This window comes from Methylophaga sp. UBA3603 (assembly GCF_002375335.1).
Classification (GTDB): Bacteria; Pseudomonadota; Gammaproteobacteria; order Nitrosococcales; family Methylophagaceae; genus Methylophaga.
Map to the genome: position 1 here is coordinate 1 of NZ_DFMC01000006.1, position 57201 is coordinate 57201.

General features: G+C 44.6%; 61 protein-coding genes and 2 tRNA genes (1 of these 63 only partly in view). 32 read left to right on the plus strand and 31 right to left on the minus strand.

Going from position 1 to position 57201, the window contains the following annotated elements; all coding sequences use genetic code 11:
* Positions 1-87: 87 nt before the first annotated feature.
* Positions 88-1734, plus strand: a complete 1647-nt coding sequence (locus B4F66_RS02475; RefSeq protein ID WP_292356755.1) for a P-loop ATPase, Sll1717 family — start codon at positions 88-90, stop codon at positions 1732-1734.
* A gap of 593 nt (positions 1735-2327) precedes the next feature.
* Here B4F66_RS02475 and B4F66_RS02480 read toward each other — a convergent pair.
* The 8 genes from B4F66_RS02480 to B4F66_RS02515 all read right to left on the minus strand — a co-directional run bounded on the left by B4F66_RS02480 (position 2328) and on the right by B4F66_RS02515 (position 8958).
* Positions 2328-2404 (minus strand) — tRNA-Arg (locus B4F66_RS02480).
* Between the two features lie 61 nt (positions 2405-2465).
* Positions 2466-2555, minus strand: a tRNA-Ser gene (locus B4F66_RS02485).
* Positions 2556-2609: 54 nt separating this feature from the next.
* The gene (gene csrA / locus B4F66_RS02490) at positions 2610-2795 is read right to left on the minus strand and encodes a carbon storage regulator CsrA (protein WP_014706856.1); all 186 of its coding nucleotides are present in this window, start codon (positions 2793-2795) and stop codon (positions 2610-2612) included.
* 226 nt (positions 2796-3021) lie between these two features.
* Positions 3022-4242, minus strand: coding sequence for an aspartate kinase (locus B4F66_RS02495; RefSeq protein WP_292356753.1), 1221 nt, complete (start codon positions 4240-4242; stop codon positions 3022-3024).
* A gap of 3 nt (positions 4243-4245) precedes the next feature.
* Positions 4246-6849, minus strand: a complete 2604-nt coding sequence (gene alaS, locus B4F66_RS02500) for an alanine--tRNA ligase (RefSeq protein WP_292356751.1) — start codon at positions 6847-6849, stop codon at positions 4246-4248.
* Positions 6833-7288, minus strand: a complete 456-nt coding sequence (recX, locus tag B4F66_RS02505; RefSeq protein WP_292356748.1) for a recombination regulator RecX — start codon at positions 7286-7288, stop codon at positions 6833-6835. Before recX ends, alaS begins: the two co-directional genes overlap by 17 nt.
* Positions 7285-8325 carry a recombinase RecA gene (gene recA, locus B4F66_RS02510; RefSeq protein ID WP_104934686.1) on the minus strand — a complete coding sequence of 347 codons (1041 nt, stop codon included), beginning with the start codon at positions 8323-8325 and terminating at the stop codon, positions 7285-7287. The genes recX and recA overlap by 4 nt, the downstream gene beginning before the upstream one ends.
* Positions 8326-8445: 120 nt before the next feature.
* Positions 8446-8958, minus strand: a complete 513-nt coding sequence (locus B4F66_RS02515; protein WP_292356744.1) for a CinA family protein — start codon at positions 8956-8958, stop codon at positions 8446-8448.
* A 16-nt stretch (positions 8959-8974) separates the two neighbouring features.
* On the opposite strand from B4F66_RS02515, the gene mutS reads away from it, so the two are divergent.
* Entirely contained in the window at positions 8975-11524 is a 2550-nt protein-coding gene (gene mutS / locus B4F66_RS02520; protein WP_292356742.1) for a DNA mismatch repair protein MutS, read from the plus strand.
* Between the two features lie 14 nt (positions 11525-11538).
* Here mutS and B4F66_RS02525 read toward each other — a convergent pair whose 3' ends face one another.
* The 3 genes from B4F66_RS02525 to B4F66_RS02535 are packed head-to-tail and all read right to left on the minus strand — an operon-like array spanning position 11539 to position 12666.
* Positions 11539-11814, minus strand: coding sequence for a YcgL domain-containing protein (locus tag B4F66_RS02525; protein WP_292356740.1), 276 nt, complete (start codon positions 11812-11814; stop codon positions 11539-11541).
* A 14-nt stretch (positions 11815-11828) separates the two neighbouring features.
* Complete coding sequence (locus B4F66_RS02530) at positions 11829-12218, minus strand: VOC family protein (protein ID WP_292356738.1); 390 nt, start codon at positions 12216-12218, stop codon at positions 11829-11831.
* Between the two features lie 28 nt (positions 12219-12246).
* Entirely contained in the window at positions 12247-12666 is a 420-nt protein-coding gene (locus B4F66_RS02535; RefSeq protein ID WP_292356736.1) for an OsmC family protein, read from the minus strand.
* Between the two features lie 104 nt (positions 12667-12770).
* On the opposite strand from B4F66_RS02535, the gene crp reads away from it, so the two are divergent.
* Positions 12771-13460 carry a cAMP-activated global transcriptional regulator CRP gene (crp, locus tag B4F66_RS02540; protein WP_292356734.1) on the plus strand — a complete coding sequence of 230 codons (690 nt, stop codon included), beginning with the start codon at positions 12771-12773 and terminating at the stop codon, positions 13458-13460.
* On the opposite strand, the gene trpC is transcribed toward crp, so the two are convergent.
* From trpC to rpe, 6 genes are read right to left on the minus strand one after another with little or no spacing between them, the layout of a single operon-like run.
* Positions 13440-14237, minus strand: a complete 798-nt coding sequence (gene trpC, locus B4F66_RS02545) for an indole-3-glycerol phosphate synthase TrpC (protein ID WP_292356732.1) — start codon at positions 14235-14237, stop codon at positions 13440-13442. The two genes, crp and trpC, sit on opposite strands and share 21 nt — an antisense overlap.
* 9 nt (positions 14238-14246) lie before the next feature.
* Positions 14247-15275, minus strand: a complete 1029-nt coding sequence (trpD, locus tag B4F66_RS02550) for an anthranilate phosphoribosyltransferase (protein ID WP_292356730.1) — start codon at positions 15273-15275, stop codon at positions 14247-14249.
* Positions 15262-15855, minus strand: coding sequence for an aminodeoxychorismate/anthranilate synthase component II (locus B4F66_RS02555; RefSeq protein ID WP_292356728.1), 594 nt, complete (start codon positions 15853-15855; stop codon positions 15262-15264). The genes trpD and B4F66_RS02555 overlap by 14 nt, the downstream gene beginning before the upstream one ends.
* A 15-nt stretch (positions 15856-15870) precedes the next feature.
* The gene (trpE, locus tag B4F66_RS02560) at positions 15871-17364 is read right to left on the minus strand and encodes an anthranilate synthase component I (RefSeq protein WP_292356726.1); all 1494 of its coding nucleotides are present in this window, start codon (positions 17362-17364) and stop codon (positions 15871-15873) included.
* A 9-nt stretch (positions 17365-17373) separates the two neighbouring features.
* On the minus strand, positions 17374-18042 hold the full coding sequence (locus B4F66_RS02565) for a phosphoglycolate phosphatase (protein ID WP_292356724.1): 669 nt from the start codon (positions 18040-18042) through the stop codon (positions 17374-17376).
* A gap of 3 nt (positions 18043-18045) precedes the next feature.
* The gene (rpe, locus tag B4F66_RS02570) at positions 18046-18738 is read right to left on the minus strand and encodes a ribulose-phosphate 3-epimerase (RefSeq protein WP_292356723.1); all 693 of its coding nucleotides are present in this window, start codon (positions 18736-18738) and stop codon (positions 18046-18048) included.
* Between the two features lie 143 nt (positions 18739-18881).
* Between rpe and B4F66_RS02575 the strand changes: the two genes are divergently transcribed.
* The 6 genes from B4F66_RS02575 to B4F66_RS02600 all read left to right on the plus strand — a co-directional run bounded on the left by B4F66_RS02575 (position 18882) and on the right by B4F66_RS02600 (position 25099).
* The gene (locus B4F66_RS02575) at positions 18882-19817 is read left to right on the plus strand and encodes a DUF3530 family protein (protein ID WP_292356721.1); all 936 of its coding nucleotides are present in this window, start codon (positions 18882-18884) and stop codon (positions 19815-19817) included.
* Positions 19817-20623: a spermine/spermidine synthase domain-containing protein gene (locus B4F66_RS02580; protein WP_292356719.1), complete on the plus strand. Its 807-nt coding sequence runs from the start codon at positions 19817-19819 to the stop codon at positions 20621-20623. Before B4F66_RS02575 ends, B4F66_RS02580 begins: the two co-directional genes overlap by 1 nt.
* A 78-nt stretch (positions 20624-20701) precedes the next feature.
* Positions 20702-21292, plus strand: a complete 591-nt coding sequence (locus B4F66_RS02585; RefSeq protein ID WP_292411165.1) for a L,D-transpeptidase family protein — start codon at positions 20702-20704, stop codon at positions 21290-21292.
* Between the two features lie 412 nt (positions 21293-21704).
* Positions 21705-23894: a YgiQ family radical SAM protein gene (locus B4F66_RS02590; protein WP_292353417.1), complete on the plus strand. Its 2190-nt coding sequence runs from the start codon at positions 21705-21707 to the stop codon at positions 23892-23894.
* Positions 23895-23967: 73 nt separating this feature from the next.
* Positions 23968-24513: a cytochrome b gene (locus B4F66_RS02595; protein WP_292353416.1), complete on the plus strand. Its 546-nt coding sequence runs from the start codon at positions 23968-23970 to the stop codon at positions 24511-24513.
* 16 nt (positions 24514-24529) lie between these two features.
* Positions 24530-25099, plus strand: coding sequence for a YceI family protein (locus B4F66_RS02600; protein ID WP_292353415.1), 570 nt, complete (start codon positions 24530-24532; stop codon positions 25097-25099).
* A 9-nt stretch (positions 25100-25108) separates the two neighbouring features.
* On the opposite strand, the gene B4F66_RS02605 is transcribed toward B4F66_RS02600, so the two are convergent.
* Both B4F66_RS02605 and B4F66_RS02610 read right to left on the minus strand, forming a co-directional pair.
* Positions 25109-25348, minus strand: a complete 240-nt coding sequence (locus B4F66_RS02605; RefSeq protein ID WP_014706879.1) for a hypothetical protein — start codon at positions 25346-25348, stop codon at positions 25109-25111.
* 15 nt (positions 25349-25363) lie between these two features.
* Entirely contained in the window at positions 25364-25492 is a 129-nt protein-coding gene (locus tag B4F66_RS02610) for a hypothetical protein (protein ID WP_292353414.1), read from the minus strand.
* 78 nt (positions 25493-25570) lie between these two features.
* Here B4F66_RS02610 and tsaB point away from each other — a divergent pair, with 78 nt between their 5' ends.
* From tsaB to cmoB, 3 genes are read left to right on the plus strand one after another with little or no spacing between them, the layout of a single operon-like run.
* Positions 25571-26257 carry a tRNA (adenosine(37)-N6)-threonylcarbamoyltransferase complex dimerization subunit type 1 TsaB gene (gene tsaB / locus B4F66_RS02615; RefSeq protein ID WP_292353413.1) on the plus strand — a complete coding sequence of 229 codons (687 nt, stop codon included), beginning with the start codon at positions 25571-25573 and terminating at the stop codon, positions 26255-26257.
* Complete coding sequence (gene cmoA, locus B4F66_RS02620) at positions 26254-26985, plus strand: carboxy-S-adenosyl-L-methionine synthase CmoA (protein ID WP_292353412.1); 732 nt, start codon at positions 26254-26256, stop codon at positions 26983-26985. The genes tsaB and cmoA overlap by 4 nt, the downstream gene beginning before the upstream one ends.
* Positions 26982-27953 (plus strand): tRNA 5-methoxyuridine(34)/uridine 5-oxyacetic acid(34) synthase CmoB, encoded by a 972-nt coding sequence (cmoB, locus tag B4F66_RS02625; RefSeq protein ID WP_292353411.1) that lies wholly within the window; start codon positions 26982-26984, stop codon positions 27951-27953. The genes cmoA and cmoB overlap by 4 nt, the downstream gene beginning before the upstream one ends.
* A 20-nt stretch (positions 27954-27973) precedes the next feature.
* Here cmoB and B4F66_RS02630 read toward each other — a convergent pair whose 3' ends face one another.
* Positions 27974-28357, minus strand: a complete 384-nt coding sequence (locus tag B4F66_RS02630; protein ID WP_292400635.1) for a hypothetical protein — start codon at positions 28355-28357, stop codon at positions 27974-27976.
* A 226-nt stretch (positions 28358-28583) separates the two neighbouring features.
* Positions 28584-28775, minus strand: a complete 192-nt coding sequence (locus B4F66_RS02635) for a CPXCG motif-containing cysteine-rich protein (protein WP_292353409.1) — start codon at positions 28773-28775, stop codon at positions 28584-28586.
* A gap of 179 nt (positions 28776-28954) precedes the next feature.
* Here B4F66_RS02635 and B4F66_RS02640 point away from each other — a divergent pair, with 179 nt between their 5' ends.
* Positions 28955-29887 carry a ZIP family metal transporter gene (locus B4F66_RS02640; RefSeq protein WP_292353408.1) on the plus strand — a complete coding sequence of 311 codons (933 nt, stop codon included), beginning with the start codon at positions 28955-28957 and terminating at the stop codon, positions 29885-29887.
* On the opposite strand, the gene B4F66_RS02645 is transcribed toward B4F66_RS02640, so the two are convergent.
* The 5 genes from B4F66_RS02645 to B4F66_RS02665 all read right to left on the minus strand — a co-directional run bounded on the left by B4F66_RS02645 (position 29879) and on the right by B4F66_RS02665 (position 34266).
* A complete protein-coding gene (locus B4F66_RS02645) occupies positions 29879-30379 on the minus strand; it encodes a GNAT family N-acetyltransferase (protein ID WP_292353407.1) in 501 nt (166 codons plus the stop codon). The genes B4F66_RS02640 and B4F66_RS02645 overlap by 9 nt on opposite strands.
* Positions 30380-32152, minus strand: coding sequence for an SLC13 family permease (locus tag B4F66_RS02650; RefSeq protein WP_292353406.1), 1773 nt, complete (start codon positions 32150-32152; stop codon positions 30380-30382).
* Positions 32153-32249: 97 nt separating this feature from the next.
* On the minus strand, positions 32250-32780 hold the full coding sequence (locus B4F66_RS02655) for a lipocalin family protein (protein WP_292353405.1): 531 nt from the start codon (positions 32778-32780) through the stop codon (positions 32250-32252).
* 93 nt (positions 32781-32873) lie between these two features.
* Positions 32874-33683 carry an ion transporter gene (locus tag B4F66_RS02660; RefSeq protein WP_292353404.1) on the minus strand — a complete coding sequence of 270 codons (810 nt, stop codon included), beginning with the start codon at positions 33681-33683 and terminating at the stop codon, positions 32874-32876.
* 91 nt (positions 33684-33774) lie between these two features.
* Positions 33775-34266, minus strand: a complete 492-nt coding sequence (locus B4F66_RS02665) for an Arc family DNA-binding protein (RefSeq protein WP_292353403.1) — start codon at positions 34264-34266, stop codon at positions 33775-33777.
* A gap of 192 nt (positions 34267-34458) precedes the next feature.
* On the opposite strand from B4F66_RS02665, the gene B4F66_RS02670 reads away from it, so the two are divergent.
* The 12 genes from B4F66_RS02670 (at position 34459) to B4F66_RS02725 (ending at position 48163) form a co-directional block, all read left to right on the plus strand.
* The gene (locus B4F66_RS02670) at positions 34459-36519 is read left to right on the plus strand and encodes a sensor domain-containing protein (RefSeq protein ID WP_292353402.1); all 2061 of its coding nucleotides are present in this window, start codon (positions 34459-34461) and stop codon (positions 36517-36519) included.
* 79 nt (positions 36520-36598) lie between these two features.
* The gene (locus B4F66_RS02675) at positions 36599-36970 is read left to right on the plus strand and encodes a MerC domain-containing protein (RefSeq protein ID WP_292353401.1); all 372 of its coding nucleotides are present in this window, start codon (positions 36599-36601) and stop codon (positions 36968-36970) included.
* A gap of 43 nt (positions 36971-37013) precedes the next feature.
* A complete protein-coding gene (gene zigA / locus B4F66_RS02680) occupies positions 37014-38225 on the plus strand; it encodes a zinc metallochaperone GTPase ZigA (protein WP_292353400.1) in 1212 nt (403 codons plus the stop codon).
* Between the two features lies 1 nt (position 38226).
* Entirely contained in the window at positions 38227-38889 is a 663-nt protein-coding gene (locus tag B4F66_RS02685; RefSeq protein ID WP_292353399.1) for a DUF1826 domain-containing protein, read from the plus strand.
* 17 nt (positions 38890-38906) lie between these two features.
* Positions 38907-39452, plus strand: a complete 546-nt coding sequence (locus B4F66_RS02690) for a ZrgA family zinc uptake protein (RefSeq protein ID WP_292353398.1) — start codon at positions 38907-38909, stop codon at positions 39450-39452.
* Positions 39452-39916 carry a Fur family transcriptional regulator gene (locus tag B4F66_RS02695; protein ID WP_292353397.1) on the plus strand — a complete coding sequence of 155 codons (465 nt, stop codon included), beginning with the start codon at positions 39452-39454 and terminating at the stop codon, positions 39914-39916. The genes B4F66_RS02690 and B4F66_RS02695 overlap by 1 nt, the downstream gene beginning before the upstream one ends.
* Before the next feature lie 86 nt (positions 39917-40002).
* Complete coding sequence (locus tag B4F66_RS02700) at positions 40003-40704, plus strand: ABC transporter ATP-binding protein (RefSeq protein WP_292353396.1); 702 nt, start codon at positions 40003-40005, stop codon at positions 40702-40704.
* Between the two features lie 20 nt (positions 40705-40724).
* Positions 40725-42725, plus strand: a complete 2001-nt coding sequence (locus tag B4F66_RS02705) for a TonB-dependent receptor (RefSeq protein ID WP_292353395.1) — start codon at positions 40725-40727, stop codon at positions 42723-42725.
* 2 nt (positions 42726-42727) lie between these two features.
* Positions 42728-44143 (plus strand): ABC transporter permease, encoded by a 1416-nt coding sequence (locus tag B4F66_RS02710; protein ID WP_292411291.1) that lies wholly within the window; start codon positions 42728-42730, stop codon positions 44141-44143.
* Between the two features lie 4 nt (positions 44144-44147).
* Positions 44148-45512: a DUF3526 domain-containing protein gene (locus B4F66_RS02715; RefSeq protein WP_292353392.1), complete on the plus strand. Its 1365-nt coding sequence runs from the start codon at positions 44148-44150 to the stop codon at positions 45510-45512.
* Entirely contained in the window at positions 45505-46536 is a 1032-nt protein-coding gene (locus B4F66_RS02720) for a CobW family GTP-binding protein (protein ID WP_292353391.1), read from the plus strand. Before B4F66_RS02715 ends, B4F66_RS02720 begins: the two co-directional genes overlap by 8 nt.
* Positions 46520-48163, plus strand: coding sequence for a formylmethanofuran dehydrogenase subunit A (locus B4F66_RS02725; RefSeq protein WP_292353390.1), 1644 nt, complete (start codon positions 46520-46522; stop codon positions 48161-48163). Before B4F66_RS02720 ends, B4F66_RS02725 begins: the two co-directional genes overlap by 17 nt.
* A 4-nt stretch (positions 48164-48167) precedes the next feature.
* On the opposite strand, the gene B4F66_RS02730 is transcribed toward B4F66_RS02725, so the two are convergent.
* Positions 48168-48743, minus strand: coding sequence for a DUF3299 domain-containing protein (locus tag B4F66_RS02730; RefSeq protein ID WP_292353389.1), 576 nt, complete (start codon positions 48741-48743; stop codon positions 48168-48170).
* A gap of 94 nt (positions 48744-48837) precedes the next feature.
* On the opposite strand from B4F66_RS02730, the gene B4F66_RS02735 reads away from it, so the two are divergent.
* Both B4F66_RS02735 and B4F66_RS02740 read left to right on the plus strand, forming a co-directional pair.
* Entirely contained in the window at positions 48838-49533 is a 696-nt protein-coding gene (locus B4F66_RS02735) for an ABC transporter ATP-binding protein (protein ID WP_292411437.1), read from the plus strand.
* Positions 49523-50761 carry an ABC transporter permease gene (locus tag B4F66_RS02740; RefSeq protein ID WP_292353387.1) on the plus strand — a complete coding sequence of 413 codons (1239 nt, stop codon included), beginning with the start codon at positions 49523-49525 and terminating at the stop codon, positions 50759-50761. The genes B4F66_RS02735 and B4F66_RS02740 overlap by 11 nt, the downstream gene beginning before the upstream one ends.
* Position 50762: 1 nt before the next feature.
* Here the strand turns inward: B4F66_RS02740 and B4F66_RS02745 are convergent, their stop codons facing one another.
* The gene (locus B4F66_RS02745; RefSeq protein WP_292353386.1) at positions 50763-51128 is read right to left on the minus strand and encodes a hypothetical protein; all 366 of its coding nucleotides are present in this window, start codon (positions 51126-51128) and stop codon (positions 50763-50765) included.
* Between the two features lie 183 nt (positions 51129-51311).
* Here B4F66_RS02745 and B4F66_RS02750 point away from each other — a divergent pair, with 183 nt between their 5' ends.
* From B4F66_RS02750 to B4F66_RS02765, 4 genes are all read left to right on the plus strand, one after another.
* Positions 51312-51527 (plus strand): hypothetical protein, encoded by a 216-nt coding sequence (locus B4F66_RS02750; protein ID WP_292411420.1) that lies wholly within the window; start codon positions 51312-51314, stop codon positions 51525-51527.
* Between the two features lie 185 nt (positions 51528-51712).
* A complete protein-coding gene (locus B4F66_RS02755; RefSeq protein WP_292357103.1) occupies positions 51713-52024 on the plus strand; it encodes a hypothetical protein in 312 nt (103 codons plus the stop codon).
* Between the two features lie 120 nt (positions 52025-52144).
* Entirely contained in the window at positions 52145-53548 is a 1404-nt protein-coding gene (locus tag B4F66_RS02760) for a sensor domain-containing diguanylate cyclase (protein WP_292357102.1), read from the plus strand.
* A 30-nt stretch (positions 53549-53578) separates the two neighbouring features.
* Complete coding sequence (locus B4F66_RS02765) at positions 53579-54373, plus strand: hypothetical protein (protein WP_292357100.1); 795 nt, start codon at positions 53579-53581, stop codon at positions 54371-54373.
* Positions 54374-54385: 12 nt separating this feature from the next.
* On the opposite strand, the gene B4F66_RS02770 is transcribed toward B4F66_RS02765, so the two are convergent.
* From B4F66_RS02770 to B4F66_RS02780, 3 genes are all read right to left on the minus strand, one after another.
* Positions 54386-54964, minus strand: a complete 579-nt coding sequence (locus B4F66_RS02770; RefSeq protein WP_292411422.1) for a TetR/AcrR family transcriptional regulator — start codon at positions 54962-54964, stop codon at positions 54386-54388.
* Between the two features lie 115 nt (positions 54965-55079).
* On the minus strand, positions 55080-55151 hold the full coding sequence (pqqA, locus tag B4F66_RS02775) for a pyrroloquinoline quinone precursor peptide PqqA (protein WP_081443609.1): 72 nt from the start codon (positions 55149-55151) through the stop codon (positions 55080-55082).
* Between the two features lie 110 nt (positions 55152-55261).
* A complete protein-coding gene (locus tag B4F66_RS02780) occupies positions 55262-56578 on the minus strand; it encodes a mechanosensitive ion channel family protein (RefSeq protein ID WP_292357096.1) in 1317 nt (438 codons plus the stop codon).
* Positions 56579-56701: 123 nt separating this feature from the next.
* Here B4F66_RS02780 and B4F66_RS02785 point away from each other — a divergent pair, with 123 nt between their 5' ends.
* Positions 56702-57201, plus strand: the 5' portion of a protein-coding gene (locus B4F66_RS02785; RefSeq protein ID WP_292357094.1) for an SDR family oxidoreductase. It continues 244 nt past the right edge of the window; only the first 500 of its 744 coding nucleotides appear in the window; it begins with the start codon at positions 56702-56704; its stop codon lies beyond the right edge, outside the window.

Genomic DNA, 57201 nt, shown 5'->3' on the forward strand with positions numbered 1-57201 from the left:
CCGTTTTAGTGGGGGCAACTACAATAACTAACTAAGTTGAACAATCATTTAATAGCTGGATAAGTAGATATCCTTACAGGAATATAGATGGTCTTGAAAATAAAACGAAATACGGTTTTAGGTGCCCTTGATGCTGAAACAGATACAAAACTATTAGAAAGCTGCTTTGTTGATAAAGGCGATTTATCTAGATTGATGGATGTAAATGACCCTTCGGCTATTATCCTAGGTAGAACCGGTTCAGGCAAAAGTGCATTAATGTATAAAATACACTCCGTTTCTGAAAACTCCATTCGCCTTGACCCGAACGACATATCTGTAAGCTTTCTTGAGTATTCAAATATTATTCAATTTTTTGAGGCTTTGAATATCAACTTGGATTTATTCTATAGGCTGCTATGGCGCCACATACTTACTGTTGAATTATTGCGCCTTCGATATAATATAAAAAGTGCAGGAGATGCAAAAAGTCTACATACAAGAATTTCTACTTTTTTTAAGAAAGACAGGGTTAAGACTAAAGCCTTGGAATACTTTGAAGAATGGGGTGATAGATTCTGGTTGGATACAGACGAGCAACTTCGTGAGATAACCAGTAGATTAGAATCACAAACTAAAGCTGGTATCACGGGTAAATTTCCGAATGTTAATCTTTCTGTTGAAGGGGTAGAAAAACTATCCGAGAATGAACGCACGGAGATTAAACAGAGAGCAACTCAAGTTGTTAATTCCCTTCAAGTTAAAAAGCTAAATGAAATTATAAATTTGCTTGCTGAATTTGCTTTCGATGATATGCAGCGTAAATATTATATTCTAATCGATCAGCTGGATGAAGACTGGGCAAATACTAATACTAGATGCAGGTTTATACGAGCTTTAATTGAAGAGATTAAAAACTTTAGAAAGCTTCCTCCGGTTAAAATAATAATTGCGCTCAGAAAAGACCTTTTAGAATTAGTTTTTGATAAAACTAGAGACTCAGGTTTCCAACAGGAAAAATATGAGTCCTATATTTTACCTTTGATATGGTCAGCGGAAGATCTAAAATCGTTAGTTGAGCTGAGAATAAATGAAGTATTTAAAAGTCAATATACGAGACAGGATGTGGGGTTTGACGATATATTTCCTGCTGCAAAAAAGGGTGGAGGGCAGACATCCTTTGATTATATGCTCGAAAGAACGCTCTGGAGACCAAGAGATATTTTACAATTTTCTAATGAATGTTTTAACGTTGCTTTTGATAGAGAAAGAATTTCATGGCGCTCAATAGTTGCAGCTGAGAATTCTTATTCTAAAAAAAGGTTGAGATCGCTTTCAGAAGAATGGAGTGAATTTTATCCAAACCTATCAATCGTGATGGAGTTGTTACGGGGCAGGGTTGCAGAATTTTCAAGAGGCAAGATTACTACTTCACAGTTAGAAGAAATCATGACGCAATATGCTGACGTCACAACTCCTGATGACTGTTTTGAGATTATTGATGCTTATTTAAATTCAAAAGTTAGAGAATTCGATGTTCAAGCCACTCTACTGATGTGTTTGTATAGAGTAGGTGCAATTGGTGTAAAAATAAGCACATTAGAAACTTTTATATGGTCTTTTATAGATCAACCAACTATTTCAAAGGGCGAAATAAAAAGAACCGATAAAATTAAAATTCACAAAATGCTCTTCAGAGCTTTAGATATATCTGCCGAGTTCCATCAAGAGTATGGTCAGATGAGTGCCGATTAAGTCTAGAATTAAACTATAACTTGGAATTTAAAACATCAACCTCTTCTGCTTGAGTTCTTTATTTGCGTTTCCATCAACTGGATATTATTAAGGATAGAGAACTGCCTAAAATTGCTCGTGAGAAAAAAAGTCGAATAATTTCTTCGTTACTGTTTTCCTTAACGAGCTTGGTATCAAAAATACCTTGGGAACATTCTCTAGGTATTTTTTAGTATTGGCTGGTCTTGGTTAGCTCATAATTGAAGCTGTAAAGTCTGATAAATTCAAATAAAACGATTTTCGATTATTTCCATACAGATCCTCTCCATGAAGAGAAATTAATATTTATCTCTCAATAAATGAGTGTTCTGAATCATCAAATACGCTCTAATCTCCATTTTCAGCGATTTAGTCAGGGTGGTGGAAAAGCGATGACAAGGCTCTATCTATTGTTTATGTAGATTACTCATCAATAGCCGAGCCGAGCGAATTCAGTTTGCTCTTTATACACAGGTTATGACAGATAAACTTAGTTAGATTTTCGAACAGCAAACGCCAGAAACAAAAAAGCAGCTATCAAATTAATGATAACTGCTTCGATGTACTTCAATTTTTGGTGCGCCTGGCACGATTCGAACGTGCGACCGCCTGGTTCGTAGCCAGGTACTCTATCCAGCTGAGCTACAGGCGCTTTAAAGCGTGAAATTGTACTGTTTTTTACTGATTATCACAAGGATAATTTCAGAAAAAAATGGCGGAGAGCGAGGGATTCGAACCCTCGATAGGGATTAACCTATACACCCTTAGCAGGGGCGCGCCTTCAGCCACTCGGCCAGCTCTCCATCAAGCCGGCCATTATACCAGCTGTGATTCTTTTGGCTAGTCGATTTGCCTAATTAACCTGCGTTTGATTGATCTTTTTCAGCTTGAATACGATCATAGATTTCTTCACGGTGAACTGTGACATCTTTTGGTGCATCTACACCGATTCTTACTTGATTACCTTTGACACCCAGTACATTTACAACAACATCATCACCGATGATGAGAGATTCTCCAACGCGACGTGTAAGTATTAACATGTTATTCCCCTTTCAGTATAAAATCTGGCACCGAGGGGGAGGAGAGTGATGACTCCTTTCGTTGAGCTAGGCCTCGTGCCAGTTCCGTTTATTTCCTTTTGGAAGATCTTCTGTCTTCCTTCCTCTATGACAGCGTTGGACAATAAATTATCCGCTTATCTTTGGTGGAAAGTATATCAGGATAGTTGCACCTTATCGATAGGAAAAACTTCCTGATATCAATGGTTTACTTAGCTTGTTCTAGCTGGAATGCCTTATGTAACGCTCTTACGCCCAGTTCCAGATATTTTTCATCCACCACAACTGAGATTTTAATCTCGGAGGTGGAGATCATGCTGATGTTAATATTTTCCTGTGCCAGGGTTTCAAACATCGTACTGGCAATACCTGCATGTGAACGCATACCCACACCAACCAGTGAAATTTTTGCGATATGCTCATCGCCTGTAACTTCACGGGCACCCATGGATTCTGAGGTTTCTTTCAGTAATTTCAACGCTGTTTGATAATCATTGCGGTGAACGGTAAAGGTGAAGTCGGTAGTGGAATCATGACCAGTGTTTTGGATAATCATATCCACTTCGATATTTTTCTTGGCAATTGGCCCCAGAATTTTATAGGCGACACCTGGTTGATCAGGGACGCCTAAAATAGTTAGTTTTGCCTCATCGCGATTAAAGGCAATACCTGAAATAAGCGCTTGTTCCATTGAGGGTTCCTCAGAGGTAATTAATGTGCCGCCACCGTCAGTAAATGATGAAAGTACGCGTAATGGCACGTTGTATTTTCCAGCAAATTCGACCGAGCGAATCTGCAAAACTTTTGCTCCCAGGCTGGCCATCTCGAGCATTTCTTCAAAGGTAATGTGATCCAGCCGACGTGCTTCCGGGACAACGCGTGGATCAGTGGTATATACACCATCCACATCAGTATAAATCTGACATTCATCGGCTTTTAACGCCGCAGCCAACGCCACCGCAGTAGTATCGGAACCACCACGACCCAGCGTAGTAATATTGCCTTGCTCGTCACACCCCTGGAATCCTGCAACGACGACAACTTTGCCATCGCTAAGATCCTGACGCATTTTTTCATCATCGATCTGCATGATGCGGGCTTTGTTATGTGCATCGTCAGTGAGGATTTTTACTTGGGATCCGGTATAGGATTGTGCTGGCATACCCATTTGCTCAAGTGTCATGCTGAGCAGGGCAATCGTGACCTGTTCACCCGTTGACAATAGAACATCCAGTTCACGGCCACGTGGGTCTGGATTAATTTCTTTCGCCAAAGCCAGTAAACGATTGGTTTCGCCGCTCATCGCGGAGACGACCACCACGATATCGTGACCATCTTTACGATATTGAATAACTTTTTTAGCGACTTCCTGGATACGTTCTACAGAACCGACTGAAGTACCGCCGTATTTTTGTACGATAAGTGCCATGACTTAATTTTCCAGCTTAGATGCCACCCATTCGGTGACGGAGTCGAGTGCAGCAGTTAATTTTTGTGGTTCGCTACCACCGCCTTGTGCCATATCTGGTCGGCCGCCACCTTTACCACCTACTTGTGCGGCGACATGCGATACCAGGTCACCGGCCCGAATTTTATCGGTCACATCTTTAGTGACACCGGCGATTAAGGTGATTTTTTCACCTTCTACAGTTGCCAGAATAATGGCGGCACTGCCCAGTTTGTTTTTAAGTTGATCAACCGTATCACGCAGGCTTTTTACATCAGCCCCTTCAAGATTGGCGGCCAGAACTTTTATCGATCCAATTTCGGTAGCAGATGCTGCCAGATCGGATCCGGCACTGCTGGCGAGTTTGGATTTAAGGGATTCCAATTCTTTTTCAAGCTGACGGGTGCGTTGCACCAGTTGCTGGGTTTTTTCTTCAATATTTTCTGGTTTGGCTTTGACCAGTTCGGAAATGCTATTGAGGCGGTTTTCTGATTGTTCAATATAGTTCAGCGCTGCTTCACCGGTGACCGCTTCAATACGGCGAACACCTGAAGCAATGCCGGTTTCATTGGTGATCTTCAATAAACCGATATCACCTGTGCGGCCAACGTGTGTACCACCGCAGAGTTCAATCGAAAAGTCACCCATGCTCAGCACGCGAACTTCGTCATCATATTTCTCACCAAACAGTGCCATGGCACCGCTTTGACGCGCTTTTTCAATTGGCATCAGGCGGGTTTCAACAGCATGGTTCACACGGATGTGCTGATTAACCATTCGTTCAATTTCACGAAGTTGTTCAGCGGTCACCGGTTCAAAATGCGAAAAGTCGAACCGCAAACGTTGTGAATCAACTAATGAGCCTTTTTGTGTCACATGTTCACCAAGCACATTTCGCAATGCAGCATGTAACAGATGTGTCGCAGAGTGATTCAGTGCCGTTGCCTGCCGATTATATTCATCGACATGTGCAATGACCTGTTGGCCTACTTCAAAGGTACCGTCTTTACATTCGCCAATATGGGTAAAGGCTTTACCCTGTTTGCGAGTGTCTTTGACAATAAAGTGTGCACCCGCCGTATTAATTTCACCCTGATCACCGACCTGACCACCGGATTCAGCATAAAACGGAGTGTGATCCAGAACGATAATGCCTTGCTGACCGGCATGCAGTTTGTCGACATTTTCGCCATCAACCAGCAGGGCAGTGATCACGCCTTCATTACGCATATGATCGTAACCACAGAAAACAGTTTCACCATCAATAATCAGCGTTTCGGACAAACCACCACCAAACTGACTGGCGCTGCGGGCACGATTGCGTTGTGCTTCCATATGACGTTCAAAACCTGCAACATCAATCGTCAAACCACGTTCGCGGGCAATATCGGCCGTTAAGTCAATGGGAAAACCATAGGTGTCGTACAACAGGAAAATGGTCTCACCGGGAATTTCTTTATCGCCCATTTCTTCAATAGCATGGTCCAGAATTTTCAGACCGTTATCCAGCGTATCGGCAAACCGTTCTTCTTCAATTTGCAAAGCCTGTTCGACAACTGGCTGTGCCTTAGTAAGTTCTGGAAATGCTTCGCCCATTTCATCGACTAAGGGTTGGACCAGTTTGTAGAAAAAGGCTTCTTTTAACCCCAGTTTGTGCCCATGACGAATGGCGCGGCGGATAATACGACGCAGTACATAACCACGCCCTTCATTTGAAGGTTGAACGCCGTCGGTGATCATAAAGGCACATGAGCGGATATGGTCAGCGATAACACGCAGGGAAGTATTGCTGGAATCGGTAGTGCCCGACAGTTTTTGAATCGCTTTAATCAGATTCTGAAACAAATCGATGTCGTAATTATTATGTTTGTGCTGCAACACCGCTGCCAGACGTTCAAGGCCCATGCCAGTATCAACTGAAGGTTTTGGCAGTGGGGTTAGCGTGCCATCTGCAGAGCGGTCAAACTGCATGAAGACCAGATTCCAGATTTCGATATAACGATCGCCATCTTCTTCTGGTGTGCCGGGTGGGCCGCCGGCCACTTCGGGACCATGGTCATAAAATATTTCAGAGCAGGGGCCACAGGGGCCGGTATCGCCCATTGACCAGAAGTTATCTTTGGCGCCAATGCGGGAGAATCTGGAAGCATCAACACCGATTTCTTTTAACCAGATATCCGCTGCTTCGTCATCTTCTTCAAAGACGGTGATCCATAACTTGTCGGCTGGCAATTGCAGTGTTTCGGTCAGAAATTCCCAGGCGTATTGAATTGCTTCACGTTTGAAATAATCACCAAAGCTGAAGTTACCCAGCATTTCAAAGAACGTATGGTGGCGGGCAGTGTAGCCAACGTTTTCCAGATCGTTATGTTTACCACCGGCACGGACACAGCGCTGGGTAGTTGTAGCTCGTGTGTATTTTCGGGTTTCCTGACCGAGAAAGACTTCTTTAAACTGAACCATGCCGGCATTGGTAAACAACAATGTCGGATCATTGGCTGGAATTAATGGACTGCTGGAAACAACTTCATGACCTTTGTCAGCAAAGAAGTCCAGAAACAATTTGCGTAAATCAGCGCTCGTTTTCATTAGTCAGTTTAAAACTTTCCGTTATTTGTTCATGAGTAAAGCCCCGATATTGTAAAAACCGCATTTGTTTGGCACGGTCTTTAAAATCATCGGGGCTCTGCTCGCCAAAACGCTTGCATCGTACTTCGATGGCAAGCGCAAACCAATCAGTTTCTGCCTGTTGCATGGTGGCGTTAATCAGCTCATCCGCCACGCCTTTCTGTTTCATTTCTTGCCGAATTCGTAGTTCACCATATCCGCGAAGAGCACGAGATCGGATAAACGCTTCGGCAAAACGTTCATCATTTTGCAGGCCGCTATGTTGCAGCTTTTCTAAAGCGGCATGAATTTTATCTGTTTCATGACCGGCTTGTTGAAGTTTTTGCTGTAACTCTGCAGCGCTATGTTCTCGTCTGGCTAAATAGCCAATGGCTTGTTCGGTTGCAGAGCGGGATTTCACGCGTCGATTTCATCATCCACGGGTGTTTCAGCACTTACCTTGATGTTCTTTGGCAACATCACGGCACGGATCTTAGCTTCAATATCTTTGGCCATTTCAGGATGTTCTTTCAGATAAATACGTACGTTATCTTTACCCTGGCCGATGCGGTTACCATCGTAGCTGTACCATGCACCGGATTTTTCGACGATATTTTCGCTGACACCCAAGTCAATCAATTCGCCTTCGCGGGAAATACCTTCGCCGTAAAGAATATCGAATTCGACCTGTTTAAATGGGGGAGCGACTTTATTTTTAACCACCTTGACGCGGGTCTCGTTGCCAAGGATCTCATCGCCTTTTTTGATGGCACCAATACGACGAATATCCAGACGAACAGAAGCATAGAATTTAAGGGCATTACCACCGGTAGTCGTTTCCGGGTTACCGAACATGACACCGATTTTCATACGGATTTGGTTAATGAAGATAACCAGCGTATTTGAACGTTTAATATTGGCGGTTAATTTACGTAAAGCCTGAGACATTAAACGGGCCTGCAGACCCATGTGACTGTCACCCATATCACCTTCGATTTCAGCTTTAGGTGTTAATGCTGCGACTGAGTCGACAACCACAATATCAACGGCACCTGAACGCACCAGCATATCGGTGATTTCCAGAGCTTGTTCACCCGTATCGGGTTGTGAGACCAGCAAGTCGTCAATGTTGACGCCCAGTTTTTCAGCATAAAGCGGATCAAGTGCATGTTCTGCATCAACAAACGCCGCAGTGCCACCCAGTTTTTGCATTTCAGCGATGGCATGCAAAGTCAGCGTTGTTTTACCTGAAGATTCCGGGCCGTAGATTTCAACAACACGTCCACGCGGCAGACCGCCGATGCCCAGAGCAACGTCTAACCCGATTGAGCCCGTTGAGACCGCATCAATATCACGGTGGGCAGTTCCATCGCCCAAACGCATGACTGCACCTTTGCCAAATTGTTTTTCGATTTGACCTAAGGCTGCGCCAAGCGCTTTCTTCTTGTTTTCATCCATTTGGTGTGCCCTTTAGCTGATATCAGAAAACTATGGATTATCACACAGATAGCCATGTCTCACCAGCGTCGATTACGGTTTCAAACAGGCATATAGTGGATATTAATTTTGAATTTGTGTTCAGGCGTAATATTCGGTGGAAGCTAATTTTTTCACCAGGCCATCCAGTGCTATAAATACTGCCTGGCGGCGAATGAATTCGCGATTGCCGCGCAGATGAAAAGTATTACAAAACACACTTTGTTTATCTGCCCAGGCAAAGCAGACGGTACCCACTGGTTTTTCAACTGAACCGCCATCTGGTCCAGCAATGCCACTAATTGCGACGGATATATCTGCGTTAAAATTTTGGATGGCTCCAGAAGCCATCTCGATGACAGTTTGCTCGCTGACGGCACCATATTTTTCGAGCGTGCTGAGTTGAACATCAAGATGCTGTTGTTTGATTTGGTTACTGTAGCTGACGATGCCACCTTCAAACCAGCCTGAGCTGCCAGCCAGATCCGTACAACATTTCGCCAGCCAGCCACCGGTGCACGACTCGGCAGTGACTAAACGCAAGCCTTTCGATTGAAGCGCTTGTGCCAGTTGCTGGGTAAGCTGATAAAGTGTTGCGTCAGAATAATCTTGCATACGCTAAACTATAAAAATGACCGAAAAAACCAATCATACGCCAATGATGCAGCAATATCTGCGTATCAAGGCCGAGCATCCAGAATTATTATTGTTTTATCGAATGGGCGACTTTTACGAGTTGTTTTTTGATGATGCGCATAAAGCTGCCGAGTTATTGGATATTACACTGACAGCACGCGGTAATAGCAATGGTGCGCCGATTCCGATGGCGGGGGTGCCATATCATGCGGCTGAAGGTTATCTGGCCAGATTGCTAAAAGGTGGAGTGGCTGTTGCCATTTGTGAGCAGATTGGTGATCCGGCAACCAGCAAGGGCCCGGTAGAACGGAAAGTAGTGCGGGTGTTAACTCCAGGCACCTTAACCGATGAGGCTTTACTCGACAGTAAACAAGAGAATCTGCTGGTTGCGATTGCCCGGCAAAAGGATCAATACGGTTTAGCCGTAGCCGAAATCAGCAGTGGCCGTTTTGATGTATGTCAGCATCAATCGCTAGCGGATTTGTTAGCGGATTTAGCCCGATTACAGCCTGCAGAAATTCTGATTGATGACAGTCATGGCGACACCTTAAATAGTTATAACAAACAACTGAAGTTTGTTCCGGAATGGCATTTTGGTCTGGATGCGGCGCGGCGACGTTTATGTGAGCACTTTGGGACCACCGATTTAAAAGGCTTTGGCTGTGATGATTTACCGCTGGCCATTATGGCGGCAGGTTGTTTACTTAATTACGCCCAGCAAACCCATCGCACAGCGCTGCCGCAGTTACGCAAGATAAGTGTTGAAACACCGGCCGACAGTATTCGCATTGATCCACAATCAAGACGCAATCTGGAACTGGAACAAAACCTGTCAGGTGGTCGGGAAAATACTCTATTGTCGGTACTTGATAATACCGTTACGCCGATGGGCACACGCTTACTGCGACGCTGGTTGTTACAACCGAAACGAGATTTAACTACCTTGCAACAGCGTCAGGGGGCGATTGGCAACCTTATTGAACAGGATGTCATTGCTACCATTCAAACCCTGTTAAAACCGCTAGGCGATATTGAACGTATCGTTACCCGCGTAGCACTAAGTAGTGCCAGACCACGTGACTTTGTGCAGTTACGTCGCATGTTGACTGCTCTGCCAAATCTGCATCAATCTTTATCGGCTACTCAAGCCAGATTGCTGAAACAGATCGATCGCGAATTGGGGACTTTTCCAGAATTACTTGAGCTATTAAATAGAGCCATTATCGAAGAACCGCCAGTGTTGATTCGGGATGGCGGGGTCATTGCCGAAGGCTATCATGCGGAACTGGACCGGTTACGTAATCTGCATCTGAATGCCAATGATTTTTTACGCGATTTGGAGCAGCGTGAGCGTGAACGCACCGGTGTCAGCACCTTAAAAGTCGGCTATAACAAAGTGCATGGCTTTTTTATCGAAATCAGCCGAGCCCACAATATTCAGTTACCGGCTGATTATCAGCGTCGGCAAACGCTGAAAAATGCTGAACGCTATATTACTGCCGAGCTGAAGACCCATGAGGATCAGGTACTCAGCGCCAGCGAAAAAGCATTGGCATTGGAAAAATCATTATACGAAGAGCTTTTTAAACTGATTCACCCAGAGCTGGCCGCATTGACTCATTGTGCTGCGGCTCTGGCAGAACTTGATGTTTTGACCAATCTGGCTGAGCGGGCGCAAACGCTTAATTATGTCGCGCCGCAGTTAACTGCAGAGCAGGGCTTATCGATTCAGGCGGGCAGACATCCGGTTGTAGAAGCTGTTCAGAAAGCGCATTTCTGTCCCAATGACTTGCAGTTAAACGAACAATCGATGCTGGTGATTACCGGCCCCAATATGGGCGGGAAATCCACCTATATGCGGCAGACAGCATTAATTGTGATTATGGCGTATATGGGCAGCTATGTTCCTGCTGATTCGGCTGTTATTGGCCCGCTTGATCAGATATTTACCCGAATTGGTGCCAGTGATGATTTGGCGTCGGGTCGCTCTACTTTTATGGTGGAGATGAATGAAGCAGCAAATATACTGAATAATGCTTCAGCTCAAAGCCTGGTATTAATGGATGAAGTAGGGCGAGGTACCAGTACCTTTGATGGCTTGGCGCTGGCTTGGAGCTGTGCCGAAAAGCTGGTGCGGGATATTGGCGCGTATACCTTATTTGCTACGCATTATTTTGAAATGACTCAGCTGCCAGGATTATATGACAAAGCCTGCAATGTGCATCTTGATGCGATTGAACATGGCGACAAGATTGTGTTTTTGCATCAATTAAAACCGGGGGCAGCCAATCAGAGTTACGGTTTGCAGGTGGCGCAGCTGGCAGGGGTGCCAAACGATGTGATTCAGGCGGCGAAACATAAATTAGCCGCTTTGGAAACTCAACGTACCGTTGGTTCAAATTTGCAGGAACAACCGCCGCAACAGGATTTATTTGCTCAGCCAGATAATTCGGCCTTGATAAATAAAATCGAGCAAATCAATCCTGATGAATTAACGCCCAAAGCGGCTTTGGAATTGCTTTACGAGCTGAAAAAACTTATCTAAATGCTGTCGCTCAGTTAATGTAACTGGCCGGTGCGTTCACGCTGCAATAACAAATCATTGGTCGGCGGCATTTGTACATGGAAACCCTGTGTTTCCAGATTATGAATGACTTTATTGACATCTTCACGGGCCAGTTTGCGATCTGGGCTCAGCTCCAGTTCCATCACAAATATTGGTTCGTTGCCCATTGAACCATAGAGGCTTGGTGGCACTTCTGAAAAGTCATCTTTCTTGCTGAGATAAAGATATAACTCTTCTTTTTTACGGCTTTTGTAGATATAGGTTTTCATAACACAACTCTGATTTACGAAATCGGGGGATGGTAGATGATCTGTACAACCGTTCCGGCCGGATCATAACAATAGAAACTACGCGCTCCATCACGATGGGTACGTGGTGGCTGACGCATTGGAACCGCATGGTGGTCCAGAAAGGCATACCATTCATCAACCTGTTCAGGCGTTGGAATAATAAAACCAATATGATCCAGAGGCTGAACAGGTGTTTTATTGATATTTTCGCCACGGTGTAAAGCCAGATTGTCATTGCCAGAAGTCAGATAAACGTTATCCGCATCAGGACGCCATTCGACTTCCATGCCCAGTAAGTCCACATAAAACTGTTCGCAGGCTTCGAGATTTTCGACGGTTAATGCCACATGACGCAAACCGCCAGTTCGTGTTGGTCGCTGCATGGTTATGCTCCGGTTTATTGAAATTCGATTAGGCTTGTTCAATCACTTCATAGTCATGAGTGATTTCAGCGGTTTTTGCCAGCATAATAGATGCCGAGCAATATTTTTCTGTAGATAGTTTTACCGCACGGTCGACAAAATTCTGTTTAAGGTTGCGGCCAGTGACGGTGTAGTGCACATGAATTTTGGTAAAAACTTTTGGTGCTTCCTCACTGCGTTCTGCGGAAACTTCAACCACACAATCCGTTACATCTTGACGTGATTTTTTCAGAATATCGATGACATCAAATGATGTGCAGCCACCAAGGCCCAGCAACAGAAGCTCCATTGGACGCATGCCCGTGCCGTGACCACCGGCTTCTTCAGGACCATCCATTACGATGGTATGTCCGGTTCCGGATTCACCGACGAATAAAACATCCTCAACCCACTTTACTCTTGCTTTCATTTAACTCATCCTGCATAAAATACGTATAACAACGTTTAATTTTGCCATATTCATCGGAATTGGGCAGAATTAATCCTTATAAAAATAAGCTGGGCCTTCATGACATGGATTATTTAAAACACAAAGAGAGAGAAGAGCAGTTGGCAGAGTTTTTCAAACACTGCCACAGTAAAGTCTACCCCGCCAAAACAATGCTGGCGCGACCGGGTGATATTCCTGACAGGCTCTACTACATTCGAGAAGGCTCTATCAGCATCTGTGTTGAAAACGAAGAGGGCGAGGAATTAATTGTCGCCTATCTCAATCAGGGCGACTTTATCGGTGAAGTTGGCTATTTTCACGATAATATCAATGACCGCATGTCGGTGGTCAAAGCCAGAACCGATTGCCGCACCGAAGAAATCAGTTATCAAACCCTCAAGGCGCTTTCCAAAACAGAATTAAAAGGTTGCTATCCCTATCTGTTGGAAACGTTGGGTGAGCAGATGTCCAAACGTTTGCTGACCACGACTCGTAAAGCCACCAACATGGCATTTATGGACGTTTCCGGACGGGTAGAAGAAGCCCTGCGTGATTTGGCTGCGCAGCCTGATGCGATGCGCCACGAACAGGGGCGGCAAATCAAGATCACCCGTCAGGAAGTCAGTCGCATTGTTGGCTGTTCGCGGGAAATGGTCGGCCGGGTATTAAAAGAATTACAGGAACGCGGCATCCTGTGGGCGCACGGTAAAACGATGGTATTGTTTGACGAAGACCATCGTGGTGTGAATGCCTCAATTAAAAAGGTTGGCTAACGCTTCACCTGGTTCATCTGCCCGCATAAAAGCCTCGCCAACCAGGAAACCATTCACACCGTGCTCACGCATGAAAGTGATATCTTCCTTACCAAGGATACCGCTTTCGGTGATCACAATTGTTTCATCGGGAATGAAATTAAGTAACTTGATAGTGGTTTCCAGCGACGTTTCAAAAGTATGTAAATCGCGGTTATTGATGCCTATCAAAGGCAGATTCAATACCAATGCACGATGCAACTCTTCTTCGTTATGCACTTCAACCAGCACATCCATATCCAGCTGAATGGCTAACTGACTTAACTGTTCCAGTTGATCATCATCCAACGCGGCAACAATCAACAAAATACAATCGGCGCCGATCGCCCTGGCTTCAAATACCTGATAGGGATCGATAATAAAATCTTTACGAATGACCGGTAGCTGACAGGCCGTACGCGCCTGTTTCAGATAATCTTCATGGCCCTGGAAAAAATCCTTATCGGTCAATACCGATAAACAGGCCGCGCCACCGTTTTCATAAGACAAGGCAATTTCAGCAGGGCGAAAGTCTTCGCGTAGCACGCCTTTACTGGGTGAGGCCTTTTTAACTTCAGCAATAACGGCGCTTTGTCCAGCAGCCAGTTTACGTTCAATCGCCTCAACAAAACCGCGTACCGGTTCAGCGTTTTCAGCCAATTGCTGTAACAGATTAATAGGCAAACGTTTACTGCGCTCGGCAATTTCCTGTTGTTTACGTTGTAGAATTTTTTTCAGAATATCGGGTGTGTCAGTCATAAACGATCTTTAAAGTTGGCTGCAGGTGATGAGTGCATCTAGTTTTTGTTGAGCAATACCGCTATCAATATAATGTTTTGCCTGACGAACGCCTTCAGCAAGGTTGTCAGCCAAATCTGCTGTATAAATGGCAGCGCCGGCATTGAGCACAACAATATCGCGGGCAGGGCCAGGTTCACCGGCAAATACACGCTGAATAATATCGAGACTTTGCTGTGCATTGGTGACGGTCAGCTGACTGATATCAACTCGTTGCATCACAAAATCTTCGGGTTTGATTGTGTAGGTGGAAATCTCGCCATTTTTAAGCTCTGCGACAAAGGTGTCGGCGCCGATGCTGATTTCATCCATACCATCTTCGGCATGCACCACCATCACATGTTTACTGCCCAGTTTTTGCAATACCTGGGCAATCGGTTCAACCCATTTTTTATCAAATACACCCATTACCTGATGTTTGGCTTTGGCTGGATTGGTCAGTGGGCCGAGCAAATTGAAAATAGTGCGGACACCCATTTCACGGCGAGGCCCAACGGTATATTTCATTGCACCGTGATGGCGTTGGGCAAACATAAAGCCGACACCAGTTGTTTCAACACAGTGGGCTACCTGCTCAGGTGTTAGTTCCAGATTCACACCCGCTGTTTCCAATACATCAGCGCTGCCGGAAGTGCTGCTGACAGAACGATTGCCATGTTTTGCGACTTTGCCACCGGCCGCAGCCACTACAAAGGCACTGGCGGTGGAGACATTAAAGCTGCTGGCACCATCGCCACCGGTACCACAGGTATCAATAATATGTTCACCGGTTACCTGTACTGGCGTGGCTAATTCACGCATTACCGACGCTGCTGCCGCAATTTCGGTAATGGTTTCGCCTTTCATCTGTAAACCAATCAAGAAGCCACCAATTTGAGCGTCTGTTGCTTCGCCGGTCATAATCATCCGCATTGCTGCAGTCATTTGCTGCTCAGACAGATGCTGATGCTGGGTGATCAGCTTGATGGCTGCCTGCATGGTAAATTCATTGTCCGCCATGGTGTTCATCCAGGAAGTTTTTTAATAATTGATGACCTTGTTCAGTCAAAATGGATTCAGGGTGAAACTGCACCCCTTCAATTGGCAGGGTTTTGTGCCGGACACCCATAATTTCATCAATGCTGCCATCCGGATTTTCTGTCCATGCAGTCACCTCAAAACAATCGGGCAGCGTTTCTTTTTTTATGACCAGTGAGTGGTAACGAGTTGCCTGCAATGGATTATTCAATCCCTTAAATACACCGACATTGTTGTGATGCACCGGTGAAGTCTTTCCATGCATGATTTCGCGTGCGTGCACAACATTGCCCCCAAATGCCTGACCAATTGCCTGATGGCCCAAGCAGACACCCAGAATAGGTTTTTTGCCGGCAAATTGATGAATAACGTCTAATGAAATTCCAGCTTCATTTGGCGTGCAAGGACCGGGTGAGATCACTATAAGTTCAGGGTTAAGGGTCTCTATGTCGTTAATGGTCAGTTTATCGTTACGCTGCACCTTCACCTCAGCACCCAGTTCAGCAAAATACTGCACCAGGTTGTAGGTGAACGAATCATAGTTATCAATCATTAACAGCATAAGGTGTCCTGTTATTTATTCAGTTGGTTTTGGCGGCTCAAGACCTGCCTCAGCCATGGCAACAGCTTTAAATATCGCACGGGCTTTATTCATGGTTTCTTCCCATTCCATTTCCGGAACAGAATCATAGACAATACCGGCACCTGCCTGGATATGCAGTTGCTTGTCTTTGATGACGGCTGTGCGGATAGCAATGGCTGTATCCATGTTGCCAGCCCAGGACAAATACCCAATGGCACCAGCATAAACGCCGCGTTTAACCGGCTCTAATTCGTCAATAATTTCCATTGCACGCACTTTCGGCGCACCGCTGACGGTACCGGCCGGGAAGGTAGCACGCAGTGCATCCATTGCCGTCATTCCGGGGAGAACCTGTCCAGTCACATTGGAAACAATATGCATCACATGTGAATAGCGTTCGATGACCATTTTATCGGTCAGATTTACCGTACCTGTCTGACTGACCCGGCCCACATCATTACGCCCCAGATCGATCAACATCAAATGCTCTGCCAGTTCTTTTGGATCGTTGAGCAGTTCTTGTTCCAGTGCTTTGTCCTGTTCTTCCGTCTTACCACGACGACGCGTGCCGGCAATCGGGCGAACCGTCACTTCATTGTCTTCCATGCGTACCAGAATTTCCGGAGAAGATCCGACAATGTGGAAGTCTTCCAGGTTCAGGTAATACATGTACGGCGATGGATTTAATGTGCGTAAGGCGCGATATAAGTCAATTTCTGCCGCATGAAAAGGCACTGACAAACGCTGTGAAAGTACCACCTGCATGATGTCGCCATCGTTAATATATTGTTTTGCCTTACTGACCGCATCGATAAAGCCGTCATGGGTAAAACCAGAAACAAAATCCTGTTCGGAAATCGAGTTCTGTGGACGTTTATCGTTAAATTTAGGGGTGGATTCCCGCAACTCAGTAATCAGCTGATCCAGACATTGCTGTGCCTGGTCGTAGGCATCGGGTAGTGTTGGATCAGCATGTACGATCAAAAACAATCTTCCACTGAGATTATCAAACACCACCAGTTCGTCTGACACCATCAGCAACACATCGGGGCAGCCCAGCGGGTCATTTGCAGGGGCTTCGCCTAAACGGGTTTCAACATAACGAACCGTGTCGTAGCTGAAATAGCCAACCAGGCCACCGTTGAATTTAGGTAAATGTTCCAATGTGGGCACATTGAACTTCGCCTGAAAATCGGCAATCCAGGTCAACGGGTCGTCATGCTGAATTTCATTTATCAATACATTACGTTGATAAACTTTGATTTGATCACCGAATACTTTGATAACGGATTCACAGGGAAGACCAATAATTGAATAACGTCCCCATTTTTCGCCGCCGTGAACCGACTCGAAAAGATAGGAATAGGGCGCATCTGCCAATTTAAGATAGGTACTTAATGGCGTGTCTAAATCCGCGAGGACTTCGCGATAAAGAGGGATACGGTTATAGCCTTCACTGGCCAGTTGGTCGAATTGTGCCTGTTTCATTTTCGGCTTCTAAAAAAGAGTGTTTAACTCAGCAAAACTATCAATTACTGCGTCTGGGTGAGCAGCGCGGATATCATTGCCATGGTTATAACCGTAGCTCATACAGACGATTTGAAAACCGGCGGCGCGTGATGCATTGACATCACTGACCGAGTCGCCAATCATCAAAGCCTGCTGTGGCTCGATTTTAAAATAATTGGCTGCATAAAGCAGCGGTGCAGGATCCGGTTTTTTCTGCGGCAAGGTATCACCGCTGACAATCAGTTCAAAATAATCGCGGATCCCCAGATTATTCAGAATGGGCAGCGTAAACTGCTCATCTTTATTCGTCACACAGCCCAGATGAATGCCCTGATCCTTGAGCCATTGCAATCCCTGTTTTACACCGGGGTATAGCAGACTGCGTTTACTGGTGTTTTCTGCATATAACGCCATAAAGATTGGAGCTGCCTGGGCATAAAGTGCTTCAGCAGGTTCACCATCAAGTTGATTTATCAAGGCACGTTTTATAAGTCTTTCAACACCATTACCCACCCAGTTTCTGACTTTGGTTTCGCCACGTTCGGGCAGGTTGAGTGCCCGCATGGTCTGATCGGTACACCAAGCCAGATCAGGCACACTGTCAACCAGTGTGCCGTCCAGATCAATTAACGCAAGCTCTGGCTTGATTAATGCCATTGATTAGATTTTTGCCTGGGCCAATTCAGCACGCAGTGCTGCAATTACGGTTTCATATTTATTAGGATCATTATCCTGAGCAGCACCAAATACGGCAGAACCAGCAACAAAAGTACGGGCGCCGGCTTCAGCAATTTCACGGATATTCTGAACGTTTACACCACCATCAATTTCCAGATCGATATCATAGCCACTTTCATCAATCATTTTGCGAGCCTGACGCAATTTTTCCAGCGTGTGAGGAATAAATTTCTGACCGCCAAAACCCGGGTTCACAGACATCAGCAGAATACGATCTACTTTGTCCAGAACATGTTCAGCCAGCGTTAATGGCGTCGCAGGGTTAAATACCAGACCGGTTTTACAGCCTTCTGCTTTAACCAGTTGCAGGCTGCGATCAATGTGATCCGAAGCTTCAGGGTGAAAAGTGATGTAACTTGCGCCAGCTTTGGCAAAATCAGGAATAATGCGATCAACCGGTTTCACCATTAAATGTACGTCGATTTCAGCGGTAACACCATGCTTGCGCAAAGCTTCACAGACCAAAGGTCCGATCGTCAGGTTAGGGACATAATGGTTATCCATAACATCGAAGTGAACGATATCAGCACCTGAGGCCAGTACATTTACCACTTCTTCGCCAAGGCGGGCAAAGTCAGCGGAGAGGATAGATGGGGCAATTTTGAATTCGGCCATGTCGGATTCTCTCTAAGTTAGTTAAAAATTTGCTATCAAAACCCGTTACTCTACCCCAAAAGCCGGGTTTTTTCAGCTTTTGAAATTCATTATCGCTCTTTATACTGGCGTCAGTTGTCCAACCGAGCTAAATAGGAAAACAAGTGCGAATTCACCCACGATTGTTTATTACATTTTTGATGTTTCTACCGTGCATGACTTTACAGGCCGGTGCTTTAGATGAAACATCAGCAGCAAAGCCGCAAATATTGCGTCAGGATTCAATAACGAAAGGCTATGAGCCATTAGCTGTAGGTGATCAAACCATTGCTTCAGCGTATTTACCCCAAACCTTAGGTATACCTCGTGGTGCTATTTTGTTACTGCATGACATCAATGAACATATCGACAGTGCTGCGATTGGTATTCTAAGACGACAGTTACCGGGGTATGGCTGGAATACATTATCAATCAAGATTATTCGGTTTACTGAAGCGAGTGAACAAGAGCCTCCCGCCACAGAGGAAGGCGCTGCTGTTGTGGATGAGGCAAATTCAGCAGAACAGGCTGAAACAGATGAAGCTGCAGCAACAGAAGCTGAGAATACGTCCGCAGATAATGAAAATACTGAAACAGCCGATACAACTGAAACGGCAGAACCAGCGGAAGCAGAATTTACAGCGATAACCACTGCCCAGCGTCTGGATGCGGCGTTATTAAAGTTACAGCAGCAAGGTCATGAAAATATTGTTTTGATTGGTCAGGGTGCAGGGGGAGAACTGGCCTTAAAAACGCTTAACGAAACTGCGGTTCCGGTTGCCGCAGTAATCATGATAAATACCGGTGAATTAGCAGAAGGAACAAGCATGACTGAAACGGCGATTCCAATACTGGAAATTCTGGGCAGTCGTCAGAAAGACACTATTAAACAAGCTGTTCTGCAACGGCAGATACAGATGAAAACCGAACAGAAAACCAATTATCAATTGCGACAAGTTAATGGAGCGGCTCATTATTTCGCCAGCTCGTCCAGACGATTAACCAATCTGGTTCATGGCTGGTTATATACGCAGTTTTTTGAAGAAGAGGATGCGCCTTAATGCGCCTTTACTATGGTGGCTCAGTGGTTTATCAAGCCGCTTCTGATGAGGGCATTATTGAAGTCGTTGATATTGGCGATCAGCGATCGCTGCATTTCGGAACTTATCCACGTCAAAGCAGCATGTCCTTGCAATCACCCCATTTGCTTGAACTGAGTTATACCCGCGCCATGATGGCCAGCTTATTATTTCAACCGAAGCCCAAAACTATCTGTGTTATCGGACTGGGTGGTGGATCACTGGTCAAGTTTTTGTTGCACCATTTTGAAGATTGTCAGATTGATGTCATCGAATATCGGCAGGATGTGATTGATGTGGCACATCGCTATTTTGAAGTGCCGCATAATGATCCCAGACTGCGGATTCATCACGATGATGGTTATCAGTTTGTCAGTAACCAGTTTTTCAGCAATGGCGCGTTTTATGATCTGTTGCTGGTCGATGCTTTCGATCATGTGGGAATGTCGGCCAGTGTGGGTGGCCAGGCATTTTTCGATGCCTGTGCCGGCGTGCTTAATGACGATGGACTGATGAGTATCAATCTATGGGGAACCGATCGGCCAGGATTCAGTCAATCGATGCAACGGATAAATCAAAGTTTTGATAATCAGACCTTAGTGCTACCGGTGGCGGATAAAGGCAATGTGATTGGTCTGGCGTTGAAGCAAAAATTCAATGTGAGCCAGTTAAAAAGACATCGAGACCTGGCCGAAAATCTTAATCAGCAGTTTGATATCGGTTTACCGCAATCATTGCATGATCTGATAAAACAGAATATTTCATTTTTAAACCGATTATTTCTTTAAAAATATTAATTTACAGGTGATAATTCAGGCGTTTTATGATAAAAATCTATTGTCTTTTCTTAGCGGATTAACTGCCATATGCTCAGGCTGCTTTTCTTAGTCTTTTTATTTCATTGGCCTGCTGCTGCCACGATGGCAGATTCAGAGGCCATTGAAGTGGTGATTGTGCGTTCAGAAAATAAATTACTGGTTAGAAAAAACGACAAAACCTTACGCAGTTTTAAAGTGGCCTTTGGCAGTGGTGGTCGTCAGCCAAAAATGCAGGAAGGTGATCGCAGAACACCCCAGGGACATTATCGAATCAAAGATATCCGCAGCAGCGATAAGTTTTATCTGTTTATGCATCTGGATTACCCCAATATGGATGATGCAAAACAAGCGCTTAAAGATGGCAGAATAACCCGCACGCAATACCGCAAGATTCTCGCAGCGTTTATCTACAATGAAACTCCGCCGCAAAATACACCGTTAGGTGGACAGATTGGCATCCATGGTATCGGTGAAGAGACACCAGACAAACTGGATATTCATGCAATATCGAACTGGACCAAAGGGTGCATTGCAATGCGCAACTCTGAAGTGCGTGAGTTAGCCATGTGGGTTGATGAAGGCACACCGGTCATTATTATTGATTCACTTGAGTCTTTTAAGGCGGCAGTTAATCCCTAGGGCGTGTTTATCTTTCATATCCACCACTGCTGGCGACTATTTTTGTGTCCGGCAAGGCGGAAAGCACGCAGTGTAGCCTTCCTACATAAGTGATTGACAACGCAGGCGGCCGCAAAAATAGTCCCAGCCCTTCGGGTTGTGACTGAAAAAGCGCCACTCTGCGTTGCTCGTCACTTATTTAGAATAACTAAAAGGCGCTCCTCGTGCCTTGATTGACGCTTTTTCAGCTCACAACAGAGGCGGAGATGAAAGATAAACACGCCCTAGCAAGTTTATAACAGCCACATTTGTCAGAACATAAATGTATTGGTCATATTTAACTGCATCGAAGATACCTAAAACCTAAGAACAAGCCATCAGGTGTTTGCTACAATAAGCCATTGATTTTTCGCTGTTGTTGATCTGAGGTTGTATGCAAGCCGCTCCCGATATTTTTTCTTACCGCAAATTCTGGGCTCACCGCTTTGGTGTTGCGCCACAATTGCCAATGTCACGCAGTGAAATGGAAGCTCTTGGTTGGGACAGTTGTGATGTGATCATCATTACCGGCGATGCCTATGTGGATCATCCCAGTTTCGGCATGGCATTAATTGGTCGATTACTGGAATCTCAAGGTTTTCGGGTCGGAATTATTTCGCAGCCCGACTGGAACAGCACTGAAGATTTTCAGCGATTAGGTAAACCGAATCTATTTTTTGGCGTCACTGGCGGCAATATGGATTCGATGGTCAATCGTTACACCTCAGATAAAAAAATTCGTCGTAATGATGCTTACACTGCCGATGGAGAGGGTGGTAAACGCCCTGATCACAGTGTTGTTGTATACAGTCAGCGTTGTCGTGAAGCTTACAAGGGTGTGCCAATTGTTATCGGTGGCATAGAAGCCAGTTTACGTCGTATTGCTCACTATGATTACTGGTCCGAAAAAGTACGCCGCAGCGTGATTATGGATTCCAAAGCCGATTTACTGGTTTACGGAAATGGTGAGCGGCAGGTAGTTGAAATAGCTCATCGACTGGCGCAGGGTGAGGCGGTTAGTGAACTGATCGATGTACGTGGAACAGTCTATACAAAGCGTCATGGGCGACGTGATGACTGGTGGGAAAAAGATTCCACCAGTATTGATAAACCGGGTCAGCTTAATCCGCCGATTGATCCATACCAGATGCAGACTGAAGAAAGCTGTGAGCAATCAAAGGCTGAAACTGCTGAGCAAAATGCTGTGCCAGTTGAACCCGCTACCAATGTAATCAAAATTCATCGCGTTTCTCCGCGTAATGCTGAGAAAACCGTTATACGCCTGCCGCGTTACGAAACCGTTAAAGACGATCCAATCATCTATGCACATACTTCACGGATTCTGCATTTAGAGACTAATCCGGGTAATGCATTGGCGCTGGTTCAGCAACACGGAGATCAGGATGTCTGGCTCAATCCACCACCGATTCCTTTGACTACCAAAGAGATGGATGCGGTATTTGATCTGCCTTATAGCCGTTTGCCGCATAAGGAATATGGCCAGGCCAATATTCCGGCTTATGAGATGATCCGTTTTTCGGTGAATATCATGCGTGGCTGCTTTGGTGGCTGTACTTTCTGTTCGATTACCGAACATGAAGGTCGCATTATCCAGAGCCGCAGTGAAGATTCGATTATTCGTGAGATAGAGGCCATTCGCGATACCACGCCCGGCTTTACCGGCATTATCTCGGATCTCGGTGGTCCGACCGCCAATATGTATCGACTGGCTTGTAACAGCGAAGAAATCGAAGCCAGTTGCCGGCGTCTGTCCTGTGTTTTTCCGGGTGTCTGTAAAAACCTGAATACTGACCATACGCCTTTAATTAATTTATATCGTCGTGCCCGCAGTCTGCCGGGTATCAAGAAGATCCTGATTGCCTCTGGATTGCGTTATGACCTCGCAGTTCTGTCACCGGAATATGTCAAAGAACTGGTCACTCATCACGTGGGCGGCTATCTGAAAATTGCGCCGGAACATACCGAAGATGGTCCACTGTCACAGATGATGAAACCCGGCATTGGTACCTACGATAAATTTAAGGCCATGTTTGATAAATATTCCAAGCAGGCTGGCAAAGAACAGTATTTGATTCCGTATTTTATCGCTGCCCATCCGGGTACGACTGATAAAGATATGATGAATCTGGCGTTATGGTTAAAACATAATGGCTTTCGAGCCGATCAGGTTCAGGCATATTTGCCCTCACCGATGTCAGCTGCAGCCGCAATGTATCATTCGGGCAAGGATACCTTACACAAAGTACGTCGTCAGGGCGGCGATATTACCGTTCCGAAAGGCTTGAAAGTCAGGCGTTTGCATAAAGCGTTTCTGCGTTATCACGATCCGGAAAACTGGCCGATGTTACGTGAAGCACTGAAAAGTATGGGCAGATCTGATTTGATCGGTAATGGCAAAAAACATCTTATACCGAGCTTTCAACCCAAAGGCACTGGCGAAATGGGTGAAGGCAAACGTATTACCCGTAAGGCAAAAACGCCTTCAACAAAACCGGCTTTCCGTACCCAGCATGTTCGCTCCAAAAAGGTAAAAAGTGGAACGCAACGTTCCCGTAAACGATAGCATTTGAATGGAACCCAGCCGGTAAAAGCTGGGTCTGAAAACCATCTCAAGAGATTCCTATGGAGAGGAGTGCATGCGTTTAATCAACAGCAAAGATCACTACGGTTTAATCAGCATACTGCTGCATTGGTCGGTCGCACTACTCACCATCGGCTTGTTCTTTCTTGGCATATGGATGGTCGACCTTGGCTATTATGACGACTGGTATTACCAGGCACCCTGGTGGCATAAAGGTTTGGGATTTATTGTTTTTCTATTGGTAGTGTTGCGCTGGATCTGGCGACCCATTGCAGGAAAACCAAAAGCTATTTCATCTTCCCCCGTTTGGCAGCAACTGGCAGCCAAAGTCGTTCACCAATTGATGAACCTGGCCATTGTCCTTCTGGCAATAACCGGCTACCTGATTGTCACTGCAAAGGGGGAATCTTTGGGGATTTTCGATTGGTTCAGTATTCCAGCTATTTCCAAATTATCAGTTGAAACCAGTGATCTGGTCAGCAAACTGCATTTATGGTCTGGCTACTTCATTATTTCATTGGCTTCATTTCACGCCCTGGCGGCATTGAAACATCATTTCATCAATAAAGATGCAACGTTGCGTCGCATGCTTAATCTTTAAACCAACAGGAGTTACCATGAAAAAAACCATCTTTGCCTTGGCTATGAGTACGGTGTTTACATTGCCTGCTCATGCGGCTGACTATGTTATTGATACCCAGAAAGCCCATGCATTTATTGATTTTCGGATTCAGCATTTGGGATTTAGCTGGATGAGCGGTCGCTTTAATGATTTTGAAGGGACTTTCAGTTATGACTCGGAAAACCCGGAAGCGTCAAAAATTGATGTGAAAATTGATGTTGCCAGTGTAGATACCAATTTTGCTGAACGTGATAAACATTTGCGTGAACAATTTCTTGAAACGGCGCAATATCCCGATGCTCGCTTTACTTCCACCAGCTTCGAACAGCTGGAAGACGGTACATTATTGATGAAAGGCGATTTCACGTTGCATGGTGTTACCAAACCGATGACCATTCCAGTTGAGAAAGTCGGTGAAGGTGATGATCCATGGGGTGGTTATCGAGTCGGTTTTTATGGCGAAACCAGCTTTATCATTGAAGATTATGACATTGATGTCAGCAAGTTGGGACCAAGCTCGCAGGAAGTCTTTCTGATTTTGTCTATTGAAGGTATCAGACAGTAGTTGATTTGATTAATCTTGTCGGGCGAGTTTAAACAAACGTTTTAGCTCGTCCTCTAGACTGTTTGCTGGTACAGCCTCTTGACCACGGTTGTACCAGTAAGCAGCGTTAGAAAGATCCCCTTCAATTCGATGCAGGTAACCATGGATTAAACAGGCCAGTGGATCACTGTACTGCTGGATAAGTTGATGAGCGCCATGCCAATCCTGTTCGCGAATTTTATCCAGTGCTTGCAGATGTATGACGCTCATTGGTTTCCTCAATATTTATGACTGCCAGGTAACACTACCCAGCATCAACAAACTACCCACGACGGCGAAAGGTGATGTTACTACCACAAACAGCAGCTTCATCAATTCGCGGAAAATATAGATGGTATCAACGATATAACCCATAGCAAAACTCCTTTGTAGTGCACGGTTGAATTATAATGCGCGACTGTGACGGACAAATGACATGATGATGACCAACCTATGAATTTGCTTGCCCTTGATACCAGTACTGAAAGTTGTTCTGCTGCAATCACCATAAACGGTGTGTTGTATCAGCAACAGCAAATGACTCAGCGAGGGCATTCGACCCTGATCTTGGGGATGCTCGATCAACTTTTCAAGCAAGCCGATGCCTCAATTGCCGATATCGATGCATTGGCATTTGGTAGGGGCCCTGGTTCGTTTACCGGTGTGCGCATTGGTGTCGGAGTTGCGCAGGGAATTGCGTTTGCCCGTGAACTTCCAGTCATCCCTGTTTCAACACTTGCTGCTGTTGCGCAGGCTGCTTTTGATGCTTTTGGTCATCAAAACATAGCCGTGGCCATGGATGCCCGTATGGATGAAATCTATGCAGGCTGTTTTCAGGTGAAAGGTGGGTTTGTGACGCTAATCGACGAGGAAAAAGTGTGTACTGCTAAACATTTTTTTCCAGCAAATGCCGAAAAGTGGTTAGGTGCAGGAAATGGCTGGCAGGTTTATGCTGAGATGTTGCAAGCCAACTTTTTTGAACAATTGATTGACCAGCAAGCCGATATTTATCCTGGTGCAGCAACGATTCTTAAACTTGCTGAGCAGTTTTATCGGCGTGGTGAGTTTGTCAGTGCTGATAAGGCGTTACCAGTGTATCTGCGGAATAATGTTGCTAAAAAGAAGGCACAACAGGGATGATTAAAAAAGCCGATAACATATTCGCCTCTCCGCTGGAACAGATGGTGGACTTTCGTTTTGATGAACGCGTGGTGGACGTGTTTCCCGATATGATCCAGCGTTCGGTGCCTGGCTATGGCACCCTGATCTCCAATATCGGCATTCTGGCCGCTCGTTATGCTCAGGAAAACAGCAGTTGCTATGACCTGGGCAGTTCCTTAGGGGCGATTACCTTGTCAATGCGCCAGCGTATTAAGGCGGAAGGTTGTCAGATTATTGCTGTTGATAATTCTCTAGCAATGATTGAACGGGCGGAGAAAATCATCGCGGCGGATAATAATCGCGTACCGGTTGAGCTACGCTGTGAAGATATTAACCAAACGCTTATTGAAAATGCCTCGGTAGTGGTGATGAACTTTACCTTGCAGTTTATTGCACCAGCGTTACGGGATGAGTTGATTGATAAAATCTATCAGGGCCTGAAACCGGGTGGCGTATTTATCCTGTCGGAAAAACTGGCTTTTGATAGTCCTGAACGACAGACATTTTTCACTGAAGCGCATCACGATTTCAAACGGGCCAATGGCTATAGTGATCTGGAAATCAGTCAGAAACGCAGCGCGCTGGAAAACGTATTAATCCCCGAAACTCTGACAATGCACCAACAACGCCTTAGCCAAGCCGGTTTTTCCCGCAGCGAATGCTGGTTTCAATGTTTTAACTTTGCCTCTTTGATAGCGTTTAAATGACCGTATATGACCCGTTTTATCGTTGGCTTGAATCCGTTGGACAAGCTGACTGGGCCAAACAATTGGCCAAATTTACCGATCAGCGACTGGCTGATGATTTTCATGGCAAGATGCCGTTATGGCAAAAAGCGTTGGCGGATTTACCCTCCATAAAACCTTCTGTTATAGAACTGCAACAACAGGTGGCTATTGGCGCAAAAGAAGATTTGGCGGCTTATGACACATCTTCGTTTATTGAACTGATCAAAACCTTTCATCCCTGGCGCAAAGGCCCGTACCAATTATTTGATATACACATTGATACTGAATGGCGATCGGATTGGAAATGGGATCGCGTATTACCGCATCTCAGCCCTTTGCATGGACGAAAGGTTCTGGATGTTGGTGGTGGCAATGGTTATCACGGCTGGCGCATGGTGGGTGAGGGCGCCCAGATGGTAATGGGGATCGATCCAACATTGGTATTCAGTATGCAATATCAATTGATGCAGCACTTTATTCAAAGTGAAAAGCATTTTGTTTTACCGATTGGTATTGAACATATGCCTGAAAAATTGCATCTCTTTGATACGGTCTTTTCCATGGGCGTTTTATACCATCGCCGTTCACCGCTAAGCCATTTGATGGAATTACGTCATTGTCTTCGTAGCGGCGGTGAACTGGTATTGGAAACTCTGATTATTGATGGGGAAGAGGGCATGAGTCTGATGCCAGAGGAACGTTACGCCAAAATGCGCAATGTCTGGTTTATTCCATCAATTCCAACGATGCTGATATGGCTGCGTAGATGTGGTTATAAAAATGTGCGCTGTGTGGATGAAAATCTTACGTCACTGGAAGAACAACGAGCAACAGAGTGGATGACATTTGAATCGTTAGCCGATTTTTTGGACCCTCAGGATATGCATAAAACCATTGAAGGATATCCGGCACCAAAACGAGCCGTATTTATTGCTGATGCGCCATAAAAGACCCAAGCAAGAAGCCTTTAAAAAGCCATTGAGCTGGGTGATACCGAAATCCACTTGCCACTACGATGCTGGCAGGCATCCAGCGATTTTTCCTGTAAGTCATCACCGTTTTTGATTTTTAACTGATAGGCAAGGCAGGGGTAGTGCCCATAAGAATAACTTCGCAACAGCTGGATTTGATATTGGATGCCAGTATGGTGATTAATCCAGCCATGTTCGGACTCGAAATCATTAGATGAAAGGATTTCCTGAGTTCTATCAAGATCAATCGTGGTCATCGCGGTGTCGGTTTCAATACCTGCTTCGACGCCTGCTAAAAGATCCAATGAGGCATGAGCAGTTGGTATTAAAAGCGCCACAATGAGTAACGGGTAAAAACTATTATGCCAAATACGATTCAATGTGCATTCCCATCTTTGGTAGAAGTCCATTAGAAACCGAAATATAACATCCTTCAATAAGTAAACTATCCTTGTTTAAGCAGGATATTTTTCCTTTAAATCCATGGGTTTATTTTTTTCGTGCTTAAAATCTACTTAAAAATCGTTATTTAATTTAACGCCATGGCGGATTTTTTCAGCAATAAGACACTGTGTTTACGCAATAAGCTCCAGTGAAACTTTAATTTTATGCATTTTCATCAACAGCTACGACATTGAATGAACCATCTGCATTTACACTCACTGAAAATTCGATTGGGCGGCAACAGACAAAGCAATCCTCAATATATTGTTGGTATTCCACACTGGCATCCAGTAAAACTTCAATAGTTTCACCGCAATAGGGACACATTACGGATTGTTCCTGTAAAGCTTGCATCGCCATGCTCCAAAATTGTTTATTATCGTTAAGAAATGTTTAGGCATGCATTAGTTCAATCTGTCATTCATTAAATATATTTTTGTGTAAGACATAGGGCATTTTGATCTTTGATAGCCACCATAGCTGGAGGCTATCAAAGATCAAAAAGCCAATAGATAAACTCTGGGAACAGCACGATGCAACAGGCAATAAAACAAACCCTTTCTGCTTTTTTGATAAGTTGGCGTACACAATTCAATAGTCGTCCAGTAATTTCTATCCTACTGCTGGTATCAATCGCTGGGCTTGCAATATTGTTTCTGATGAATTTGCTGTATCGGCAGTCCACTGTTGACCCACAGTTTTTAAAATGGGCACTTATCGGTGGAGGCGTTGGGGCCTTGTCAACGGCTCTGGGTGCAGCACCGGGTTTATTCGTTAAAAAGCTTCCCGCCGTAACTGAAGATACTATGCTGGGCATGGCTGCAGGTATGATGTTGGGAGCCAGTTTTTTTTCGTTGATTTTGCCGGGGATTGAAGTAGGTACTGCATTGACGGGAAATGCTGTCAGTGGAGTAGTTATCATCATTTTTGGCATGATTGGCGGAGTGGTGTTGATGCTAGGGCTGGATTATTATCTGCCGCATGAACATCAACATCTTGGTCCGTGCGGGGCAGGGCATCAACAGGTAGGTCGGGTTGGACTGTTTGTTTTGGCGATTGCCTTGCATAACTTTCCGGAAGGCATGGCAATTGGGGTAAGTTACACCAATGGTAATCTGGCGGTGGGTATTCCGTTAACCGCAGCGATTGCCTTACAGAATATCCCCGAAGGTCTTGCTGTGGTATTGGCATTGCGACGTATCAATATCTCTTCCGGCAAAGCCGTAGCGATTGCTGCAGCAACCGGTCTGGTCGAGCCGGTTGGCGCCGTGATGGGTATATTCCTGTCCAGTGGTTTACCGGTTTCCTATCCTTTGGGATTAGGCATTGCCGCCGGGGCAATGATATTTGTGGTTTCGCATGAAGTCATACCGGAAACGCATCGTAACGGACATCAGACAAGAGCGACAGTGGGATTGATGGGCGGCTTATTTGCCATCATGCTGATAGATACATTATTAGGTTGAGTGACTGTACTCAAACAAATAACGACGATCTCCGAGACCAATGCCTTCGGCAATTTGTTTAAAGCCAGACTTTCGATAAAATTCAAGTAATTGAGGATAATGCGCTACTGCATCCAAATGCAGGGTCCGATCACTGATTAACCCTAAACAGTGCTGAAGCAGTAGTCGTCCATAACCCGCTTGTTGGTGTTCGGGATGCACGGCCAATTGCGTCAGATAGAAGTCAGACCGCGGGGCCTGTGGCCAACAGTCTGCATAATAATCGGCTGGTTTAAGCCCTAAAGCGACACAACCTATAACCCGGCAATCCTGCTTGATGACATAGACTGTTTTTTGTAACAGATTCTGGCGGACAGATTGTTCATCATAAACATCCAACCAATGTGACATGCCTTGTTGATACATATGATTGGCACACTCCGTTAACAGTGTGACTAACGCTGGGATATCTTGCTCACAAGCGAGCTGTATTGGCGTATTAGCTATCAACATTTAGTTTAATGGCCAAATCAACATAATGACTGCCAGGGTTACGGCACCAATAAAGAAATTCATCGGCACACCCACTTTTAGAAAATCACGGAAATGATAGCCGCCCGGCCCATATACCATCAAATTGGTTTGATAGCCCAATGGGGTTGCAAAACTGGCTGATGCCGCCATCATAATGGCAAACACGAATGGTTCATTATGCAGTTCGGCTTTGGAGGTTAATTCCAATACGATCGGCAACATTAATACCGCTGCCGCATTATTGGTAATTACTTCGGTCAGTACAGATACAGCAATATATGTCATCACCAGCATTAACCATGCTTGATTCTGGCTTAATGAAACAATACCGCTCGCTACCACATCAGCAACCCCGGTCTGCTGCAATGCCACACCTAAGGCAAACGAGGCTGCTATGGTCAGAATTACGGTTAGATCCAGACTGCGCTCTGCCTGACTTACCGAGCAGCATCCTGTTATTATCATTAACACCGCACCAATTAATGCAGCATTCAACATGCTAATCACACCAAAGCCAGCGGCAGTGACCAGAGCAATCAGAATAACCCAGGCGATTCCGGCTTTATCGTGATTTGGGGATTCTTTTCCAAGGTCATTAATCAACAAGAAATCTTTGTTATAACGTTGTCGACTTACAAAAGCCGGTCTTGCTTCCAGTAGTAATGTGTCTCCAGCTTTTAAAACAATATTACTCAAGTTGCCTGCAATACGTTCCCCATTTCGTGCTACGGCCATTATCACAGCACCATATCGTTGGCGAAACTTTGCATCGCGGATGGTTTCTCCAATAGCGGCACAATGTGGTGAAACCACTGCTTCAACCAGACTGCGCTCAGGACGATCGGCCGAAAATACACTACTTTCAGCATCTGAAGTGGAAGCGACAATACCGCGGATCCTTAATAGATCAGTAATCCCTTGAGTGTCACCCGCAAATACCAAGCGGTCTCCACTTTGCAGACGCTGTTCCGGTGTGACGGCTGTCAGCAATGTCCCATTGCGCTCGATTTCCACAAGATAAACACTTTTTTGCTCGCGTAAACCTGCTTGCTGAATGCTCTGTCCCACAAGTGGACCATTAGATTCAACCATCACCTCCAGGGTGAATTCCCGAACATTTTCGAATGCATGACTTTTACCAATATCCGGTAACCATTTAGGAAAGAAAAGCCACATAAACACTAGTCCACAAATCGCAACAGGCAGTCCAATAATGGTAATCGAAAATATTGAAAACCCGGCTTCACCAGTTAATGTCTGGTATTGCCCATTCACTACCAGATTGGTACTGGTTCCAATCATCGTTATAGTGCCTCCCAAAATAGCGGTATAACTCAACGGAATCATGATCTTTGACGGGCTGATGTTGATGCGTTTGCTCCAGGCCAAAAGGCCAGGAATCATGGTAGCCACAACAGGAGTATTATTTAAAAACGCACTGAGAAAAACGACCGGAGTAAAAATACGTAAATAGGACCTACGTACTGTTTTGGGTGACCCCAGAAACGATTTCACCATTATGTCCACACCACCAGACGCATGCAGACCGGCAGCGACAATAAACATGGCAGCGACGGTAATCAAACCACTGTTACTGAACCCTGCTAGGGCTTGTTCGGCATTTAGAATGCCGGTTGCAAGTAATACTGTGAGGGCAGTGATCATAGCAATATGTGGGCGAACACGACTGAATATCAACACGAGTAACACACTAGTTGTTACGATTAACGTAAACCACGCTTCCAAAGACATTTTTATCGCCCAAGCCATATTCAAGGCGACTATCATCGCAAGAAATCGATATAAACAGAATTAATAAATATGTATTTACATATGATGTTTACATATATTAATTATCCCATTGCTGAGGGACTTTTTTAATCTGCGAAATATCATAACCCTGCTCAGCAAGCAGTTTCAGCATTTGCAGGTAATCCTGTTCAGGAATTTGCGGTGTTCTGGCCATTATCCAGACATAATCGCGTTTTTCACGACCTATAATTGTCTGGGTGTAATCGTCATTTATGTAAACAATTCGGTAGTCGGCTTTGATAGGCCAGATAAACTGCATTCCCCAGACGGCGTTAGATTCGTCATCCAGAATAAAGCCTTTGGGATGATATTGTTTTAGTTCGCCATCAAAGCTGCCTTTATTGAAAGTAAAGGTCGTGGCAATCGTGCCATCTTCATTTAATTCGTAAGATTCCACAGCATTGTGTGCACCTTTTTCAATAAAGGTGGGAATATTGGCGATCACATACCAATCACCCATAAATCGGTTTATATCTACATGGTTTTCGGTACGAATCGGTTTTGACATTGACTGACATCCTGCTAACAGCGTGATAAACAGCAACAGAGATAATTTACGACCAATCATCGACATCCCTCCTGAAATAGAGATGCTGATGTTCGGATGTCTGTTGTGAATCAAATGTGAAGGCGGCTTGCAGAATGACGTCGCCGGATTACTTCAGGATCGGGTTTTGATGAGCGCTTTGAGTTCTTCAAGCTGTGCGGATAAATCTTCTATGGTCATATCATTTTTATGCGCTTCTTCATGCTCTTCGGCACGCTCCTGTTCCATCACATTGACGACAATACCAATCAGCATATTGAGGAAGGCAAAAGTATTGAGGAAGATAAACACCAGATAATAAATCCAGCTCAGTGGATACACTGCCATGGTTTCGTACATGACATCAGTCCAGTCCTCGAAAGTCATTACCCGGAACAACGTCAGCATTGAGACAGCAATATCCCCCCAAAGAAACTCATTTATCTCCTCGAACAGCGTGGTGCCGATGGCGGCAAAAATATAGACGATAATAAACATCATCAAGGCAACATAACCCAGCTGTGGTAACGCTTTGAGCAGAGAGTTGAGCAAATGGCGGAGTTCGGGGATTACCGATACCATCCGTAATACCCGAAAGATACGTATTAACCGGGCCACATAAGCCAGTTCACTATCATTGACCGGTATCAAAGAGACCGCGACGATAATAGTATCGAACACATTCCAGCCACTTTTGAAAAAATCGCGCTTATTGGGTTCTGCCAGAAAACGAACGCTTATTTCAACAACAAAAAACAGGGTAATCGCATAATCCAGCCAGTCGACTAAGCGCAGAATTTGCAGGGGGATTTCATAGGTTTTAACCCCGGTGACCATGGCAGAAAATAAAATAACGCTGACCACGATAATTTCGAACAAACGATTTTGTCGCAGGCGTTCTAACTTATGTTGAAAACTGAGCGGAGAGGGTGCGGTGGTTTGCATGAATCAGGGCCAAAAAGACAATCAAGGCCGCGATCATAATCGGAATTTCTAACGGGGCAAAGACGTTTATTTGAATAAATCAGAGAGCCAGTCAATCATTATCCGTAAGATTGTTGATTAACGTCATTATGACTTTTTTATTAGCCTCATTCAGACCGCGAAATAAACAGAGTAATCGCTGTTCGGAATCGGAAATAGTAAATTGTTTCTCAGCAACTGCGCGGTAACCACCCCGGTTGATGTTTGCAGCAACAGAATGCTGGCGATGTTTTTCATAATCCTGAAACAATCTCATGACAATTTCCAGGTTGAGACTGATTTCATGCTGATGGCTGAAATCACGCAAACGGTCTTTCAAATCATCCGGAATGCGCAACCCGAAAGCCTCAGTGTAGGTGCTGGTAGGGTGTCTCAGCAGAAATTCTCGCACAGCTGTTTTGCCGAAGCGATGCGTCAGGCTGTTTTGTAATAAAAACAATGCCTCACTGGTCGTGCTCCGATTGTGCTGTGTTGCCTCAGAACGTAGCCAAGACATAAGCTCAGCAGGCAGTCTAAGGCCAAAAGGTCCTTTTCTCGCGCTCATTATTTAAAGAGTGTAAACAGTTGTTATTGACATAGTTAGTTACCATCTGTAGTTTCATTACCACTGGTATCTATCACCGTGGTATTAGATAAAGCCAGTGTTGCTCAGTACACGTGAAAGACCAGTGAATAGGACTTGTGCAGCTGACGGAACGAATGGCTAAAGATCAACGTTAAGGACAAGGCACGTAGTGTGAGAAACACATTATTAGAAAATGCTTTCAAATTTGCACATGAAGGCATCGTCATCACGGATGAGCATCAGAAAATTGTTGATATCAATGAAGCGATGCAACATATCACTGGCTACTCCCGTTCTGATCTTATCGGCAGCAAACCGCAAATCCTTAGTGCTGAAAGCCAAAATAAAGTATTTAATCAGTCTCTATGGCAGTCATTGCAGCGCAACGGTTTCTGGCAAGGCGAAGTGTCCAATAAACGCAAGGATGGATCGCACTACATAGCCCGGTTTAGTGTGAAACGAATCAATGCCCACGGCAAAGTGTTTTACTTGGGTCATTTAAGTGATATCACCACCGACAGGAAGTATCGTGCTGTTCTTTCTGATCTTGTTCTAAATCGAAATTCACATCAGATCCTCAATAAAAACCGGCTGGAAAATGAATTCAGTCATATGAGTACCCTGGCAGACCAGAAGGATGAAAAACTGGTTGTGGCCTTTATGGATCTGGATGAGTTCAAAAGTATTAATGATATTCATGGCAAGGTCACCGCTGACCAATTATTGGAAAAGGTTCCCGAACGTGTTCGAACTGCTCTGAAGGAAAGCGATAGCATCGTGCGCTACGGAGGCGATGAATTTGTGCTGATTATCGGTGGTGTTTCCAGTCATGCTGCTGCCACAGACATTATTAACAAAGTGCTTTCAGCCATATCACTCCCCTTTATCATTAATGATGTGCCGATGATGATTACAGCTTCAGTAGGCTATACGCTCTATCCCGAAGATAAAGGCAGTCTGGACACATTAATCCGCCATGCTGACCAATGTATGTATAAAGCCAAGCTGGATGGCAAATCTACCGTGGTTGCCTACGATCCAGGTGAAGAGGTCCAGATTACCGAGCGTAACCAGCAGCTGCGAGAAATTGCGACGGCAATAAGTGAAGATCAGTTTGTTTTGTTTTATCAGCCCAAGGTGACGCTGAGTACCGGGCATATCTTTGGCTTTGAAGCCTTGATTCGCTGGCAGCATCCCAAACGTGGTCTGCTGTCACCCGATAAATTTATTGATCAGGTTTACGATACTGAATTGGAAGTCAGTCTTGGCCAGTGGGTTATTCGTCAGGCATTAAAACAGCTCGCAGCCTGGCAACAGGACGGTCATAACTATCAGCTGAGTATCAATCTCACCGCATATCACTTATCGACAGCAGATTTTTTTGACTGGCTGCAATATCAGATTCAGCATTATCCTGGCCTGGACACCAGTCGTTTCCAGATTGAAATACTGGAAAGTAATCGGTTAAGCGATTTGAGCCTTATCAGTAATGTGGTCGAATTCTGTAAATCAGAGTTCGGCATTACTACGGCATTGGATGACTTTGGTACCGGCTATTCATCGTTGACCCATATCCGGGTTTTACCGGTGGATGTTGTCAAAGTAGATCAGACATTTGTCAGACGAATGTTAAGTGAGCCTGAGGATTGTAAGATTGTAGAAGGTGTCATTGCGTTGGCACAGTCATTCAATATTCAGGTTATTGCCGAAGGCGTTGAATCTATTGCCCATGGTGAAGTGTTATTGGCAATGGGCTGTAATCAAGCACAGGGCTACGCGTTAGCCAAGCCTTTGCCGATTGATCAACTGATGAAGTTTTTAAGCTCATATCAGCCCTTCAGGCAATGGTGTTCACAATCGGGTCTATTGAAAAACCATAAGCAGGCACGACTCAGTCTGTTTTATTTTTATCTTAAATACTGGTTGCATCAACTTCAGGAAAGACTTTTTGCTGAGCCTGAGATTAAAACCGAGTGGCCGATAACCCAATTATCCGATACTCATTGCGGAATCTGGCTTGAAAAGGCCCGATACCATCATTATCTGGACAATGCCACGCTTGACCAGATCAGCCAATTTCATCATTACATCTTTCAATCTGGAAATGATTTACTGGCCAGTTATCTAGCAGGGGACGTGCATGCCAGCCGGGCAGGATTTAATGCCCAGGAAACCACGTTCCAAACCACACTTTATGAATTACATGTGCTAATCAAACGAATGTCTGAATAAGAATTCCGTTTTAACTTGTTGACAGTTGCCGCAGTTATTGAAATGATATGATATATCATAATTTATGGGATAACTGAAAATGAAAGATGATTTGGCCGTGGCCTGTTCAGGTGCATGCATGATCCATTGCTTAGTAACACCGATAGTCATTGGATTTGGCACAGCGGGACTGTTAGGGGATTGGTTTACTTCTGAATGGGTGCATAAGGTAATGCTCGTTCCGGTGATCCTGCTGGCGATTCTGAGTTTACCGGGAGCTTATCGCAGACATAAAAATCATTGGCCTTTATTACTCGGTGGAATTGGACTTTCCACCATGGTTTCAGCATTAATCGGTCCGGAATCTCTGGAGACATGGATCACATTGAGTGGCGGACTGCTGTTGATTACCGCCCATCTCTGGAACCGAAATCTGTCACTTCGACTTCTTCCTGTTACGAGGGAAATGTAAATGGATAAACAGGATTTATTAAATGAACAAGGAGAAGGGCTTTATGAACACAAATCTAGATAAACGCCTGCCAGTTACTGTGTTATCAGGTTTTTTGGGAGCCGGTAAAACCACCGTATTGAATCATATTTTAAATAATCGCGAAGGTCGAAAAGTGGCAGTTATTGTCAATGATATGAGTGAAATCAATATCGATGCTCAACAAATTCAGCAGGATGTGCAGCTTAATCGCGCCGAAGAAAAGCTGGTGGAAATGAGCAATGGCTGCATCTGCTGCACCTTGCGGGAAGATCTGTTGATTGAGGTCCGTCAGCTGGCAGCAGAGCAACGCTTCGATTATCTGGTCATTGAATCAACCGGTATTTCCGAACCTTTGCCAGTGGCTGAGACGTTTACCTTTGCTGATGAAGAGGGAGAAAGTCTGTCACAGATTGCTCGCCTCGATACCATGGTAACGGTGGTGGATGCAGTGAATTTTCTGCGTGATTTTAATGAAGCCAGACAACTGCAGGAAACTGGTGAAAACCTTGGTGAAGATGATCTGCGAAGTGTGGCCGATTTGCTGGTGGATCAGGTTGAGTTTTGTGATGTCATTTTGATCAGTAAAACCGATTTATGTACCGCTGAACAATTAACTGAACTGACTGGCATTTTGAAAAGCCTCAATACCGAAGCAGAGATAATTTCGATAGAAAATGGCCAGATCCCATTGGATAAAGTATTGGGGACGCAGAAGTTCAGTTTTGAAAAAGCCGAACAGGCAGCTGGATGGCTGAAAGAAATGCGGGGCGAACATATCCCTGAGACTGAAGAGTATGGCATTAACAGTTTTACCTACGTCGCCCGTCGACCTTTTCATCCACAGAAGTTTTTTGAGTTTCTGCATCAGGATTGGCCCTGTGGCAAGTTGATTCGCTCCAAAGGCTATTTCTGGTTAGCCAGCCGCCCCCAGTTTGCCGGGCAGTGGAATCAGGCGGGTGGTATTGCCCGCTATGGTTTTGCCGGAATGTTCTGGAAAGCTATCCCTGAAAATCGCTGGCCACAGGATGAGGAGAGTCTGCAAACCATAAAAGAAAACTGGCAGGAACCCTTTGGTGATATGCGTCAGGAGCTGGTGTTTATTGGTCAGAACTTAAATGCTGAAATGGTGACAGCAGAACTGGATGCCTGTTTATTAAATGACAGTGAATTATTGGCCGGGAAGCAGCTCTGGGAAACATTGCCCGATCCTTTTCCAGCCTGGGAGGCAGCTTAAAATGAATCAGAGTGCTATTGCCCTCAATCCAGTATTTGAGCATGTGCAAAAAGCAGATTTAGCTTTAGTGATGACCTCAATTTATCAACCGCATATCAATCTGGTTATCTGGCAGCGACAGTTGCAAAAGACACTGCAGGACTATATTGATGCATTAACGCAAGGACTCAATGCGTTACAATTACGCACAATAATTGCTCCGGCTGAAGTCAGTGCGTGGCTTGGTGGATTATTACCAGAGGATCCTCAACGACATTTATTTATTGAGGATGTCAGTCAGTTAGTGGAAATGTATGCAGATCTGTTCGATTTAAACGTTGTAGGCTTGTGCCTCAGCCTGATAAACGAGACTATGTGCCCCAGATTTCATACTGATCATTTAGCTTGTCGTTTGGTAACAACCTATCACGGAAAGGGCAGTGAATGGTTGCAAGAAGACAATGTCGATCGTTCAAAACTGGGTGCTGGTGCTAATGGATTACCTGATCATTTGTCAGGAATATATCGACATCATCAGTATATTCAACAACTGCAGCAAGGAGAGGTTGGATTGTTCAAGGGTGATGGCTGGATTAATAGTCAGGTGAATGGCATTGTGCATCGTTCGCCTCATATCAATAAGACTGATAAAAGGTTATTGCTAACCCTGGATTTTGCCGAGTGAGTAGGAGACTGTTGGACATGCGAGTTGCAGTATATTTAGTCACCCTGTTTTGTGGCGTGCACCTGAGCGCTATTGTCTATGCTCAGGACAAACATCATGATCATGATGCAGATCATCGTCATCATGGTGCCCATGTGCATGGAATGGCCACACTGGATTTAGTGATGGATGATCACGTATTGATGATGCATTTAAAGTCACCATTAATGAATTTTCTAGGTTTTGAACACCAGCCGGAAACAGAACAGCAAGAAGCCATTTATCAGGATATGCTGCAACAGCTTGAAATGCTTGCTACCCTTATAGAAGTTAAGGGATCGAGCTGTAAAGCTGAATCAATCGAAGTCGAAGAACCTTTTGCTGACTCTGACGAAGCAGGACACGCTGACGTAGATGTCAGCTATTTTTTACGCTGTGAAAAACCTGAAAATATTACCGAATTGAAAATCAATTTATTTGATGTTTATAGTAATCTGGAAACTATGCAAGTGCAGATGGTTTTACCGACCGGCCAGCAGCAATTAAAACTTAATCAACAACGAACCTCTATCCGGATCCAGTAATGGCGAAAGTCGATACTCATAAAGTAATGCAACAAGCTGAACGAAGTTGTGCTGATCATGGTGTGCGGTTAACCAGCAAACGCAAACATATTCTCGAAGTGTTGTTAAATGCACAGGCCCCACGTTCAGCCTATGAAATTGCTGAGCTATATCGTCAGAAAACCGAGGAAAATATTCCAGTCATGTCGGTCTATCGAATGCTGGATTTTCTAATGCAGAACAGTCTGGTGCATAAACTGGCCTCCAATAATAAATTTATTGCCTGTGCTCATATCGCCTGCTCGCATTCACACCAGACACCACAGTTTTTGATTTGTGACAACTGTCAGCAAGTAAGAGAAATAGGAGTGGATAAGCAACTGATTCATGCACTCGAAGAGAGTATTGAACATAATCATTTTCAACTAAACAGTCCGCAACTTGAACTACATGGATTATGTGAAACTTGCCAGCAAGAAAGTTAACTCTTTTTTTGGCTTAATAATGATGTGATATATCGTATTTTTATAATATTTTGCATCTTTTGTGATATTTAAATCCAGGAGAAATCATGCTGGAAGTGAACCAGTTAACCAAATCATTTGGTAATCGAATTGCCGTTGATCATCTCGACTTTAAAATCGCTTCTGGCGAAGTTTTATGTTTATTGGGTGCAAATGGCGCAGGAAAAACTACCACCTTAAATATGTTGTTAGGCTTTACCTCACCAACCAGTGGCAGCGCCACTTTAGAAGGTCAGGACCTCTATCAGCAGTCATCGTCTTGTCGACAAAAAATCATGTATGTGCCCGAAAACGTCAATCTATATCCCCGGTTTGATGCAATTGAAAATATTCACTATCTGGCGGTATTGGCCAAAATGAAATTAACCGATCAGCAAATCCATGAAGCGTTAATCAGTGCAGGGCTTAAACAGGCAGACTTTTCCAAGCAGTTAGCTGAATACTCCAAAGGCATGCGACAGAAAGTAGCCATTGCATTTGCTTTGTTAAAGCATGCCCGTTTGATTTTGATGGATGAGCCGACTTCTGGTCTGGATCCGGTTGCCACTCAGGATTTTATTCAAGTAGTGAATACGATTAAATCTCGCGGAGCAGCAGTGTTGATCGTCACACATGATCTTTTATGTGCCCATCAACTGGCTGACCGGATTGGCATTATGAAACAAGGCCATTTAACCGATCTCATTACCACGCAATCGTTAACACTGGATCAGGTAACGCAACGTTACTTTGATCAGTTTGCTGCATAAAAAAACAAAAGGACTTTACCGTGAAAAAAACTTTTATCAGCAGCCTGATTGTGTCTGCTCTGCCGTTATCTGTTGTTATTGCCGAGACCGATAATGAACCCGCTGCTCGTATTGATCCCCTGGTGGTGTTGGGTACGCGTCCGGATTATGCCGATGAAAATCTGGCCGGTTCACAGGATATTATCTCGCGTGAGGAGTTATCCATCAGTCACGTGAACAATACCATGGAGCTGTTTACCAAAATTCCCGGTGTTTATTTTGCCCGCTACAATCAGGGCATCATTAATACTGATATTGGTATTCGCGGTTTTGCTGCTGAGGGAAGTACTCCTCATGCCAAGCTGTTAATCGATGGCATTCCATCTAATCTGCACAATGGTTACAGCGAGATGGATCAACTGTTTCCAGGCAACATTGACACTATTCAGGTTTACAAGGGTAATAGTGATCCACGCTACGGCACATTTAATGTGGCGGGTAACTACCATATTGCTACCCGTTCAGATATTGGCCGTGACGTTGAAGTAACCCTCGGTAGTTATAACGCACGTGAGATTCAGGGTTATTGGGGAGAACAGACCGGCGCATTGCAACACAGCTATTTTGCTGGTTACCGCGAGTCAGAAGGCTATCGGGATAATTACGATATCGATAAATACAGTGTCGGTGGCCGCTGGTTTTATGACTTATCAGACGATACCTCACTCGGTTTTATTGCACGAATGGCCGAGTATGATGCTGATGCACCGGGATATCTCACCCAAGAAGAAGCACGCAAACATCCGACTCGCTCTGCAGCGTATGCAAGACAAGATGGTGGTGATAAGGAAACTCAATCTTACAGCCTGCATTTTGATACCGCATTACGTGATGATCTGACCTGGTCAGCCAAAGCGTATTACAACTATTACGAACGTGAGCGCTGGGTGAGGTTTAGTGAAGCTGGTTCATTGGGCAATCGTTATGATGAGCAGGATCATTATGGTTTTATCTCGACCTTGTCCTGGGATATTAATGAGCAGTGGGTATTAAACTGGGGGCTGGACATCGAACGCCAGGATGTATTGGAGCAGCGCTTTGGCACAATTGGCAATATGCGGCAACGTGATACCAGTAATGTGTCGCGTAACTTTGATTATGATTTTGTCAGCAAAGGCACCTATCTGCAGGTATCTCACACACCGAATAAGTTTATCGCCTGGAATGCCGCCATCCGTGCTGATCGAATTGATGGAGATTTTAAACAGCGTAACGCAGCCGATGAGGTGATCAGTAATCAGGATAGTTATGACTATGGCACCATTGTGCAGCCTAAATTTAATCTGTTCCTCTACCCAACTGATCAAGTGACTTTGTTTGCCAATGCAGGACGCAGTTTCCAGCACCCGGTCAGCAGTAGTGCCTATACCGATGGTGACCGTTCTGCACGTGATGTTTCAATCAATGATGGCTGGGAACTGGGGGTGAAATGGATGCCAACCTATAGCCTAGAATTTCGCTTGTCCTATTGGGAACAGAAAGCCAAAGACGAGTTTGTTTTGGTTGATGGCGTGGCTCGAAATGTGGGTGAAACGCTGCGTCAGGGCGCGGATTTTGGCATGAGTTGGATGGCAACTGACAAACTGACTCTTTGGGGTAACTTCAGCACTGTGGATTCAGAGATTCAAAGTCCCGGAGCTGACAAAGGAAATGAATTACGCAGTATTCCTTCCTATACCGCTTCAACGGGTGTTAGTTATCTGTTTACTCCGGCGCTGACTGGACGTTTACATTACGATGCTCAGGGGGCGTCTTATATTAACGAAGCAAATGCTGGCGGCAAGTTTGGTCAATATAATCTGGTCAATGCCAGTCTTGATTACGAGACAAGCTGGGGCAATATCAACTTTCAGGTTAATAGCCTGTTCAATGAATATTACGAATACGTATATGACTTTGGGAATGCAGGCGATCCGGTTGACACCATCCATTCACCTGGTGATGGCGTTAATGCCAGTGTTTCAGTGGCTTATAAGTTCTAATCATGATGCAGACTATTATTGAAATTGCTCGTCATGAGTTGATCACCCAGTGGCGCAGCCAGACTCTGAAAGTCCTGTTGCCGTTGTTAGTAATATTAACGGCATTAATTGCATTTTCTCATTGGCAACAGCAGCAGGATTTTATTGAAGCCCAGACTCTCTGGCAGCAGCAGAATGATGCTAACTGGGATGCTCAGCCAGATCGGCATCCGCATCGGGCAGCGCATTACGGCACCATGGTGTTTCGCATCATTTCTCCCCTGAGTTTTATTGATAGCGGAGTGAATCCGTTTGTCGGAAATGCGTTATTTCTGGAAGCACATAGGCAAAACAGCAGCAGCTTTAAACAATATGTCAGCAGTACGGCCTATATGGGGCTGGGCTATCTGTCAGGTGCGACGGTCATACTGGTGATCTGGCCTTTGGTATTGATTGCTTTGGCATTTAATAGTGTCAGTGGTGAGCGTGTACAGGGCACTTTGCGCCAATTGGTCTCACAAGGTATTAGCGTCAAACAGTTGTTATTCGGCAAAACGTTGGCATTCAGCCTGATATCGCTGGTATTTCTATTAGTGATATTTGTTATTGCAACTGGCTTTATGCTGCAAACGCCAGTACATGGCAGTGATGTATTACGAATGTGCGCTATGTTTGTTTTGTATTTGTTTTACTGCCTGTTATGGACCTTCACAGTGGTGCTGTTCTCCAACTGGTGTCGTACCAATCAACAAAGCTTGTCTGCATTGCTGTTGTTCTGGCTGCTGACAGTGATTGTGATGCCTAAAATGGCTTACAGTCTGGCTGATATGCAATATCCAATACCTGATCGGGCGGTGTTTGATATTCAGACAGCGCAGGAAATTGCCAAAGTTGGTAATTCACATGACCCCGATGATCCTTACTATAACGAGTTTCGTGAGCAGGTATTGGCAGAATACGGCGTTTCACGAGTTGAAGATTTACCAGTGAATTGGCGCGGCGTGTTGATGCAGGAGGGCGAGCGAATTACCAGCGAGGTGTTTACCCAGCAATATGCAAAGTTGATGCAAATCGCTGAACAGCAAAATCAATTGGTCAGCAAGGTGGCGTGGTTTTCACCTTATTTATTAGCCAATAAATTGTCGTCCATTTTCGCGGCGACCAACGCGGATAGTTTTTTGCATTATGAAAACGCTGCTGAGCAATTTCGCTTTAATTTCATCAAGCAGCTGAATCAGATGCATGCAGAACAAATCGACCATGCCCATGACCGTGAACAAAAAGTCTCGAATGAGCATTTGGCAAATCTGCAGCAATTTGATTATCAATCTCCTACCTTGCAGGCCGAACTGAATCTGATTTACCCGCCTTTATTAATATTATTGGGGTGGTTAATCATCGGTGTGTTGTTACTTTCCTGTAGTCGGAACGAGGTTTGATTAGGTGAGATTTATTCAATTTGAATTACGCTTGTTATGGCAGAACAAGCTCTTTAAATGGCTGATGGCAGCTTATCTTCTAGCAGCTTTATTAGCCATTATCTGGGGCCAGATGGGACTGCAACGTGAATATCAACAGCGGGCTATCAGCGAAGCAAATTACCAAGCCGAATTGGCAGACTATAAGAAGGATGCTCAGTTAGCTCCATACGACTCGGGTTATATGAGTTATTACCAGTTTCATCCTGTCTGGCAAAAACCTTCTGCCTGGTCGGCATTGATTCAAGGTGAGCGCAGTGAAGCGGCCACCCACACAAGGGTTCGTTTATTAGGTTTGCAAAGCCAATTGAGCAATACGGCGACGGGCAATATTGCCGCTATGCCCATCGGTAAGCTGGACTTGAGTTTTATCTGGATTTACCTGATGCCGTTATTGATTGCGGCATTAAGTTTAAATCTGCTGGCAGAAGAGAAGGCCAGCGGACGCTGGTCGTTATTGGCCTCCCAAGTGGCTAATAGCGGATTATTATTAACTAAAAAAATGCTCATTGCAGCAGGCTTACTGGCGATGGTGAACGTACTGATTCTATTGGCGGCTGTTGTGCTGACAGATATCAGATTCGATGGATTATGGTGGCAGATTGCAGCCATATTATTGGCATATCAACTCTGCTGGTTTGTGATCACAGGCTGGATTATCAGTTTGCAACGTAGCGCCATTTTTAACAGTTTATTATTTATCAGTCTGTGGATTGTGTTTGCTTTTGTGCTGCCAGGATTGGCTTATCTGTATCAAACGCAACAACAGCAACCGGCTGAGCATGTGTCAATGGTGTTTGATCAACGTGAATACATGCATGATAGTTGGGATAGGGATAAGCAGGCAGATTTTGATGTTTATTTGCAGGACTATCCTCAGTGGCATACTACAGAGTCGACCTTACAAAAGCCTTTCGACTGGCGCTGGTATTACGCGATGCAACATATGAGCGATGTGATTGTAGCGGATGCAGTGAATCAATTTCGTGATAGCCGGATACATTCCCACCGGTTCGGAGAAACTTTTGCCTGGCTATCCCCGGTGATGCGAGTGCAATACAGTATGAATCGACTCGCTGATACCGATATGCTGGCAAGTCAGTCTTTTCTGGATCAGGTTGCTGACTATCAACAGCAGTTACGCGATTATTTCTTTCAATTCTATTTTTTTGACCAGCCGTTCACTGCGGCAGATTTCACTAAAATTCCAGTATTTGACTATCGACCAATTGTTCCTAACAACGCGCTTATAACTCTGATTAATTTAGTGATCGTCGGGTTATTTTTTATTGGGTTAATTTTGCTACAAACTCGCCGAAATCGTGGTTGAACAAACTTTCAGGCTTTTTCAAAAAGCGATACCGACTAATGTGATTACCGGTTTTCTCGGCGTTGGTAAAACCACGGCGATCCAGCAGCTACTAAAGACCAAACCGCCAGGTGAACGTTGGGCAGTATTGATTAATGAATTTGGCAAAGTGGGTATTGATAGCCAGCTGCTGCAAACCGATGACCATTCTCTAGGTGAGGTCACGATTCGCGAAGTACCCGGAGGCTGTATGTGTTGTGCTGCGGGGTTGCCGATGAAGGTGGCACTCAATCAGCTTATAGGCAAAGCCAAACCCGACAGGTTATTGATTGAACCTAGTGGGTTAGGGCATCCGGAAGAAGTGATCGCCGTGCTGTCAGGTGAATTTTATCAATCGATCATTGATTTACGTGCCACGCTGACATTGGTTGATGCACGTCATATGGCTGATGCGAAATATCGCGAACATGAGACTTTTCAGCAGCAGTTACAGATCGCCGATCTGATCGTGGCGAACAAGTCAGATATGTATGGGCAGAGCGAAATTGCTGCGTTAAAAGCTTACCTGAATGAAATGCATCTTCAGGAGCTACCTTTACAAATCACTCAGGACGCAAAAATTAATACTGAATGGTTAAAGCCAAACGCTAAATTTAATCAGGCGGTCTGGCAAGAGCAGCCTGCGGTTTTTGATCTGAAGAATGAAACTCAACCTATTCCCGACTGTGGTTACTTGGCGTTAGGACAACAGTTGAGTGGCTGGTATAGCTATGGCTGGCGGTTCAAATCAACATTCTATTTTGATTACCAACCGCTGATAGCGTGGTTGGAGCAATTTAAACAGATTCGGTTTAAAGCCGTTTTTCGAACCAGCGAAGGCTTTGTTGCTATCAATCAAGCTGATGACAACTTGACGATTGATGGACTAGCCAGTCAGGCAGCAGAAAGCCGTATTGAGTTCATTACCGATAAGCCACTTGATGCAAAAAAAATGGAAAGCCAATTATTACAGATGTGTGGGATAAATCATGTTAACCCGTCTTAAAAACGCTCGAGTATATGACCCGGTACAAAAACTGGATGGTGAACTCATGGAGCTGTGGATCCGAGATGATCGAATCGTTGATCCGAGTCAGATCACAGATAGAGAGTCGGCCATCACCCATGATTTGGACGGTGCCATTACCATGGCGGGCGGTGTGGATATTCATAGTCATATTGCAGGTGGTAACGTAAATACCGCACGTTTATTAATGCCCGATCAACATCGAAATCATCTACAAAGACAGGAAAATCTGCCGTTTTATAATGCTCGCTGGTCGAGTTTTGAAACCGGTTATCGCTACACCGAAATGGGGTACAGCATGGTGGTTGAACCGGCAATGTTGCCAGTGAATGCGCCGCAGGTACATCGAGAAATGGCGGATATCCCGATCATTGATACGGCTGCGCTGGCGATTCTGGGCAGTGATGATTTGCTGGTATCCATGTTGCGCAGTGGTGCTTCGCAAGATCAGATTAATGACTATGTCAGCTGGACCATTAACACTACCCAGGCATTAGGTTTGAAAGTGATTAATGCCGGTGGTTCGCAGGCGTTTAAAGCAGGGGTTGAACAGTTTGGTCTGGATGATGAAGTGCCGGTTTATGGCATCAGCTCCCGCCGCTTATTAACCTCATTGCAGACTGCTGTGCATCAGCTGGGTATACCACATCCGGTACATGTGCATTGTAATAATCTGGGTGTTCCCGGTAATGTACAAACCGCCATTGCTACCATGGAGGCTGCCCAGGGCTTACCGATGCATCTGGCGCATGTGCAGTTTTATGGTTATGGCGCAGAGGGTAATCGTGGTTTTTCTTCAGCCGCAGCCCAGCTAATGGAAGCGTTTAATCGACATCCCAATATTACTATGGATGTCGGGCAGGTGTTATTTGGGCAGACGGTGACAATGTCTGGCGATATCATTGCTCAGTTCTCCCGTCGAGGCGATGCCAGCCCGCACAAATGGGTGATGTGGCATGCCGAAGATGAGGGTAGTGGCGGTATCGTGCCTTATCAATATAAAAAGGCAAGTTTTGTTAATGGTTTGCAATGGGCCATTGGTCTGGAGATTTTTCTGTTATCCGGCGATCCCTGGCGTTTGTTTTTCACCACCGATCATCCCAATGGCGCACCGTTTACCCGTTATCCGGATTTACTGCATTTATTGATGGACTATGATTTTCGCATGGCCTGTCTGGCAGAACTGGATCCGGAGATCATGGAGTTGACCCTGCTCAAAGATCTGAAACAGGAATTCAGCTTATACGATATTGCCATTATGACGCGGGCGGCCCCGGCAAAATTACTGGGATTGAATGACCGTGGACACCTTCAACCTGGGGCTTTGGCCGATATTGCGGTTTATCATGAGCAAGATGATAAAGCCGCGATGTTCAGGAAGGCGCAATGGGTATTCAAAAACGGTCAGCTGATTATTGAACGCGGAGAGTTTGTGAAGCGTCAGTTTGGCCAAACCATGACCGTTAAACCACATTTTGATCGGCAGATTGAAACCACAGTAAAAGACTACTTTGATCGGTTTTATTCGATGAAATTATCCAACTATGGGGTACAAGACGATTTGTTATTTGATCAGCCCGAGCGTTTTTCTGCGATTAACTTATAAAGCACTATTCTTCATAAAGCTCAATATTATCGGCATTCATGGAATAAGCAGAAACCGCTACCTCATTTTCGGTGATTGTAGTGGCCAGCGTGCCCTCGACCCAATAGGGATCATAAAGATTCTGTTGAGCAACGCCTTCTTTGGAGGTCACATAAATAATCTGATTCGGCGGTGGTGGGGGATAATGGATACAGGCGCCAAAAAAAGGCACCAGAAAGAACTCGGTCACCAGCTGTTGTTCATTCATTTCGACGGGAACGATAAAACCAGGTAGGCGGATGGGGCGTTGATCGTATTCAGGCTTGACCTTGGCTGAAGTCAAAGCTTGTTGATAACGGTCATCGGCAGAATTTTCCAAGGCTCCTAGCAATTGACTGCTGATTTGGTCTTCCATCGAACCATCTTCAATCTCATCTAGATATTCTGGTGGATTCATCAATGCCTCCAAATCATCATCCGGCATCAGATCCACCCAATCGATAGACTCATATTTACTGTCAGCGAATAACGGTTGAGCAAATGCCAAACCAGTTAATACCAGAAGAGAAAGCCAGAACTTTGCAGGTTTCAGTGAGGTCATGGAAAATCCGAGAGGTTAAAAGTCGAGCAAAAATGCTATGTTATAACAATTAGCATCCTTGCCAAAATTATCAATCATTCAATCCGGTAAACGTATGACCAATCGTCCCGCAATCCAAATCGAAAACTGCCAATTTCGTTATCAACCAGATTCAGACAAAGCTTTATTACATATTGCTCACTGGCAAATAGAAAAAGGTGAAACGGTATTTGTTTATGGACCTTCAGGTTCGGGAAAATCGACCTTATTAAATCTCTTGGCCGGAATTTTAATACCACAACAAGGCAATATTACGCTTGATGATGTGACACTCAATCAACTGAATCACCGCAAACGCGATGCATTTCGAGCACAACATATTGGCATGGTGTTTCAACGATTTAATCTCATTCCATATTTAACTGTAGCTGACAATATCAAATTAGCCAGCCACTTTTCTAAGCTGGATAAACAACATCTGCAACAACGTACTCTGGAATTGATGAAGGCTTTGCAATTGGAGGTGGCGTTACTGGAGCGACCAGCCTCCCAATTGAGTGTTGGTCAACAGCAACGGGTAGCGATTGTTCGTGCTTTGGTTAATCAACCTGAGTTATTAATCGTCGATGAGCCCACCTCAGCCTTAGATAGTGATGCACGCGATAGTTTTGTTGATTTGTTACTGGGCCAGGTCCAAGCAGCAAAGGTCACGCTAATCTTTGTTAGTCATGATCGCAGCTTGGCACAGCATTTTTCCAGACAGCTGGATATACAGTCGTTTGTGGTCGCAGGAGAGAAACATGCTGTTTAAACTGGCCTGGAAAAGTCTGCTGGCAAGACGTGTTAGCGTGTTACTGACTATATTGATGATGACGGTGAGTATTTTTGTTCTGCTCAGTGTTGAAACCATCCGTTATCAGGCCAAAGACAGTTTTACCAAAACCGTTTCGGGGGTGGATTTAATCGTTGGTGCACGAACCGGACAGGTCAATCTTTTACTATATTCAGTCTTTCATATCGGTGTACCAACCAATAATATTTCCTGGCAGAGTTATCAGGAAATTGCTTCCCAACCTGCTGTTGCCTGGACCATTCCAATTTCTTTAGGTGATTCACATAAAGGATATCGGGTCATTGGAACCAGCACCGACTTTTTCGAGTTTTTTCGCTTTGGTAATAAACAGCCACTCGAATTTCAACAAGGGAAAGCATTTGATGATCATTTTGATGCAGTAATTGGTTCAGAAGTCGCCAAGCAACTTGGATATCAAGTCGATGATGCTATCGTGCTTTCTCATGGAATTGCCAATACCAGTTTTAGCAATCATGATGATAATCCATTCAAAATCACGGGTATTCTGGCGCCAACAGGAACGCCGGTAGATCAATCTGTCTATGTCAGTTTGCAAGGTATTGAAGCCATTCATGCCAACTGGCAGGGAGGGGTGCAAATACCAGGTAGAGCTACGCCAAATGTTAAAGATCTGCAGCCGCAAGCCATAACGGCATTTATGCTGGGACTGAATTCGCGGATACAGACCTTTAATTTACAGCGGCAGATCAATGAATATCAGCAGGAACCCTTACAGGCTATTCTGCCTGGCGCCACATTGATGTCATTGTGGTCAATGTTGAGCAGTGTGGAACAGCTATTGTTATTAATTGCTTCACTGGTGCTGTTAGGTGCGCTGATTGGGATGGCCAATATGCTATTGGTTTCAATGCGTGAACGGCGCCATGAATTATCCGTTCTCCGAGCATTGGGTTATCGGCCAAGCTTCTTGTTTGCATTGCTACAGATTGAAGCGTTATTAATCAGTTTGGCTGCGGCATTCACCGCCTTTATCAGTTTACAACTAAGTATGTATGTATTGAAAGATTGGTTATTGCAGGAATATGGGATTTTGCTTACCCGATTATCCATCATTAATGAGTTTATGTTTATGTTGCCGATGGTGCTTATCGCCAGTTTTGTGGTCGCTTTAATTCCGGCTATCACCGCTTATCGACAGGGGCTACATCAGCAATTAAATCTGTAGCTTAAATACGTTGTAGCTTTGGAAGATGCTGTTTCAGATGTGATTTAATATCTTCCACACTAGCTGAAAAAACCAGTGCATAAATCTCGCGTTGCATGGTGTCGGTAATAAACGGGTAAATTTCATAGCCTTCAGCATAAAGTTCAGCGCGGGCGCGACATACTTTACGAATTCCCTCAGCAAATGATTGATTCTCTACAGCAGGTAAATTGGTTTCCCCCAATGTCCATTGCTGCTCTGTCCAATGCTGAAAACACCAGTCAGTTAACTGAATCACCGGATCGACTCTGTCCTGCTCAACTTTGTCAATTTGCTCACCGCAGCCAATCAGGCAGAACAGACCGAGTAGCAAAAAATGTTGACGCATATCTAACCCCTCCAGCGTTATTTCGCTATCAATATTGCCTGTTTTGTTTTCAAATACCAACTATTAGGGCTTGTTTATCTTTCATCTCCACCACTGCTGGGACTATTTGTGTGTCCGGCAAGGCGGAAAGCACGCCGTGTAGCTTTCCTACATAAGTGATTGACAAATGAGTCTGGAACTCATTTGAACAGCTTAGCTGGCCGCGTAGCGGTGAAATACAGGGATGTATTTCATACAACGCTGGCGGGCGCAAAAATAGTCCCAGCCCTTCGGGTTGTGACTGTAAAAGTGCCACTCGGCGTGGCCTACATGGATATAGGTCAGGGGCGTGAGCAGGATGCGGAAGCTTTGCTCGTCACTTATTTAGAACAACTACAAAAACGCCGGGAGCGTTTTTGAGCGTAAGCCCCAATGGGGTGAGATACATGGATGTATCTAACAAAAGGCGCTCCTCGTGCCTTGATTGACGCTTTTTCAGTTCACAACAGAGGCGGAGATGAAAGATAAACAAGCCCTAGGAAAAAATGACAAAAAACGCTTACAGCGTCATTATTAAACTGTAGCTATCAGAATTTAGGTTTGAAATGGATAGATTTTCAACGATTGGCATCATTCTGTTATTGATTCTGGCAATTGTCGGTGGATATATGACAGGCCTCTTTGCCGGCTATCTGTTTGACTTGGGAAAACGCCGTCTGGGAAAAACGCTAACGGTTTTGCTCAATTTAGTGTTTTATGTGGTGCCGCTCTGGGCTTTATTGGGTATAGCCTCTGAAGATGGCCTGCTGTTTTTTTATCTGTTACTACTGGTTTTTTATTATCTGGGTATTCGTGATTCAAAGCACCCAGCTGTAAAAGACGATAAACCGGATAAAAACTATGAACCTTATGATTAGGGTTGTTTATCCTTGTCTTATTTCTTGCCTTTTTCTTCTGAGGCTATGACAATCAAATAGAGTCATTTTTTGTATAGAGATGCTTTCAAGGTAAATTATTTCTTGAAAGGGGGAGGCAGGGTGAAAACAACGATTTTTCCCGGCACTATCAATGGTCTGTTGAATCTGCTGTTGACCACCTCGCTCTATTATTTATTTGTCCGACTGGGTCTTACCTGGTTTTCCTTTCCCCCTGGCAATATCAATTTATTGTCGCTTTCATCCGGTATCGGGCTGGTAATGTGCCTTTTGTGGGGAGTGCGTGCGTTTCCGTTTATTGTAATGGCAACATTTGCAGCCCATTTTCCACTCATAGTAGAAAACACGTTTCACCACAACTCGCTGTATATTATTGTCGCTTCATTGATCATGGGTGGGGAGAGTGTTTTTGGAATGTTGCTTATGCGTCGATTTCTGCCCTACGGCGTAAGCAGACCCCATCATTTACTTAAATTTCTGTTGTTACTTTGTGGCCTTGTTCCGGCGTTATCAGCGTTATTGATAGGCACCAATCTGCTGTTAAATGGATATATTGAAGCTGAAAAGTTTATAGACCTTTATATTACTCTGCTAATTGCCCATGCCTTGGGGATACTGCTGATTTATCAGGTCTTTACAGGGTTTGCACATAGCCCGGCGGTGCAGCTAAGCGAATTAAATAAGCTGTGGTCAGGGGCAGCGATAATCGGATTAATCGTAATATTGGCTGCTACCGTTTATGGGCCATTAATATTTTTGCTGTTACCAGTTATGGTGATGATGGCTATTTATTTGAAACTGGTTTTTATCAACTTGTTCAGTAGCCTGTGCTTTGTGATTGTTATCAGCATTATGGCTTTTGATAACAGTGTGTTTTTAACAAATAATTATCAATTTACTTTGACCGGTTTGATTGCTTACATATTTTCCAGTGCATTGGCTGTATTTGTTATCGCTATACAACAAAACCAAATTAATCTGACGATGGCTTCACGTCAGGCCTGGAAAAAAGCGGCTGAGCGTGATCCGTTAACTTGCCTGTCAAACCGGCGTGCCTTTATGCCCCGATTGAAAACTGAACATGCCAGAGCCGTGCGTACAGGGAGAAGCTATTGTCTCGTTATCTGGGATATTGATGATTTCAAATTAATTAATGATACCTATGGTCATGATTATGGGGATGTCGTTTTAAAGAAACTGGCTGACATTCTGCGTGACAACTGTCGTGATATTGACTTCCCCGCTCGGATCGGCGGCGAGGAGTTTGCGGTCATTCTTCCAGAGTGCAGCAGTGAGGAGGGTGAGTTGGCGCTGGAGCGCTTTCGCAGTGAGGTGGAATCTACCCGATTTATAGCGCCAGATGGAAAATTATTACAGATAACTATCAGTATTGGTATCGCAAGCTTCAAAAGGTCGTATAAGTCTGAAATGGCTTTAATGTCGGATGCGGATAAGGCATTGTATCAAGCTAAATCACAAGGAAAGAATCAAATACATGTATTTTGATATACGGCCCGATAGACAACGGAGTTATTCTTGAAAACGATATTCCATCGAACACAGATTATTGCTGTACTGCTAATGCTTTTGTGTTTGATTCTGGCGCTGATACCTTTTGAGTCAAATGCGGGGGCTCAATTAGGCCATATGCTCAGGATCACACTTACCGTCTATGCGATTGCCCGGGGATTAAATGCGGTTATTTCAGCGGCACAAGGCACTGAATTATCGATCGAACCAATGGGGGTGGGTCTGACATTGACTCCTGGCGAAATTCTGGACCCCCTGAATGATTTGATCGAGCAGTTTTCAAGCGTTTTATTAGTGGCTTCTGCATCGCTGGGCATTCAGAAAATCCTGTTAGCAGTTGGTGATATTGACATTTTGCGTTGGGCAATAGCGGGTTTTGCTGCCATCGTTTTACTTCTGTTGTTATGGCAGAAACTTCCTGACCGATGGTCTTCCATGCTGTTTAAGATGGTGTTGATCATGACCTTATTACGTTTGGCGATTCCGGTCACTATAGTCGCTTCCAATCAATTACAGCTCTGGCTGGAGCAAGATAGACAGGATGCCATTGCTATTTTGCATAGCACACAGCAAGAAGTAGCTGAGATTCAGCCTGAGTCAGATGATTCCGAACGCGGCTGGTATCAGGGATTCAAAGATAACCTGGACATTAAAAACAGATTACAAAGTATTGAGACCAAAGCAGAACAGGGGATAAATGCGGCCATCTATTTGTTGGCTGAATTTGTATTGATAATGCTGATTTTGCCTATTGGTTTTTTATTTATAGCCTGGCGATTAATAGTCCGAATAACCAGATAACAGATGAAATAGCTATTTCAGAAAGCCGAGTCCTGAAGCAAGCTTTAATTGTCTCTCAAGACAACGTCGTGTCCGCTGGTACATTGAAGTGTTATCGGTGAGCCAACAGCAAAAAGTGATCAAATACACCCCGGTTAGCACTGTTTCATCCACTGCTCGCCATGGTAATGTCGAGTGCTGATCTGATGCTTCACGCAGCCATTGCACAGTACGACTGATTCGTAGTAATGCAGGAATCTGAATATGAAGATGCCCCGGTTCCAGTTTATTTGAAATCATTTGCCGGGTTACTTTTTGATTGATTGCAAGTGGTTCCAACCATGCCATCATCAAGCGATGAAATTTTTGCTGATTATTTAATGTTGCAAATACACTGGATTGCATCACCTTCAGCATATTCTGATCGGCACGATCAAACCAGGCGTCACCGATTTGTTCTTTTTCAGCAAAGCAATAATAAATATCGGCAAGTGAAATATTGAGTTGGGCAGCAATTTCGGACAAACGTACTGACTCCCATGAAGAATGAGAAGCCAGGCTGACAGCAGTGTTAACAATGGCTTCATACAATTCGGAGTCTTGGTTCATCATATTTTCCTTCCCGCTAACAGGATTTAACAAACACGCTCAGCATAACGCATAAAAACTATAGGCAAAAAAAAGCCCCGAACTTGTCGGGGCTTCTTAGGTTTCGCTTAACTGCAAATTAACGGTTGCAGATGTACATTGTTACTTCAAAGCCGAAACGCATATCTGAGTATTCTGGTTTAGTCCACATGTCGATTTCTCCTGTTAAAAGTGAAATTACTTTTTACAATTCAAATAATACACCTGTACTAATGTAATCAAATAAGCATTTACCCCGTTGCCACTCAGGATTTTCCTGAATCAACGAATCGCTTCACCACTGGCATTAAGAATTTTAACTTCACGTTGTGGAAATGGGATTTCAATTTCATGCTGTTTTAACGCATCCCAAATCATTAACAATAAGTCGGCACCCACACGGTTAACACCATCATCGATGCCTTCCATCCAGAATTCAATCAGAATATCGACACCAGAGTCCCCAAATCCCGCAATTTCTGCATCCGGACGTTCTTCTATGGGCACATCGTCACCACTTATCACCCGAGGATGGCTGGCGACAACCTGTCGTAATAAATCAAACAGAAAATGCAGGTCGGTTTTATAGGCGACCTGAAATTCAAGGGAATAGCGTTGCTTGAGATTTTTATGGGTCCAGTTGGTAAAACTGGTGGTGATGAACTGTTCGTTCGGCACCATGATATCTTTTCCGTCGAAGGTCTCCAGCGTAGAAGAACGCATATTCAACTCACGAATAATACCTTTGCGTCCATCCTCCATCTCAATGTAGTCGCCGACACTCAAAGAACGTTCGAGCAGCAGGATGATGCCAGAGATAAAGTTGGAGGCAATTGACTGTAAGCCAAAACCTAAACCCACACCCAGAGCACCACCAAACACCGCCAGTGCAGTTAAGTTAATCCCCATGATCTGCAATAGCAGAATAAAGACGATAAAGAACAGGGCGATCTGAAACAGTTTGGCAAATACTTCACGGGTACCAATATCCAGATCTTCCTGACTACGGATAATTTGTTGCCCGGCAGTACTGGAAATACGTCCTAGCCAGAATAAAATCGAGCCGAATATCAGCACACGAATAATGCCGTAAGCAGAAATCTTGATATTGCCTAACTCAAATGACAAAGATTCAAGATAAACGATAACTGCATCCAGCCAACCAAAAAGATGTAGCACAGCAATGGGTAAAACAATAAAGAGGGCGAGCTTTTTAAATAAAGCCTTATGAACAACTCGATTTATCAGTTTGTAGAGCATATAGATGACAGCCCAGCTCATACATATTTGAATTAACCAGCTTTGACCTATCCATAACTGACTGATATCAGCAGCAATCGAAAAAGCCAGAATTATCATCAAGGGAAAAATCAGATCCCGACTACGATAAATGCTGTTACGTAACTTAAGTAAAGGACCTGAAGCGGGGAGCTGTCTTAAAAGTGGTGAGCGGCTCTTTAAAAAACTGGCAATTGAAAAAGCCAGTAAACCGCCTAATACTATCAGTCCGATTTGAGAGTAAAATTTTGGACTACTAGCCCAGTCCATCACGATGTGCAGAGATTGAAAGAAAAGGGTTTCAATTTGCTGGATATCCATTACGATTCCGAATATTTACTAAAAAGACTGCTAATGTAGGTGAGCACAAGCATTGGATCAAGCTGGTCTGAATATGATTTTCGATGTCAGGGCTGATGATGTGAAATAGTGGGAGTGTTTTAGATGAATGAAACCTATGACATAACAGGTAAAATAGCCTTGGTGACAGGGGCTAACCGGGGTATTGGTAAAGCGATTGTCGAGGCTTTTATCCATGCGGGTGTCAGCAAAATTTATCTGGCTGTGCGTGATGTCACATCCGCTGAAGCATTATTGGCGCAATATCCCGAACAGCTTGTTGCCATTGCAGTGGATTTATCAAAGCCAGAAACCATATTTTCTGCTGCCAAGAAAGCCAATGATGTTGATCTGGTAGTAAATAACGCAGGTATTTTGCAAATGGCAATGCCGTTAGATGAGCATGCGGTTGAAGCCCTACAAACTCAGATGGCGGTTAATGTAAACGGTTTGCTCTATATGGCTCAGGCTTTTGCACCGGTATTGAAATCAAATGGTGGTGGAGCCTTTATCCAACTCAATTCAATTGCTTCATTAAGATCATTCCCGGCCTTTTCAGGCTATGCCGCCTCTAAAGCTGCAGCCTATTCATTAACTCAGGCCTT

What these genes read in the sequence shown, in the direction of transcription:
- B4F66_RS02660 (WP_292353404.1), bottom strand. Translation starts at nt 33,683, where the DNA reads ATGCAAACCACCGCACCCTCTCCGCTCAGTTTTCAACATAAGTTAGAA.
- B4F66_RS02655 (WP_292353405.1), bottom strand. Translation starts at nt 32,780, where the DNA reads ATGATTGGTCGTAAATTATCTCTGTTGCTGTTTATCACGCTGTTAGCA.
- B4F66_RS02730 (WP_292353389.1), bottom strand. Translation starts at nt 48,743, where the DNA reads ATGACCTCACTGAAACCTGCAAAGTTCTGGCTTTCTCTTCTGGTATTA.
- B4F66_RS02725 (WP_292353390.1), top strand. Translation starts at nt 46,520, where the DNA reads ATGTTAACCCGTCTTAAAAACGCTCGAGTATATGACCCGGTACAAAAA.
- B4F66_RS02710 (WP_292411291.1), top strand. Translation starts at nt 42,728, where the DNA reads ATGATGCAGACTATTATTGAAATTGCTCGTCATGAGTTGATCACCCAG.
- B4F66_RS02590 (WP_292353417.1), top strand. Translation starts at nt 21,705, where the DNA reads ATGCAAGCCGCTCCCGATATTTTTTCTTACCGCAAATTCTGGGCTCAC.
- B4F66_RS02535 (WP_292356736.1), bottom strand. Translation starts at nt 12,666, where the DNA reads ATGAAAGCAAGAGTAAAGTGGGTTGAGGATGTTTTATTCGTCGGTGAA.
- B4F66_RS02585 (WP_292411165.1), top strand. Translation starts at nt 20,702, where the DNA reads ATGCTCAGGCTGCTTTTCTTAGTCTTTTTATTTCATTGGCCTGCTGCT.
- B4F66_RS02755 (WP_292357103.1), top strand. Translation starts at nt 51,713, where the DNA reads ATGGATAGATTTTCAACGATTGGCATCATTCTGTTATTGATTCTGGCA.
- B4F66_RS02565 (WP_292356724.1), bottom strand. Translation starts at nt 18,042, where the DNA reads ATGGCATTAATCAAGCCAGAGCTTGCGTTAATTGATCTGGACGGCACA.
- B4F66_RS02675 (WP_292353401.1), top strand. Translation starts at nt 36,599, where the DNA reads ATGAAAGATGATTTGGCCGTGGCCTGTTCAGGTGCATGCATGATCCAT.
- B4F66_RS02475 (WP_292356755.1), top strand. Translation starts at nt 88, where the DNA reads ATGGTCTTGAAAATAAAACGAAATACGGTTTTAGGTGCCCTTGATGCT.
- alaS (WP_292356751.1), bottom strand. Translation starts at nt 6,849, where the DNA reads ATGAAAACGAGCGCTGATTTACGCAAATTGTTTCTGGACTTCTTTGCT.
- B4F66_RS02605 (WP_014706879.1), bottom strand. Translation starts at nt 25,348, where the DNA reads ATGAGCGTCATACATCTGCAAGCACTGGATAAAATTCGCGAACAGGAT.
- B4F66_RS02555 (WP_292356728.1), bottom strand. Translation starts at nt 15,855, where the DNA reads ATGCTGTTAATGATTGATAACTATGATTCGTTCACCTACAACCTGGTG.
- B4F66_RS02690 (WP_292353398.1), top strand. Translation starts at nt 38,907, where the DNA reads ATGCGAGTTGCAGTATATTTAGTCACCCTGTTTTGTGGCGTGCACCTG.
- B4F66_RS02735 (WP_292411437.1), top strand. Translation starts at nt 48,838, where the DNA reads ATGACCAATCGTCCCGCAATCCAAATCGAAAACTGCCAATTTCGTTAT.
- B4F66_RS02695 (WP_292353397.1), top strand. Translation starts at nt 39,452, where the DNA reads ATGGCGAAAGTCGATACTCATAAAGTAATGCAACAAGCTGAACGAAGT.
- tsaB (WP_292353413.1), top strand. Translation starts at nt 25,571, where the DNA reads ATGAATTTGCTTGCCCTTGATACCAGTACTGAAAGTTGTTCTGCTGCA.
- mutS (WP_292356742.1), top strand. Translation starts at nt 8,975, where the DNA reads ATGACCGAAAAAACCAATCATACGCCAATGATGCAGCAATATCTGCGT.
- B4F66_RS02580 (WP_292356719.1), top strand. Translation starts at nt 19,817, where the DNA reads ATGCGCCTTTACTATGGTGGCTCAGTGGTTTATCAAGCCGCTTCTGAT.
- B4F66_RS02745 (WP_292353386.1), bottom strand. Translation starts at nt 51,128, where the DNA reads ATGCGTCAACATTTTTTGCTACTCGGTCTGTTCTGCCTGATTGGCTGC.
- csrA (WP_014706856.1), bottom strand. Translation starts at nt 2,795, where the DNA reads ATGTTAATACTTACACGTCGCGTTGGAGAATCTCTCATCATCGGTGAT.
- B4F66_RS02610 (WP_292353414.1), bottom strand. Translation starts at nt 25,492, where the DNA reads ATGGGTTATATCGTTGATACCATCTATATTTTCCGCGAATTGATGAAG.
- B4F66_RS02635 (WP_292353409.1), bottom strand. Translation starts at nt 28,775, where the DNA reads ATGCAAGCTTTACAGGAACAATCCGTAATGTGTCCCTATTGCGGTGAA.
- B4F66_RS02650 (WP_292353406.1), bottom strand. Translation starts at nt 32,152, where the DNA reads ATGTCTTTGGAAGCGTGGTTTACGTTAATCGTAACAACTAGTGTGTTA.
- zigA (WP_292353400.1), top strand. Translation starts at nt 37,014, where the DNA reads ATGAACACAAATCTAGATAAACGCCTGCCAGTTACTGTGTTATCAGGT.
- B4F66_RS02595 (WP_292353416.1), top strand. Translation starts at nt 23,968, where the DNA reads ATGCGTTTAATCAACAGCAAAGATCACTACGGTTTAATCAGCATACTG.
- B4F66_RS02525 (WP_292356740.1), bottom strand. Translation starts at nt 11,814, where the DNA reads ATGAAAACCTATATCTACAAAAGCCGTAAAAAAGAAGAGTTATATCTT.
- cmoA (WP_292353412.1), top strand. Translation starts at nt 26,254, where the DNA reads ATGATTAAAAAAGCCGATAACATATTCGCCTCTCCGCTGGAACAGATG.
- B4F66_RS02665 (WP_292353403.1), bottom strand. Translation starts at nt 34,266, where the DNA reads ATGAGCGCGAGAAAAGGACCTTTTGGCCTTAGACTGCCTGCTGAGCTT.
- B4F66_RS02770 (WP_292411422.1), bottom strand. Translation starts at nt 54,964, where the DNA reads ATGATGAACCAAGACTCCGAATTGTATGAAGCCATTGTTAACACTGCT.
- B4F66_RS02530 (WP_292356738.1), bottom strand. Translation starts at nt 12,218, where the DNA reads ATGCAGCGACCAACACGAACTGGCGGTTTGCGTCATGTGGCATTAACC.
- B4F66_RS02495 (WP_292356753.1), bottom strand. Translation starts at nt 4,242, where the DNA reads ATGGCACTTATCGTACAAAAATACGGCGGTACTTCAGTCGGTTCTGTA.
- cmoB (WP_292353411.1), top strand. Translation starts at nt 26,982, where the DNA reads ATGACCGTATATGACCCGTTTTATCGTTGGCTTGAATCCGTTGGACAA.
- B4F66_RS02740 (WP_292353387.1), top strand. Translation starts at nt 49,523, where the DNA reads ATGCTGTTTAAACTGGCCTGGAAAAGTCTGCTGGCAAGACGTGTTAGC.
- recA (WP_104934686.1), bottom strand. Translation starts at nt 8,325, where the DNA reads ATGGATGAAAACAAGAAGAAAGCGCTTGGCGCAGCCTTAGGTCAAATC.
- B4F66_RS02645 (WP_292353407.1), bottom strand. Translation starts at nt 30,379, where the DNA reads ATGTTGATAGCTAATACGCCAATACAGCTCGCTTGTGAGCAAGATATC.
- B4F66_RS02685 (WP_292353399.1), top strand. Translation starts at nt 38,227, where the DNA reads ATGAATCAGAGTGCTATTGCCCTCAATCCAGTATTTGAGCATGTGCAA.
- B4F66_RS02640 (WP_292353408.1), top strand. Translation starts at nt 28,955, where the DNA reads ATGCAACAGGCAATAAAACAAACCCTTTCTGCTTTTTTGATAAGTTGG.
- crp (WP_292356734.1), top strand. Translation starts at nt 12,771, where the DNA reads ATGGATTATTTAAAACACAAAGAGAGAGAAGAGCAGTTGGCAGAGTTT.
- rpe (WP_292356723.1), bottom strand. Translation starts at nt 18,738, where the DNA reads ATGGCCGAATTCAAAATTGCCCCATCTATCCTCTCCGCTGACTTTGCC.
- trpE (WP_292356726.1), bottom strand. Translation starts at nt 17,364, where the DNA reads ATGAAACAGGCACAATTCGACCAACTGGCCAGTGAAGGCTATAACCGT.
- B4F66_RS02780 (WP_292357096.1), bottom strand. Translation starts at nt 56,578, where the DNA reads ATGGATATCCAGCAAATTGAAACCCTTTTCTTTCAATCTCTGCACATC.
- trpC (WP_292356732.1), bottom strand. Translation starts at nt 14,237, where the DNA reads ATGACTGACACACCCGATATTCTGAAAAAAATTCTACAACGTAAACAA.
- B4F66_RS02515 (WP_292356744.1), bottom strand. Translation starts at nt 8,958, where the DNA reads ATGCAAGATTATTCTGACGCAACACTTTATCAGCTTACCCAGCAACTG.
- B4F66_RS02700 (WP_292353396.1), top strand. Translation starts at nt 40,003, where the DNA reads ATGCTGGAAGTGAACCAGTTAACCAAATCATTTGGTAATCGAATTGCC.
- B4F66_RS02600 (WP_292353415.1), top strand. Translation starts at nt 24,530, where the DNA reads ATGAAAAAAACCATCTTTGCCTTGGCTATGAGTACGGTGTTTACATTG.
- trpD (WP_292356730.1), bottom strand. Translation starts at nt 15,275, where the DNA reads ATGGCGGACAATGAATTTACCATGCAGGCAGCCATCAAGCTGATCACC.